This is a genomic window from Pseudomonas sp. H3(2019) (assembly GCF_007713465.1).
Lineage (GTDB): Bacteria > Pseudomonadota > Gammaproteobacteria > Pseudomonadales > Pseudomonadaceae > Aquipseudomonas.
Genome location: NZ_VMSG01000003.1, coordinates 57,672 through 114,731 on the forward strand (window position 1 = coordinate 57,672; position 57,060 = coordinate 114,731).

58 protein-coding genes (1 of these 58 cut by a window edge) are annotated in these 57,060 nt (G+C 60.0%); 15 read left to right on the forward strand and 43 right to left on the reverse strand.

The window, feature by feature from the left end; genetic code table 11:
- Positions 1-20, forward strand: the 3' end of a protein-coding gene (locus FPT12_RS04375) for a beta (1-6) glucans synthase (protein WP_145014814.1). 1,576 nt of this gene lie to the left of the window's left edge; only the last 20 of its 1,596 coding nucleotides appear in the window; the start codon falls outside the window, past its left edge; its stop codon occupies positions 18-20.
- Between the two features lie 98 nt (positions 21-118).
- Here the strand turns inward: FPT12_RS04375 and FPT12_RS04380 are convergent, their stop codons facing one another.
- Complete coding sequence (locus tag FPT12_RS04380) at positions 119-490, reverse strand: hypothetical protein (RefSeq protein ID WP_145014815.1); 372 nt, start codon at positions 488-490, stop codon at positions 119-121.
- 223 nt (positions 491-713) lie between these two features.
- On the opposite strand from FPT12_RS04380, the gene FPT12_RS04385 reads away from it, so the two are divergent.
- On the forward strand, positions 714-2,012 hold the full coding sequence (locus FPT12_RS04385) for a serine/threonine protein kinase (protein ID WP_145014816.1): 1,299 nt from the start codon (positions 714-716) through the stop codon (positions 2,010-2,012).
- A complete protein-coding gene (locus FPT12_RS04390; protein ID WP_145014817.1) occupies positions 2,005-2,796 on the forward strand; it encodes a VacJ family lipoprotein in 792 nt (263 codons plus the stop codon). Before FPT12_RS04385 ends, FPT12_RS04390 begins: the two co-directional genes overlap by 8 nt.
- Positions 2,797-2,867: 71 nt before the next feature.
- On the opposite strand, the gene FPT12_RS04395 is transcribed toward FPT12_RS04390, so the two are convergent.
- The 5 genes from FPT12_RS04395 to FPT12_RS04415 form a co-directional block, all read right to left on the reverse strand.
- Positions 2,868-3,782 (reverse strand): DUF808 domain-containing protein, encoded by a 915-nt coding sequence (locus tag FPT12_RS04395; protein ID WP_145014818.1) that lies wholly within the window; start codon positions 3,780-3,782, stop codon positions 2,868-2,870.
- Between the two features lie 70 nt (positions 3,783-3,852).
- Positions 3,853-5,322, reverse strand: a complete 1,470-nt coding sequence (locus FPT12_RS04400) for an efflux transporter outer membrane subunit (protein ID WP_145014819.1) — start codon at positions 5,320-5,322, stop codon at positions 3,853-3,855.
- Positions 5,323-8,448 (reverse strand): efflux RND transporter permease subunit, encoded by a 3,126-nt coding sequence (locus FPT12_RS04405; protein WP_145014820.1) that lies wholly within the window; start codon positions 8,446-8,448, stop codon positions 5,323-5,325. It lies immediately after the preceding gene.
- 5 nt (positions 8,449-8,453) lie between these two features.
- Positions 8,454-11,519, reverse strand: coding sequence for an efflux RND transporter permease subunit (locus tag FPT12_RS04410; protein ID WP_145015002.1), 3,066 nt, complete (start codon positions 11,517-11,519; stop codon positions 8,454-8,456).
- Positions 11,520-11,532: 13 nt separating this feature from the next.
- Positions 11,533-12,660 carry an efflux RND transporter periplasmic adaptor subunit gene (locus FPT12_RS04415; RefSeq protein ID WP_145014821.1) on the reverse strand — a complete coding sequence of 376 codons (1,128 nt, stop codon included), beginning with the start codon at positions 12,658-12,660 and terminating at the stop codon, positions 11,533-11,535.
- Positions 12,661-12,921: 261 nt separating this feature from the next.
- Here FPT12_RS04415 and FPT12_RS04420 point away from each other — a divergent pair, with 261 nt between their 5' ends.
- A complete protein-coding gene (locus FPT12_RS04420) occupies positions 12,922-13,527 on the forward strand; it encodes a TetR/AcrR family transcriptional regulator (RefSeq protein ID WP_145014822.1) in 606 nt (201 codons plus the stop codon).
- Between the two features lie 73 nt (positions 13,528-13,600).
- Here the strand turns inward: FPT12_RS04420 and FPT12_RS04425 are convergent, their stop codons facing one another.
- Positions 13,601-14,668, reverse strand: coding sequence for an alpha/beta hydrolase (locus tag FPT12_RS04425; protein WP_145014823.1), 1,068 nt, complete (start codon positions 14,666-14,668; stop codon positions 13,601-13,603).
- Positions 14,669-14,771: 103 nt separating this feature from the next.
- The gene (locus tag FPT12_RS04430; RefSeq protein WP_145014824.1) at positions 14,772-15,212 is read right to left on the reverse strand and encodes a heme-binding protein; all 441 of its coding nucleotides are present in this window, start codon (positions 15,210-15,212) and stop codon (positions 14,772-14,774) included.
- 268 nt (positions 15,213-15,480) lie between these two features.
- Here FPT12_RS04430 and gcl point away from each other — a divergent pair, with 268 nt between their 5' ends.
- From gcl to FPT12_RS04470, 8 genes are all read left to right on the forward strand, one after another.
- On the forward strand, positions 15,481-17,256 hold the full coding sequence (gene gcl, locus FPT12_RS04435) for a glyoxylate carboligase (protein ID WP_019692337.1): 1,776 nt from the start codon (positions 15,481-15,483) through the stop codon (positions 17,254-17,256).
- 127 nt (positions 17,257-17,383) lie between these two features.
- Positions 17,384-18,166, forward strand: coding sequence for a hydroxypyruvate isomerase (gene hyi, locus FPT12_RS04440; RefSeq protein WP_145014825.1), 783 nt, complete (start codon positions 17,384-17,386; stop codon positions 18,164-18,166).
- Positions 18,167-18,240: 74 nt separating this feature from the next.
- On the forward strand, positions 18,241-19,131 hold the full coding sequence (locus FPT12_RS04445; RefSeq protein ID WP_145014826.1) for a 2-hydroxy-3-oxopropionate reductase: 891 nt from the start codon (positions 18,241-18,243) through the stop codon (positions 19,129-19,131).
- 155 nt (positions 19,132-19,286) lie between these two features.
- Complete coding sequence (locus FPT12_RS04450; protein WP_145014827.1) at positions 19,287-20,567, forward strand: glycerate kinase; 1,281 nt, start codon at positions 19,287-19,289, stop codon at positions 20,565-20,567.
- Positions 20,557-21,972, forward strand: coding sequence for a pyruvate kinase (pyk, locus tag FPT12_RS04455; protein WP_145014828.1), 1,416 nt, complete (start codon positions 20,557-20,559; stop codon positions 21,970-21,972). The genes FPT12_RS04450 and pyk overlap by 11 nt, the downstream gene beginning before the upstream one ends.
- A gap of 138 nt (positions 21,973-22,110) precedes the next feature.
- Complete coding sequence (locus FPT12_RS04460) at positions 22,111-23,031, forward strand: urea transporter (RefSeq protein ID WP_145014829.1); 921 nt, start codon at positions 22,111-22,113, stop codon at positions 23,029-23,031.
- A 21-nt stretch (positions 23,032-23,052) separates the two neighbouring features.
- Complete coding sequence (locus FPT12_RS04465; RefSeq protein WP_145014830.1) at positions 23,053-23,877, forward strand: ion transporter; 825 nt, start codon at positions 23,053-23,055, stop codon at positions 23,875-23,877.
- 89 nt (positions 23,878-23,966) lie between these two features.
- Positions 23,967-24,965, forward strand: coding sequence for a sulfate ABC transporter substrate-binding protein (locus FPT12_RS04470; RefSeq protein WP_145014831.1), 999 nt, complete (start codon positions 23,967-23,969; stop codon positions 24,963-24,965).
- A 69-nt stretch (positions 24,966-25,034) separates the two neighbouring features.
- Here the strand turns inward: FPT12_RS04470 and FPT12_RS04475 are convergent, their stop codons facing one another.
- The 14 genes from FPT12_RS04475 to ccmA form a co-directional block, all read right to left on the reverse strand.
- Complete coding sequence (locus FPT12_RS04475) at positions 25,035-25,433, reverse strand: RidA family protein (RefSeq protein ID WP_145014832.1); 399 nt, start codon at positions 25,431-25,433, stop codon at positions 25,035-25,037.
- 136 nt (positions 25,434-25,569) lie between these two features.
- Positions 25,570-26,199, reverse strand: a complete 630-nt coding sequence (locus FPT12_RS04480; protein WP_178098607.1) for a DUF5666 domain-containing protein — start codon at positions 26,197-26,199, stop codon at positions 25,570-25,572.
- A gap of 131 nt (positions 26,200-26,330) precedes the next feature.
- Complete coding sequence (locus FPT12_RS04485; RefSeq protein ID WP_019692346.1) at positions 26,331-26,735, reverse strand: type II toxin-antitoxin system HicB family antitoxin; 405 nt, start codon at positions 26,733-26,735, stop codon at positions 26,331-26,333.
- Positions 26,735-26,947, reverse strand: a complete 213-nt coding sequence (locus tag FPT12_RS04490) for a type II toxin-antitoxin system HicA family toxin (protein ID WP_145014833.1) — start codon at positions 26,945-26,947, stop codon at positions 26,735-26,737. The genes FPT12_RS04485 and FPT12_RS04490 overlap by 1 nt, the downstream gene beginning before the upstream one ends.
- 189 nt (positions 26,948-27,136) lie before the next feature.
- Complete coding sequence (locus FPT12_RS04495; protein ID WP_145014834.1) at positions 27,137-27,544, reverse strand: hypothetical protein; 408 nt, start codon at positions 27,542-27,544, stop codon at positions 27,137-27,139.
- A 14-nt stretch (positions 27,545-27,558) separates the two neighbouring features.
- Positions 27,559-28,767: a c-type cytochrome biogenesis protein CcmI gene (gene ccmI, locus FPT12_RS04500; RefSeq protein ID WP_145014835.1), complete on the reverse strand. Its 1,209-nt coding sequence runs from the start codon at positions 28,765-28,767 to the stop codon at positions 27,559-27,561.
- A complete protein-coding gene (locus tag FPT12_RS04505; RefSeq protein ID WP_145014836.1) occupies positions 28,760-29,233 on the reverse strand; it encodes a cytochrome c-type biogenesis protein in 474 nt (157 codons plus the stop codon). The genes ccmI and FPT12_RS04505 overlap by 8 nt, the downstream gene beginning before the upstream one ends.
- The gene (locus FPT12_RS04510; protein ID WP_145014837.1) at positions 29,230-29,766 is read right to left on the reverse strand and encodes a DsbE family thiol:disulfide interchange protein; all 537 of its coding nucleotides are present in this window, start codon (positions 29,764-29,766) and stop codon (positions 29,230-29,232) included. The genes FPT12_RS04505 and FPT12_RS04510 overlap by 4 nt, the downstream gene beginning before the upstream one ends.
- On the reverse strand, positions 29,763-31,751 hold the full coding sequence (locus FPT12_RS04515; RefSeq protein WP_145014838.1) for a heme lyase CcmF/NrfE family subunit: 1,989 nt from the start codon (positions 31,749-31,751) through the stop codon (positions 29,763-29,765). The genes FPT12_RS04510 and FPT12_RS04515 overlap by 4 nt, the downstream gene beginning before the upstream one ends.
- A gap of 3 nt (positions 31,752-31,754) precedes the next feature.
- The gene (gene ccmE / locus FPT12_RS04520; RefSeq protein ID WP_054596313.1) at positions 31,755-32,210 is read right to left on the reverse strand and encodes a cytochrome c maturation protein CcmE; all 456 of its coding nucleotides are present in this window, start codon (positions 32,208-32,210) and stop codon (positions 31,755-31,757) included.
- The gene (gene ccmD / locus FPT12_RS04525) at positions 32,207-32,383 is read right to left on the reverse strand and encodes a heme exporter protein CcmD (RefSeq protein ID WP_019692354.1); all 177 of its coding nucleotides are present in this window, start codon (positions 32,381-32,383) and stop codon (positions 32,207-32,209) included. Before ccmD ends, ccmE begins: the two co-directional genes overlap by 4 nt.
- Complete coding sequence (locus FPT12_RS04530) at positions 32,383-33,135, reverse strand: heme ABC transporter permease (protein ID WP_054596312.1); 753 nt, start codon at positions 33,133-33,135, stop codon at positions 32,383-32,385. The genes ccmD and FPT12_RS04530 overlap by 1 nt, the downstream gene beginning before the upstream one ends.
- A 95-nt stretch (positions 33,136-33,230) precedes the next feature.
- A complete protein-coding gene (gene ccmB / locus FPT12_RS04535) occupies positions 33,231-33,899 on the reverse strand; it encodes a heme exporter protein CcmB (protein WP_054596311.1) in 669 nt (222 codons plus the stop codon).
- Positions 33,896-34,477 (reverse strand): cytochrome c biogenesis heme-transporting ATPase CcmA, encoded by a 582-nt coding sequence (gene ccmA, locus FPT12_RS04540; protein WP_256676598.1) that lies wholly within the window; start codon positions 34,475-34,477, stop codon positions 33,896-33,898. The genes ccmB and ccmA overlap by 4 nt, the downstream gene beginning before the upstream one ends.
- 249 nt (positions 34,478-34,726) lie before the next feature.
- Between ccmA and FPT12_RS04545 the strand changes: the two genes are divergently transcribed.
- Together FPT12_RS04545 and FPT12_RS04550 are read left to right on the forward strand one after the other, a co-directional pair.
- Positions 34,727-36,298 (forward strand): flagellar hook-length control protein FliK, encoded by a 1,572-nt coding sequence (locus tag FPT12_RS04545; protein ID WP_145014840.1) that lies wholly within the window; start codon positions 34,727-34,729, stop codon positions 36,296-36,298.
- A complete protein-coding gene (locus tag FPT12_RS04550; protein WP_145014841.1) occupies positions 36,295-36,624 on the forward strand; it encodes an EscU/YscU/HrcU family type III secretion system export apparatus switch protein in 330 nt (109 codons plus the stop codon). Before FPT12_RS04545 ends, FPT12_RS04550 begins: the two co-directional genes overlap by 4 nt.
- Here the strand turns inward: FPT12_RS04550 and FPT12_RS04555 are convergent.
- The 15 genes from FPT12_RS04555 to flhA all read right to left on the reverse strand — a co-directional run bounded on the left by FPT12_RS04555 (position 36,618) and on the right by flhA (position 51,830).
- The gene (locus FPT12_RS04555; protein ID WP_145014842.1) at positions 36,618-37,127 is read right to left on the reverse strand and encodes a DUF6622 family protein; all 510 of its coding nucleotides are present in this window, start codon (positions 37,125-37,127) and stop codon (positions 36,618-36,620) included. The two genes, FPT12_RS04550 and FPT12_RS04555, sit on opposite strands and share 7 nt — an antisense overlap.
- 324 nt (positions 37,128-37,451) lie before the next feature.
- A complete protein-coding gene (locus tag FPT12_RS04560) occupies positions 37,452-37,844 on the reverse strand; it encodes a DUF2802 domain-containing protein (protein ID WP_145014843.1) in 393 nt (130 codons plus the stop codon).
- Positions 37,845-38,330: a chemotaxis protein CheW gene (locus FPT12_RS04565; RefSeq protein WP_145014844.1), complete on the reverse strand. Its 486-nt coding sequence runs from the start codon at positions 38,328-38,330 to the stop codon at positions 37,845-37,847. It lies immediately after the preceding gene.
- Positions 38,331-38,418: 88 nt separating this feature from the next.
- Positions 38,419-39,315, reverse strand: a complete 897-nt coding sequence (locus FPT12_RS04570) for a CheW domain-containing protein (RefSeq protein ID WP_145014845.1) — start codon at positions 39,313-39,315, stop codon at positions 38,419-38,421.
- 33 nt (positions 39,316-39,348) lie between these two features.
- Complete coding sequence (locus FPT12_RS04575) at positions 39,349-40,137, reverse strand: ParA family protein (RefSeq protein WP_145014846.1); 789 nt, start codon at positions 40,135-40,137, stop codon at positions 39,349-39,351.
- A 50-nt stretch (positions 40,138-40,187) separates the two neighbouring features.
- Entirely contained in the window at positions 40,188-41,075 is an 888-nt protein-coding gene (gene motD / locus FPT12_RS04580; protein ID WP_145014847.1) for a flagellar motor protein MotD, read from the reverse strand.
- Positions 41,076-41,090: 15 nt separating this feature from the next.
- Positions 41,091-41,831: a flagellar motor protein gene (locus FPT12_RS04585; RefSeq protein ID WP_054596304.1), complete on the reverse strand. Its 741-nt coding sequence runs from the start codon at positions 41,829-41,831 to the stop codon at positions 41,091-41,093.
- Positions 41,831-42,964, reverse strand: coding sequence for a chemotaxis response regulator protein-glutamate methylesterase (locus FPT12_RS04590; RefSeq protein ID WP_145014848.1), 1,134 nt, complete (start codon positions 42,962-42,964; stop codon positions 41,831-41,833). Before FPT12_RS04590 ends, FPT12_RS04585 begins: the two co-directional genes overlap by 1 nt.
- 49 nt (positions 42,965-43,013) lie before the next feature.
- Complete coding sequence (locus tag FPT12_RS04595) at positions 43,014-45,275, reverse strand: chemotaxis protein CheA (protein ID WP_145014849.1); 2,262 nt, start codon at positions 45,273-45,275, stop codon at positions 43,014-43,016.
- 38 nt (positions 45,276-45,313) lie between these two features.
- Complete coding sequence (locus tag FPT12_RS04600) at positions 45,314-46,102, reverse strand: protein phosphatase CheZ (protein ID WP_145014850.1); 789 nt, start codon at positions 46,100-46,102, stop codon at positions 45,314-45,316.
- A 31-nt stretch (positions 46,103-46,133) separates the two neighbouring features.
- The gene (locus FPT12_RS04605; protein WP_178098609.1) at positions 46,134-46,505 is read right to left on the reverse strand and encodes a chemotaxis response regulator CheY; all 372 of its coding nucleotides are present in this window, start codon (positions 46,503-46,505) and stop codon (positions 46,134-46,136) included.
- A 170-nt stretch (positions 46,506-46,675) separates the two neighbouring features.
- Positions 46,676-47,416 (reverse strand): RNA polymerase sigma factor FliA, encoded by a 741-nt coding sequence (gene fliA / locus FPT12_RS04610; RefSeq protein ID WP_007894214.1) that lies wholly within the window; start codon positions 47,414-47,416, stop codon positions 46,676-46,678.
- Positions 47,413-48,243, reverse strand: a complete 831-nt coding sequence (gene fleN / locus FPT12_RS04615) for a flagellar synthesis regulator FleN (RefSeq protein ID WP_019692370.1) — start codon at positions 48,241-48,243, stop codon at positions 47,413-47,415. The genes fliA and fleN overlap by 4 nt, the downstream gene beginning before the upstream one ends.
- Before the next feature lie 114 nt (positions 48,244-48,357).
- Positions 48,358-49,689, reverse strand: coding sequence for a flagellar biosynthesis protein FlhF (gene flhF / locus FPT12_RS04620; protein ID WP_145014852.1), 1,332 nt, complete (start codon positions 49,687-49,689; stop codon positions 48,358-48,360).
- Between the two features lie 11 nt (positions 49,690-49,700).
- A complete protein-coding gene (gene flhA / locus FPT12_RS04625; RefSeq protein ID WP_145014853.1) occupies positions 49,701-51,830 on the reverse strand; it encodes a flagellar biosynthesis protein FlhA in 2,130 nt (709 codons plus the stop codon).
- Between the two features lie 574 nt (positions 51,831-52,404).
- Between flhA and FPT12_RS04630 the strand changes: the two genes are divergently transcribed.
- Positions 52,405-52,701, forward strand: a complete 297-nt coding sequence (locus FPT12_RS04630; RefSeq protein WP_145014854.1) for a DUF3077 domain-containing protein — start codon at positions 52,405-52,407, stop codon at positions 52,699-52,701.
- A 471-nt stretch (positions 52,702-53,172) separates the two neighbouring features.
- On the opposite strand, the gene flhB is transcribed toward FPT12_RS04630, so the two are convergent.
- The 6 genes from flhB to fliN are packed head-to-tail and all read right to left on the reverse strand — an operon-like array spanning position 53,173 to position 57,032.
- The gene (gene flhB / locus FPT12_RS04635; protein ID WP_145014855.1) at positions 53,173-54,312 is read right to left on the reverse strand and encodes a flagellar biosynthesis protein FlhB; all 1,140 of its coding nucleotides are present in this window, start codon (positions 54,310-54,312) and stop codon (positions 53,173-53,175) included.
- A 3-nt stretch (positions 54,313-54,315) separates the two neighbouring features.
- Positions 54,316-55,098, reverse strand: a complete 783-nt coding sequence (fliR, locus tag FPT12_RS04640; RefSeq protein ID WP_145014856.1) for a flagellar biosynthetic protein FliR — start codon at positions 55,096-55,098, stop codon at positions 54,316-54,318.
- Positions 55,099-55,101: 3 nt separating this feature from the next.
- A complete protein-coding gene (gene fliQ, locus FPT12_RS04645) occupies positions 55,102-55,371 on the reverse strand; it encodes a flagellar biosynthesis protein FliQ (protein WP_054596295.1) in 270 nt (89 codons plus the stop codon).
- A 24-nt stretch (positions 55,372-55,395) separates the two neighbouring features.
- Entirely contained in the window at positions 55,396-56,145 is a 750-nt protein-coding gene (gene fliP / locus FPT12_RS04650) for a flagellar type III secretion system pore protein FliP (RefSeq protein ID WP_071551272.1), read from the reverse strand.
- The gene (gene fliO / locus FPT12_RS04655; RefSeq protein ID WP_145014857.1) at positions 56,145-56,570 is read right to left on the reverse strand and encodes a flagellar biosynthetic protein FliO; all 426 of its coding nucleotides are present in this window, start codon (positions 56,568-56,570) and stop codon (positions 56,145-56,147) included. The genes fliP and fliO overlap by 1 nt, the downstream gene beginning before the upstream one ends.
- Positions 56,571-57,032: a flagellar motor switch protein FliN gene (gene fliN / locus FPT12_RS04660; protein WP_145014858.1), complete on the reverse strand. Its 462-nt coding sequence runs from the start codon at positions 57,030-57,032 to the stop codon at positions 56,571-56,573.
- Between the last annotated feature and the right edge of the window lie 28 nt (positions 57,033-57,060).

Below are 57,060 nucleotides of genomic sequence, written 5' to 3' on the forward strand. Positions count from 1 at the left end.
TGCGGGTGCGCAATACCTGATAAACAGTAAAAGATCGCAGCCTTCGGCAGCTCCTACGATAGATGACGTACATCGTAGGAGCTGCCGCAGGTTCGGGCCGCGTTCGGACGATCTTTTATTACTGAACGCCGCGTGGCGCCCGGACCAACCGCAACCCGGCGATCACCACGGCAAATACCGCAATGCCGGTGTTGTACAGCGCCAATGCCGGAAACCCGAACACCAGCGCCAACACCGCCAGCCACCAGCCAGCCCGGCCCGGCACCACAAAGCCGAGCACCGCAGCCGCCAATGCTGCCCCGCCCATCACCTTGAAATGAATCATCAAGCCGAGGGTCGAGCGCGCCTGGCATTCCCAGCGGCTTGCCTCATCGACGCAGAGACCGACCCACTGGGCATCCTCCATCAGGACATAACGCAGGCCATAACTGGCGGCCAACCACAGCGGCAAGGCAATAAGCAAAATAATGACGGGCAGACGGCGGGACATGAAGCACTCCGATAAACGAAAACGGCGCCCAGCTTAATCGCCCGCCAGCCGTAAGCAAGCGAGACCATCAGAAATCTGTTCAGCCAATCGCTGCAAAGTGTATCGTTCAGCCGCTATTGATCCGAATTCAGCCTGGTTGGCGCCGCCGCATGGCACTTTGGCGCAACATCGGTGGTCATAGCCTGCGAACCTCATCAGGCACCTTCCTCTAAGGGATTTAGTCATGCTCCGTTCCTTGCGCTTTGCTGCCTTGATAGGCGGCGTTATTTTGAGTGCGTCCGCACTGGCGGCAGACATCGACGCTGTCAGTTATGGCTACCCCTTGACCAACCCGTTCGAGGCGACCATTGCCACGACGCCGCCGGACTTGCGTCCCGAGTTGCCGTCCGATGACGCGATCCATCAATCCGACTACACCCTGAAGCTGCGCCCGGAACGCGAGTTCGACCTGCCGGACAATTTCTGGGCAGTGAAAAAACTCACCTATCGCATGGCCACACAGGATCACGCCGCACCGCTGATTTTCCTGATTGCCGGCACCGGTGCACGCTTCGACAGCAGCATTAACGAATACCTGAAAAAGCTCTACTACAAGGCCGGCTATCACGTCGTGCAACTGTCCTCGCCAACCAGTTTCGACTTCATGAGCGCCGCTTCCCGCTTCGCCACCCCTGGCGTGTCCAAGGAAGACGCCGAGGACATGTACCGCGTGATGCAAGCAGTGCGTGCGCAAAACCCGAAGCTGCCGATCACCGACTACTACCTCACCGGCTACAGCCTGGGTGGACTGGATGCGGCGTTTGTCAGCAAGCTGGATGAAACCCGACGCAGCTTCAACTTCAAGAAAGTCTTGCTGCTCAATCCTCCAGTCAACCTCTACACCTCTGTCACCAACCTCGACAAACTGGTGCAAACCGAGGTCAAGGGCATCAACAACAGCACCACGTTCTATGAACTGATGCTCAACAAGCTGACGCGTTACTTCCAGCAAAAAGGCTACATCGACCTCAACGACGCGCTGGTCTACGACTTCCAGCAATCGAAACAGCACCTGAGCAACGAACAGATGGCCATGCTGATCGGCACCTCGTTCCGCTTTTCGGCCGCCGACATCACCTTCACCTCGGACCTGATCAACCGACGCGGCCTGATTACCCCGCCCAGGTTTCCGATCACCGAAGGCACCAGCCTCACGCCATTCCTCAAGCGTGCACTGCAATGTGATTTCAACTGCTACCTCACCGAGCAGGTGATCCCGATGTGGCGCGCCCGGACCGACGGCGGCAGCATTTTGCAGTTGATTGACCAGGTCAGCCTCTACGCGCTCAAGGACTACCTGCACGACAGCCCGAAAATTGCCGTGATGCACAATGCCGACGATGTGATCCTCGGCCCGGGCGACCTCGGTTTCTTGCGTAAAACCTTCGGCGATCGCCTGACGGTTTACCCTCACGGCGGCCATTGCGGCAACCTCAACTACCGCGTCAACGCCGACGCCATGCTGGAGTTCTTCCGTGGCTAAACACCTCCTTCTGCTCGCTGCACTGCTTGGCGCAGTCGGCTATGCCCATGCCGACAACAGCAAGGCCAACTCCACGACTGTGGTTGATCAGGACGGCTTCACCGAGCCGATGACCAAACTCAAGTTCAACCCGGGGCTGGACCAGCGTGAGTTCGAACGCTCGACCCTGAATGCGCTGAGTGTCTATGACCCGCTGGAGTCGTGGAACCGTCGGGTCTACCACTTCAACTACCGCTTCGACCAATGGGTGTTCCTGCCAGTGGTCGACGGTTATCGCTACGTCACCCCAAGCTTCCTGCGCACTGGCGTCAGCAACTTCTTCAACAACCTGGGTGACGTACCCAATCTGGTGAACAGCCTGCTGCAGTTCAAGGGCCAGCGCTCACTGGACATCACCGGGCGATTGCTGCTCAACACGACCCTCGGCATCGGCGGTCTGTGGGACCCGGCCACCGCCATGGGCCTGCCGCGCCAGGTCGAAGACTTCGGCCAGACGCTGGGCTTCTACGGGGTTCCGGGCGGCGCGTACTTCGTACTGCCAATCCTCGGCCCTTCGAACCTGCGTGATACCGCAGGCCTTGCGGTCGACTATACGGCGGAGTCGGCCATCAACTACCTGAACGTCTCGAAAGTCAGCGAAAACCACCCGGAAATCTGGGTCCTGCGCAGCATCGACAAGCGCTATCAGACCAACTTCCGCTACGGCCAGCTCAACTCGCCGTTCGAGTACGAGAAGGTGCGTTACGTGTACACCGAAGCGCGCAAGTTGCAGATTGCCGAGTAGCTTTAGCGGCAACAAAAACCTGTAATGATCGCTCCCACGCTCTGCGTGGGAACGATTAACCAATCCAGGCTTCAGCCTTTGACTGCGCGCCAGATTCTGCTCACTGCCATCACACCCGCCAACACCACCGCACCGGCAATAATCCCCGCCACTGCGTTGAGCAACGTCGGCACGATAAACCCGGCACCACCGGCACCGGCGCCGACGCCTTCAATCCAGTGATGCACCACCGGCACGCCATGGGTCAGGATCCCGCCGCCGACCAGGAACATCGCCGCCGTGCCGATCACCGATAGACCCTTCATCATGTACGGCGCGGCGCGCAGGATCGCGCCACCGACGCTTTTGGCCATTTGCCCGGGCTTGCGGGTCAACCACAAGCCGAGATCATCGAGCTTGACGATGCCCGCCACCAGGCCATAAACGCCGATGGTCATGACGATAGCGATACCTGAGACCACGATCACTTGCTGCATCAGCGTTGCACCGGCCACGGTGCCAAGCGTAATCGCGATGATTTCAGCCGAAAGAATGAAGTCAGTGCGCACCGCGCCTTTGATCTTGTCCTGCTCGTACGCCACCAGATCAGTTGCCGGGTCTGCTACGGCTTCGACCAATTGCGCGTGTTCCGCCTGATCTTCAGCCTTGCTGTGCAAAAACGAGTGGGCAAGCTTTTCGAAGCCTTCGAAACACAAGTAGGCGCCACCAACCATCAACAACGGCGTGACCAGCCAAGGAACGAACGCACTGATGGCCAGCGCCGACGGCACCAGGATCAGCTTGTTGCGAAACGAGCCCTTGGCCACGGCCCAGACCACCGGAATTTCCCGCTCGGCACGGACACCGGATACCTGCTGGGCGTTGAGCGCCAAGTCGTCGCCGAGCACGCCGGCGGTTTTCTTCGCGGCCATCTTGGTCATCAGCGCAACGTCGTCGAGTACGGCGGCGATATCGTCGATCAACACCAGCAAACTGCTTCCTGCCATCGGTCAGGCTTCCCTACACAAAAAAAGTGCGCGGAGCATAACGCGCTCGGTGCGTGAGAAGCGAGACGCCTCAATGCTCGGTTTGAGCAGCCGATTGCACTTGCCAGCCTCCGCCCAGGCTCTGGAACAACGCGACACTGCCCTGACTCAGCAAACCCTGAGTATCGCGCAGGTTCTGCTCGGCTTGCAGCAGGACCAATTGCTGAGTCAGCACGGTTTGCTGACTGACGGTGCCCGCGCGCTTTTGCGCCTCCTGGCTGCCAAACAATTGCCGGTTGCGCTGGTAGATCTGCTCGAAGGCCTGGGCCTGGGTGTGCAGGTGATTGATCGCCGAAAGGTTGTCTTCAACGTTTTGCAATGCACTGAGCACCGTGCCGCGATAGTTCGCCACATCCTGATCGTAACTGGCCTGCGCCTGCTGCACCGCGGCTTTCCGGACACCGCCCTCGAAAAGGGTTTCGGCCAGTGCCGGGCCAAGGGTCCAGACCCGGTTCGGCACGCTGAACAAGCCACCCAGCGCCGTACCGCGATAACCAACCTGACCGGTCAGATTCAGCGTCGGGAAAAACGCCGCCTCGGCCACGCCGATCTTCGCATTCGCCGCCGCTGCCGCACGCTCGGCGGACACCACATCGGGACGGCGCTGCAACAGACTCGACGGCAGGCTCAGCGGCGGCATGGGCACCACGAAGCGATAGTTTGCCGTCGACGGCAGATTGAATTGCGCAGGCGCCACGCCCACCAGCACCGCCAGCGCATGCTCGAACTGCTCGCGCGAGCGCTGTGCAGTTTGCAAGGCCGCGACCACGCTGCTCAGCTGATCCTGGGCGACCAGCAATTGATCGTTGGTCGCGGTGCCTTGCACGGTCTGAACCTGAATCATCGTCAGCAACTGCTGATTGATCGCCTGCTGCTGTTGCAACAAACCGACGTCAAGGTCCAGCTGGCGCAAGCCCAGGTAGTTGCTGGCGACACTGGCGCTGATGGACAGGCGCACACCTGCCAGCAGCGCGTCGGAAGCCTGGGCCGACGCCTGACTCGACTCGATGCCACGCCGCACCAGGCCCCACAAATCCGGTTCCCAGCTGGCGCTCAACGTGGCGCTAACCGTTTGCACGACACCGCCAGCACTGCTGCCAGATGAGGTGCTGGTGCCAGTGCTGCTACTGCCGCTACTTGCGCCAACCCCTCGCGATCCGGACAACCCGACGCCCACCGTCGGCCACAATCCGGCGCGGCTCGACGCCACTTGGGCCTGTGCCAGACGATAGGCCGCTTCGGCGGCGATAATCGATTGGTTGGCCTTGGCCGAGCGCGCAATCAGGTCATTGAGGATCGGGTCCTGGTATGAAAGCCACCACTGGCTGTCCAGCGCGCCCTGCGGATTGGCCGCCGCACGCTGCCATTGCGCACCCTCCTTGAAGCTCATCGGCAATTCGATGGCCGGTTTTTGATAATCAGGACCGACCATGCAACCGCCCAACATCAGGCTCAGGACCAAGGCGAGCAAGATCGTTAGCTTTCTTCGTTCACGGTCCATTCACGTCTCCTCACGCCGGCGCCCCAGGCGCCGGGACGCCCGATCGAGCCAGAGGTAGATCACCGGGGTGGTGTACAGCGTCAGCATCTGGCTGAACACCAGCCCGCCAATAATCGAAATGCCCAGCGGCCGACGCAGCTCCGAGCCATAGCCACTCACGAGTACCAGCGGCAACGCACCGAGGATCGCGGCCAGCGTCGTCATCATGATCGGCCGGAAGCGGATCAGGCACGCCCGGCGAATCGCCTCCTTGGCGCTGAGCCCCTGCTCCCGACGCTCGGTGATCGCAAAGTCGATCATGATGATCGCGTTTTTCTTGACGATGCCGATCAGCAAAATCACCCCCACCAAGGCAATGATCGACAGCTCGGTGCCGGTCAACAACAAGGCAATCAGTGCGCCCACGCCGGCAGACGGCAAGGTCGAGAGGATAGTCAACGGGTGTGTCAGGTTTTCGTAGAGGATGCCCAGCACGATGTACACCGACAACAATGCTGCGCAGATCAGCAACGGCTCGCTGGCCACCGACGACTGGAATACCTGCGCCGTCCCGGCAAATTGCCCGACCACGCTGGCGGGCATTCGCAGCTGTGCCACGGCATTGTCGACCAATGCCGTGGCCTGGCCGATGGACACGCCGGGCGCCAGATTGAACGAAGCCGTCACCGCCGGGAACGTGCCCTGGTGACTGATGGAAATAGCCGTGCGATCCACCGAGTAATCGGCCAGCGCCGACAACGGCACCAACTGCGGGTTGGCGCTGGCGCTCAGGTTCGGTACGACACTGCGACCCTTGCTCACTGCACCCGTGCCGACCGGCACATAGATCGAGCTGAGCGTAGCCGGGTCGGTCCAGTACGGCGGCGCCACCTCCATCACGATGTGGTATTGATTGGCCGCGCGATAAATGGTCGAGACCTGGCGCTGGCCAAAGGCGTCGTAGAGTGTCTGGTCGATAGCCGAAATACTGACCCCGAGCCGTGCCGCCACATCGCGGTTGATCTTCACGTTGGCCAGCAGGCTGTTGTCCTGCTGATCGGTGTTGAGGTCGGTCAGTTGCGGCAACGTATGTAACACCGCCAACACCTTGGGCACCCATTCATCCAGCGCGCTCTGATCATCGGCCGTCATGGTGTACTGGTACTGCGCACCACTCTGGCGACCACCGACAGTGATGTCCTGGGATGACTGCAAATACAGGCGCGTGCCCGGCAGCTCGCCGAGGGTGTGGCGCACTTGCGTGATCACCTGATCGGCGCTGTCTCGGCGCTCGGCCAGCGGCTTGAGGGAAATGAACAACTGTGCCGTGTTGATCGCCCCGCCACCGCCTCCACCACCGCCGACAAACCCGCCCACCGTCAGCACATTCGGGTTACCCAGGACCTTCTGGTTGATCTCCCTGAAACTGCGTTGCATCGACGCGTAGGAAACGCTTTGTGGCGCGACGATGCTGCCGGACAAACGCCCGGTGTCTTCCTGTGGAAAAAAGCCCTTGGGCACCAGCACATACAACACCCCGGCGAACGCGATCACCAACAACGTGACCAAGCCCATAAGCATCGAGTGCTCGATGACCCAGCCAAGGGTACGGTCGTAAAACCGGTGAAATCGCGAGTCGGGTTGATCGCTGTCCTTCGCCGTCTGCTCCTGAGTGCGCAGCAATAGGCTGGACAGCATCGGCGTGACCGTCAGCGAGATCAGCATGGAAATCATGATCGCCACCGACAAGGTGATCGAAAACTCGCGAAACAGCCGCCCGACAATACCGCCCATTAACAGCAATGGAATAAACACCGCCACCAGCGATACGCTGATGCTCAGCACGGTGAAGCCGACTTCCTGCGCGCCCACCAGGGCTGCATGCAGACGGCTCTCGCCTTTTTCCAGGTGACGCATGATGTTCTCGACCACCACGATCGCATCGTCCACCACGAACCCGGTGGAAATGGTCAGCGCCATCAGCGACAGGTTGTTCAGGCTGTACCTAAGGAAATACATCGCCCCAAAGGTCCCCAGCAGCGACAACGGCACCGCAATGGCCGGCACCAGGGTGCTGCGCCAATCGCGAAAGAAGCCGAATGTCACCAGCGTTACCAGCACAATCGAGGCGATCAGCGACAACTCGACATCGTGCAGCGACGCGCGAATGGTGGTGGTGCGATCCATCAGGATATTGAGTTTGATGCTCGCCGGAATCGAACTTTGCAGGAACGGCAGTTCGGCTTTCACTGCATCCACGGCACTGATGACGTTCGCCCCCGGCTGCTTGAACACCACCAGCAGCACCGCCGACTTGCCGTTGGACAGACCGAAATTGCGCAAATCCTCGACGTCTTCGCGCACATAGCCAAGGTCGGAGATACGCACCACATCACCGTGGTGCTGCCTGACCACCAGCGGCGCGTAATCATCCTTCTTGTAAAGCATGTCGTTCGCCGCAATGCCCTGGGATTGCGCCCCGACGGCCACCGAACCCTTGGGCAGGTTGGCGTTGGAGGAGGCGATCACCGCCCGCACCTGTTCCAGGCTGACGCCGTAGTGGTTGAGCCGGTCCGGGTTCAGCTCGATGCGCACCGCCGGCAACGCGCCGCCGCCGACGGTTACGTCGCCGACGCCTTTGGTTTGCAGCAGGCGTTGCTCCAGCAGGGTCGAGGCGACATCGTACATTTGCCCCGGTGTGGCAGTGTCCGAGGTCAGGCTGATGACCAGGATCGGCGAATCGGCGGGGTTGACCTTGCGGTAGGTCGGGTTGCCCGCCAGATCACTCGGCAGGTTGGTTCGCGCCGCATTGATCGCCGCCTGCACGTCCCGCGCGGCGCCGTTGATGTCGCGGTTCAAATCGAATTGCAGGTTGATCCGGGTCGCGCCCAAGGTACTGGACGAGGTCATCTGGGTGACGCCGGCGATCTGTCCGAACTGGCGCTCCAACGGCGTTGCCACCGAACTGGCGACGGTGCTCGGGTCGGCTCCGGGCAGCGATGCGCGGACGCTGATGGTCGGAAAATCCACCTCGGGCAAGGGCGCCACCGGCAACAACAGAAACGCCAGGATACCGGCCAGCGCCAGCCCTGCCGCCAACAGGGTGGTGGCAATCGGACGCTGGATGAACGGCGCGCTGAGGTTCATCGCCGTCAGCCTTCAACGACCGGAGGTCGCCGACTGAAGCGGCGTTCCAGTTTATGCATGGCGAGGAAAATCACCGGTGTGGAGAACAGCGTCAGCAATTGGCTGAGCAGCAGCCCGCCGATAATCGTAATCCCCAGCGGATGCCGCAGCTCGGAGCCGATCCCGGTGCCCAGGGCCAATGGCACCGCACCGAACAGCGAGGCCATGCTGGTCATCAGAATTGGCCGGAAACGCAGTTCGGCCGCCTGCCGGATCGCCGCCTGCGGGCTCAAACCGCCCTTGCGCTCCAGCTCCAGGGCGAAGTCGACCATCATGATGCCGTTCTTCATGACGATGCCGATCAGCAGCACGATGCCGATCAGGCCAATGATGTCGAACTGCGTGCCGGTGATCAGCAGTGCCAGCAACGCGCCCAGCGCTGCCGACAGCAGGGTCGAGAGGATCGTCACCGGGTGCACGAAGCTTTCGTAGAGAATCCCCAGCATCAGGTACACCACGACAATCGCCGCGATCACCAGAAACACCTGGTTGGACAATGACGACTCGAAGGTCGCCGCCGCGCCTTCCAGCGACGCTTGCACCGTCAACGGCAAACCGAGTTGCGACTCCACGTCCTTGAGCCGGTTCACCGCTGCGCCGAGGGACTGGCCGGGTGCGAGATTGAATGACACGTCAGCGTAGGGAAACTGTCCGAGTCGGTTGATGGTGATCGGCGTGCGCACCACTTGCATGCTGGCCATGCTCGACAGCGGCGCCACCCCGCCAGCCGGAATGTTCACGTAAAGGCCGGTGAGCAGATCGGCCAGATTGTGCGGCGGATGATCGGTGGCCAGCACCACATGATATTGATTGAGCTGGGTGTAGAGGGTCGACACCTGACGCTGGCCGAAGGCGTCGTACAGCACATCGTCGATGGCTTGCGGCGTAATGCCCAGGCGCGAAGCGGTAGCGCGGTCGAAGGTCAGCTGGATCTGATTGCCGAACTGCAGCGCCTGGCTTTGCACATCGGTGAACATCGGGTCGTGCTTGAGCGCCGTCAGCAGCTTGCCGGTCCACAGCGCCAGCACCTCCGGCTCGGTGGCTTGCAGGCCAAGTCGATAGCTGGTGGTCGACACCGTGGCATCCAGGGTCAAATCCTGCACCGCGTGCAGGTACAGACGAATGCCGGCGTCATCGCTGTTCGCATCCGACAGCCTGCGGATCACCGCCGCACTGCTGTCGCGCACGCCGCGAGGTTTGAGGTTGATCAGCAGGTTGCCCTGATTGATCGTCGGGTTGGTCTGGTCGATGCCGACAAAGGACGACAGGCTTTCGACCGCCGGATCGCGCAGAATCCTCGCGGCCAGTCGCTGCTGCTCGAGCTGCATCTGCTGGAACGAAATGGTCGGCGAGGCCTGGGAGATGCCCTGAATCAGTCCGGTGTCCTGCTCGGGGAAAAAACCCTTGGGCATCACCACAATTATCAACAGGGTCAGCAACGCGGTACACACCACCGAGATCAGCGTCAGGACCTGGTGTTCCAGCACCCAGTCCAGCCCCCGCAGGTAGTGACCATTGATCCGGTCGAAAAAATCGACCCGTCGCTCCTGCTGCCGGGGCTTGAGCATCCGCGCGCACATCATCGGTATCAGGGTCAGTGAGATCAGCGCCGAGATAATGATGGTCACCGCCACGGTCATGGCGAACTCGCGAAACAACCGGCCCACCACATCGCCCATGAACAGCAGCGGGATCATCACCGCAATCAGCGCCACCGACAGCGAAATGATGGTGAAGCCGATTTGCGCCGAGCCCTTGAGCGCGGCCTGCAAGGGCGGCTCTCCGGCCTCGATGTAGCGCGTGATGTTTTCGATCATCACGATGGCGTCATCGACCACAAAACCGATAGCGATGGTCAGCGCCATCAGCGTCAGGTTGTTCAGGGAAAACCCCAAGGCGTAGGCCACCGCCAGCGTGCCAATCAGGGCCAGCGGCACCGTGACGGCGGGAATTACCGTCGCCGGGATTTTTCGCAGAAACAGGAAAATCACCAGCACCACCAGCACCACCGCCACACCCAGCTCGTACTGCACGTCGGTGACCGAGGCGCGGATGGTCTGGGTGCGGTCGGTGAGCACGGCGACTTTCAACGTCCCCGGCAGACTGGCGCGCAGCTTGGGCAGCAGTCCCTGAACCCGGTCCACCACATCGATCACGTTGGCCCCGGGCTGGCGCTGGATGTTCAGCAGAATCGAGGGCGTGCTGTTGGTCCACGCCGCCTGACGCGGATTCTCCGGCCCCTGAATGGAACTGGCGATTTGCGCCAGGCGAATCGGTGCGCCGTTTTTATAGGCGATCACCAGCTCGTTATAGTCATCGGCCGACTGCAACTGATCGTTGCCGCCAATCGAGTACGCCTGGAACTTGCCGTCGATGTTGCCTTTGGCCTGATTGACGTTGGCATTGCCCAGCGCCGTGCGCAGTTCCTCCAATGACAGGCCCAGGTTGTTCAGCGCCGAGGTATTGGCCTGAACCCGCACCGCCGGGCGTTGGCCGCCGCTGATGGTGACCAGACCAACACCGGTGATCTGTGAGATTTTCTGTGCCAGTCGAGTGTCGGCAAGGTCTTCGATTTTGGTCAGGGGCAACACGTCGGAGGTCAGTGACAGGGTCAGCACCGGCGCGTCTGCCGGGTTGACCTTGCTGTACACCGGCGGGTACGGCAGGTTCGTCGGCAAGAACGTCCCGGCGGCGTTGATGGCCGCTTGCACCTCTTGTTCGGCGATATCCAGCGACAACGCCAGATCAAATTGCAGGGTAATCACCGAAGCGCCGTCGGAGCTGGTGGAGCTCATCGATTTGAGCCCCGGCATCTCGCCGAGCTGGCGCTCCAGTGGCGCAGTGATCGACGAGCTGACCACCTGCGGACTGGCGCCGGTGTATTGGGTAAACACCTGAATAGTCGGGTAATCGACCTCGGGCAGCGCCGACACCGACAGCAAGTGATAACCCAGCATCCCCAGCAGCAACACCGCCACCATTAACAGTGTGGTGGCGACCGGCCGCTCGATAAAGGGCCGCGAGACGTTCATGGCGGGCGGCTGTTCATTGGGCAACGACCTTCACCGGCGAGCCATCATCGAGCTTGTCCGCACCCTCGGTGATCACTTGTTCGCCGGGTTTGAGGCCGTTATCGAGAATCGCCGTGACGTCGCCCATTGCCGGGCCGGCCTTGATGTTGCGCAGGCTGGCCTTGTCGCCGTTGACCACGAACACGAAGTCACCTTTGCTGCCATGTTGAATCGCCGTGGTCGGTGTCACCGGCACCTGACTCAGCGTGTCGGCCTTGAGCCGGGCGTTGACGAACTGGTTGGGGAACAACGCATTGCCGGAATCGTCGAACTGCGCCTTGACCTTGATCGTGCCCGTGCTGGTATCCACCTGGTTATCCAGCGCCAGCAGGCTGCCGGTGCCCAGCAGACCGTGCTTGTTGCGGTCGTAGGCGAGCACTGTCACCGGCCCTTTGGCCATCGCCTGATGGATCGCCGCCAGATCATCCTCGGGCACCGCGAACACCACCGTCGCCGGGCGCATCTGGGTAATCAGCGCAATGCCCGTGGTCGTGGCAGTGGTCACGTAGTTGCCCGGATCGACCAGCCGCAAACCCACCACGCCATCGACCGGCGAGGTAATAGTGCAGTAACTCAACTGGACTTCGAGGTTCTGCACACTGCCTTGATCGGCGGCGACCGTGCCTTGTTGCTGCTGCACCAGGGACGCCTGGGTGTCGAGGGTTTGCTGGCTGGTGGAACCGATTTTGATCAGTTCGCGAAAACGCGCCAGATCACGCTGGGCATTACTCAACAGCGCTTGATCGTGAGCCAGCGTGCCTCTGGCCACCGCCAGTTGCGCCTTCAGCGCCCGGTCGTCGATCCGCGCGATGACCTGGCCCTTGCGCACCTGCTGGCCTTCCTCGAATTCGACCGAGGCAAGAATGCCGTTGACCTGCGTTATCACGGTCACACTGCGGGTGGGCGTGACCGTCCCCAGGGCGTCGATGTACACCGGCACATCCTGCAAGGTCACCGCCGCAACTGCCACCGGCTCGGCAGGTGTTGGCGGCTTGCCTTTGCGTTGTCCGCTCTCGCGGTAAAACCACAGGGCGGCGGCCAACAACACCAGCAGCACAGCCCCGATCAGCAGAGCACATTTGCCTCGCCTGCTCCTCACCACGGTTTCTCACTCAAACGGACTGAACACCAAACGCAACGATGCGAAGTGAATGCCGGGCCGTTTACACAAGAAATGGCCAAAAGGCCTGATCGCTCACTTGAACTTTAGCAGTGCGCCTGCCATTCACTCGCCCATCCAGCCGTTTGTTCAGCCCTGAGACAGGCGCAAACGACGAGGGGCAGCAGGCGGCATTCTTGAGCGCTGCGCGAGGCCGGTGCTACCATGCGCAACCGCCAGTATCGGCAAGGAATCACCTGGTTTATGAGCACTATCCGCGAGCGCAATAAAGAACTGATCCTGCGTGCCGCCAGTGAAGAATTTGCCGACAAAGGCTTCGCTGCGACCAAAACCAGTGACATCGCGGCCAAGGCGGGGTTGCCCAAGCCCAACGTCTATTACTACTTCAAATCCAAGGAAAACCTCTACCGCGAGGTCCTGGAAAGCATCATCGAGCCGATTCTCCAGGCCTCGACGCCGTTCAACGCGGACGGCGTGCCGAGCGAAGTGCTCAGCGGCTACATTCGCTCGAAGATTCGCATCTCCCGCGACCTGCCGTTCGCGTCCAAGGTGTTTGCCAGCGAAATCATGCACGGTGCGCCGCACCTGAGCGTCGACCTGGTCGAACAGCTCAACGCCCAGGCCAAGCACAACATCGACTGCATCCAGACCTGGATCGATCGCGGCCAGATCGCCCCGATCGACCCCAACCACCTGATGTTCAGCATCTGGGCCGCGACCCAGACCTACGCCGACTTCGACTGGCAGATCTCCGCCGTCACCGGCAAGGCCAAGCTGGATGAAAGCGACTACGAAGCGGCCGCGCAGACCATCATTCGGTTGGTGCTCAAGGGCTGCGAGCCGGACTGATCAAGAGATCGCATCTCCGCGGCAGCTCCAACGCGTTCGGCAAGGAGCTGGCGAAGCCTGCGATTTGTTGATCTTAGGTTTCAGTGCCCATCATCCAACGCAACGCCAGCGGTAGTGATGTTCTCCAGTCCTCTGGGAAGCGGTGTCCTCCGTCATGGGTGGTGGACTTGACCTCGTTTCCTTCACTGAACAGTTTGCGGAAATCGGCACTCATCTGCTGATTACCCGGCCCTTCCATTTTCCCGTTGATTACGTAAATCTTTTTCCCACGAGCCTTGCTCACCGTAGGCGTCGGCTGATTACCGCCGGGTGACAACAGCAACGCTCCGGCGTAATCCTCAGGATGCTGTGCCAACAGCGCGCCGGCATGCTGAGAGCCCTGAGAGAACCCCATCAAATAAACACGCTTGCGGTCGATACATTGTTGCGCGGCCAGTTCTTTCAGGCCGTTCTGTACCGCTTTATGTGTTCCTTCGAAACCTGGACCGATCCAGCGAAAGCTGTCGACAGCGTTGATCATTTCCGTGCCGTTGATCCCCAACACAATTGCCCCGGTGTCGGCGAGCGGCTGATAACTCTCATCCACCTCACCGTTGACGCCGTAACCATGCAGCCATACCAACACGGGGCGACAAGCCGCCGGAACGGGGATAGTTTCAGGAGGATTCAACACCGAAATCGCGCCGACCTTGCCTTTGGCAATCTTTGCGTAACGCTGCTGGGCGTTGGCCAACACGCTCTTGAAGGTTGACGTCTGACGCAGATCGGCAAAGTCTTCGTCACCCGCCAGCTGCGGACCGAACCACAGGCCTCGATCATCGGCCTCCTTCAAAAAGCGCTCCGCCAGCTTGTCATCCCCGCGTCGGGCAAATAGCGCCGCCACTTGATAAGGCGCCAGTATTTGCTCGTGGTCTTCACGGGTGGCAGCCAGGTAAACGGCGATAGCCTGCAGGGTATCCGTGGATTCGAGTTTCTCGGCTCTAACCATTAATTCGTCAGCGTCTTCGCTGTTGAGCAACGCGGTGACAACCGGACTTAGCGCCTGAAAAGCAATGTCATCGGCATCCAGCGTTTCGGCGTGCGCAGAAGAAATGCCTAGAGCCAGAATCGTAGACAGGGTAATACCAAAAAGCGCTTTCACGCGGGATCTTCCTTGATACAGAACGAGAGGGGGCGACAGTCTATAGACGTCACCCTCTCTCGTCACCGCTATCCTTTAACAGACGATATCGGCTTACTTCAGGTCAAGCACTGACACCCGCATCCGCCCGCAACCCCTGTTCCTCGATGGCGCTGATCGCGCATTGCTCGTCGATGTCCGAAGTGTCGCCGCTGATGCCGATGGCCCCCAGCACAACCCCGTCCTGATCACGAATCAGCACCCCGCCCGGCGCGGGTACGACGCTGCCCTGCCCCAGGCTGTTCAACGCGGCGATAAACGCCGGGCGCTGTTGCGCGTCCAGCGCCAATAGCCGCGAGCCCTTGCCCAGCGCGATCGCGCCCCAGGCTTTGCCGATGGCGATTTGCGGGCGAAGCAGGCTCGCGCCGTCTTCGCGTTGCAGGCTCAACAAATGCCCGCCCGCATCGAGTACTGCAATGGTCAGCGGTGCCGCAGCGATCTTGCGCCCCGCAACGATAGCCCGATTGGTCAGGCTGACTGCGACTTTCAAGGTTAAAGCGCTCATGGGTGCCGTCCTTATCTTGTTATGGGAAAGCCTTTTGGGCTCTGTTTGTTGAGAAGCCCGACACGACAAATAGAACACAATGAGCTACTTATTTGTATACAATAATTATCGAAATACGGCTCACTCGACGAAACACCACAGTGTTTATGGCCCTCCGACGAATGAAACAGCCGCTTGAGAAAATGGATTGACCTGCGCCGTCCGCCGTGAATACACTCTGCGCAAAGCCACTTGTATACAATTACAAAACGTAAAGAGGCACAAAACAATGAGCAAAATGAGAGCAATCGAAGCCGCCGTTCTGGTGATGCGCCGTGAAGGGGTTGATACCGCTTTTGGCATTCCGGGCGCTGCAATCAACCCGCTGTACTCCGCCCTGCAAAAGGTCGGCGGCATCGATCACGTCCTCGCTCGCCACGTTGAAGGCGCCTCGCACATGGCCGAGGGTTACACCCGCACCAAGGCCGGCAACATCGGCGTGTGCATCGGCACTTCCGGCCCTGCCGGTACCGACATGGTCACCGGGCTCTACAGCGCCTCGGCCGACTCGATCCCGATTCTTTGCATCACCGGGCAAGCCCCCCGCGCCCGCATGCACAAGGAAGACTTCCAGGCCGTCGACATCACCAGCATCGTCAAACCGGTGACCAAATGGGCAACCACCGTTCTGGAGCCGGGCCAGGTGCCTTACGCGTTCCAGAAAGCCTTCTATGAAATGCGCTCCGGCCGCCCAGGCCCGGTGCTGATCGACCTGCCGTTCGACGTGCAGATGGCTGAAATCGAATTCGACATCGACGCCTACGAACCACTGCCCTTGGCCAAGCCAGCGGCAACCCGCAAGCAAGTCGAGAAAGCCCTGGCCATGCTCGATCAGGCTGAACGTCCATTGCTGGTAGCCGGCGGCGGCATCATCAACGCCGATGCCAGCGACCTGTTGGTGGAATTCGCCGAGCTGACCGGTATTCCGGTTATCCCGACCCTGATGGGTTGGGGCACGATTCCGGACGATCACCCGCTGATGGTCGGCATGGTTGGCCTGCAGACTTCGCACCGTTATGGCAACGCGACGATGCTCAAATCCGATGTGGTGCTGGGCGTGGGTAACCGTTGGGCCAACCGTCACACCGGTTCGGTCGAGGTGTACACCGAAGGCCGCAAATTCATTCACGTCGACATCGAACCGACCCAGATCGGCCGCGTGTTCACTCCGGATCAAGGCATCGTTTCCGACGCTGGCCTGGCACTGAAAATGTTCATCGAAGTCGCCCGCGAGTGGAAAGCCGCCGGCAAACTGAAGGACCGTAGCGCCTGGTTGCAAGACTGCCAGCAGCGCAAGGCCAGCCTGCACCGCAAGACTCACTTCGACAACGTACCGGTCAAGCCGCAGCGCGTTTACGAAGAGATGAACCAGGTGTTCGGCAAAGACACCTGCTACGTCAGCACCATCGGTCTGTCGCAGATTGCCGGCGCGCAGTTCCTGCACGTCTACAAACCGCGTCACTGGATCAACTGCGGTCAGGCCGGCCCTCTGGGCTGGACCATTCCGGCAGCGCTGGGGGTGGTCAAGGCTGACCCGAGCCGCAAGGTCGTGGCACTCTCGGGCGACTACGACTTCCAGTTCATGATCGAAGAGCTGGCAGTGGGCGCGCAGTTCAAACTGCCGTACATCCACGTGGTGGTGAACAACTCGTACCTGGGGCTGATCCGTCAGGCGCAGCGCGGTTTCGACATGGATTACTGTGTACAGCTGTCCTTCGACAACCTCAACGCACCGGAGCTCAATGGTTACGGGGTGGACCACGTCGCGGTTGCCGAAGGTTTGGGTTGCAAGGCCTTGCGCGTATTTGAGCCGGCGGGCATCGCCCCTGCCCTGCGCAAGGCCGAGGAGCTGATCGAGGAGTTCAAGGTTCCGGTGATCGTCGAGATCATCCTGGAGCGCGTGACCAACATTTCCATGGGCACCGAGATCAACGCCGTCAACGAATTCGAAGACCTGGCGCTGGTCGGCAGCGACGCACCGACGGCGATTTCGTTGCTCGACTGATGATCGTTCCCACGCTCTGCGTGGGAATGCAGCCCGGGACGCTCCGCGTCCCACCAGCGGACGCTGAGCGTCCAATGAAGCAATCCCACGCAGAGCGTGGGAACGAGAACTTTAACGGGAGACCACCATGCCGCGTTTCGCAGCCAACCTGTCCATGCTGTTTACCGAGCAGGATTTTCTTGCCCGCTTTGAAGCGGCCGCCAAGGCCGGCTTCAGTGGTGTCGAATACCTGTTCCCTTACGATTTCAGCTCCGCCGACATCAAGGCTCAACTGGATGCCAACGGTCTGACCCAAGTGCTGTTCAACCTGCCGGCCGGTGACTGGGCCAAGGGTGAACGCGGGATCGCCTGTCATCCGGATCGCGTGGAAGAGTTCCGCGCCGGCGTCGATCTGGCGATCGCTTATGCACAGGTTCTGGGCAACACCCAAATCAACTGCCTGGCCGGTATCCGCCCACAAGGCGTCGACGATGCCACCGTGGAAAAGACTTTTGTCGCCAATCTCAAATATGCCGCCGACAAGCTGCAAGCGGTGGGCATCAAACTGGTGATGGAAGCCATCAATACCCGCGACATCCCGGGCTTCTACCTGAACAACACCGCCCAGGCACTGTCGATTCGCGAACAAGTGGGCAGTGCCAACCTGTTCCTGCAGTACGACATCTACCACATGCAAATCATGGAGGGCGACCTGGCCCGCACCATGGCCACGCATCTGGACGAGATCAACCACATTCAACTGGCCGACAACCCGGGCCGCAACGAGCCGGGCACCGGTGAAATCAACTACCGCTTCCTGTTCGAACACCTGGACCGCATCGGTTACCAGGGCTGGGTCGGTTGTGAATACAAACCGCTGACCACCACTGAAGCGGGTTTGGGTTGGTTGAAAACCCATAACGCCATCTAAAGCGACGCAGAGCGTCAATGGCTGCATTCCTTTGCGGCGCGTAGGAACGATCATAAAAACAAGAGGATTTTCTCATGGCTAAAATCGGATTTATCGGCACCGGCATCATGGGCCACCCAATGGCGTTGAACCTGCAGAAAGCCGGTCACAGCCTGTTCCTGTCGGCACACCACGACCCCGCTCCAGCTGACCTGGTCGCTGGCGGCGCGGTCGCTCTGGCGAGTCCGAAAGAAGTCGCTCAGGAAGCCGAGTTCATCATCATCATGGTGCCGGATACCCCGCAGGTCGATGACGTGCTGTTCCGTGCCGACGGCGTCGCCGCCGGTGTTGGCAAAGGCAAAGTGGTCATCGACATGAGCTCGATCTCGCCGACCGCGACCAAAGCCTTCGCAGCGAAGATCAACGAAAAAGGCGCGCAATACCTCGACGCTCCGGTGTCCGGTGGTGAAGTCGGTGCCAAAGCCGCGACCCTGAGCATCATGGTCGGTGGCGACAGCGATGCTTTCGAACGTGCACTGCCGCTGTTCCAGAGCATGGGCAAGAACATCACCCTGGTCGGTGGCAATGGCGACGGTCAAACCGCCAAAGTGGCCAACCAGATCATCGTTGCGCTGAACATCCAGGCCGTGGCCGAAGCCCTGCTGTTTGCCTCGAAAAACGGTGCTGATCCCGCCAAGGTGCGTGAAGCACTGATGGGCGGTTTCGCTTCGTCGAAGATCCTTGAAGTGCACGGCGAGCGCATGATCAAAGGTACCTTCGATCCAGGCTTCCGCATCAGCCTGCACCAGAAGGACCTCAACCTGGCGCTGGCCGGTGCGCGCGAGCTGGGCATCAACCTGCCCAACACCGCCGGCACCCAGCAAGTGTTCAGCACCTGCGCGGCCATCGGTGGCAGCAATTGGGACCACTCGGCGCTGATCAAGGGGTTGGAACACATGGCGAACTTCTCGATTCGCGATAAGTAAAACTACTGCGCTCGGCAATACTGCGTTGAAAACAGGTTCGTAATGCTCATTGACTAACGTCAACTCCGCTTACTCACCTGTTTTCGCCTTGTCTTGCCTTCGCTCGCTACGTTTTACACAGCTCTAAACCAAAACAATAAAACCGGGAGCCCGCCATGTCGGTCGATCCGCAACAATTCCTGCGCGAGCTGTTTGCCACAGCCATCGACGCGGCCCATCCGCAGCATGTCCTCGAAGCTTATTTACCGAAAGATCGCAGCGGTCGGGTGATCGTTATTGGTGCCGGCAAAGCCGCCGCCGCCATGGCCCAGGTGGTCGAGCGCTGCTGGCAGGGTGAAGTGTCTGGCCTGGTGGTCACCCGCTATGGTCACGGCGCCCCTTGCGAAAAAATCGAAGTGGTCGAAGCCGCCCACCCGGTGCCTGATGCAGCCGGTCTGGCTGTGGCCAAACGGGTGCTGGAACTGGTCAGTAACCTGAGCGAAGACGACCGGGTGATCTTCCTGCTCTCGGGCGGCGGTTCGGCCCTGCTGGCGCTGCCCGCAGCCGGCATCACTCTGGCCGACAAACAGGCGATCAACAAAGCCCTGCTCAGATCCGGCGCGACCATCGGCGAGATGAACTGCGTGCGCAAGCACCTCTCGGCGATCAAGGGTGGCCGCCTCGGTAAAGCCTGCTGGCCTGCGACGGTTTATACCTACGCGATTTCCGATGTCCCGGGTGACCTCGCCACCGTGATTGCATCCGGCCCGACCGTGGCCGACCCGAGCACTTCGGCCGAAGCCCTGGCAATCCTCAAGCGCTATGCGATCGAGGTTCCGGCTTCGGTGCGCAGTTGGTTGCAAAGCCCTGAATCGGAAACCGTAAAGCCAGGTGATCCGAGTCTGGCCCGCAGCCATTTCCAGTTGATCGCCCGACCGCAGCAATCCCTGGAAGCGGCAGCGGTGAAAGCCCGCCAGGCCGGTTTCAGCCCGTTGATCCTCGGCGATCTGGAAGGCGAATCCCGCGAAGTAGCGAAAGTCCACGCTGGCATCGCCCGCCAGGTGGTACTGCACGGCCAGCCGTTGGCGGCGCCCTGCGTGATTCTCTCCGGCGGCGAAACCACCGTCACCGTGCGCGGCAATGGCCGTGGCGGACGCAACGCCGAGTTCCTGCTGAGCCTGACCGATAGCCTCAAAGGCCTGCCCGGCGTCTACGCGCTGGCCGGTGATACCGATGGCATCGACGGCTCCGAAGACAACGCCGGCGCAATCATGACCCCGGACAGCTACGCCCGCGCCACGGCTCTCGGTCTGAGCGCCAGCGACGAGTTGGACAACAACAATGGCTATGGCTATTTCGCAGCGCTCGACGGGCTGATCGTCACCGAGCCGACGCGCACCAACGTCAACGACTTCCGCGCCATCCTGATCCTCGAGAGCCCTGAACATGACGCCTGATAAAAAAGTCAAAATCCTCGCCACCCTTGGCCCGGCCACTGACGGGATCGATGACATCCGCGAGCTGGTGCAAGCCGGGGTGAATATCTTTCGCCTGAACTTCAGCCACGGCGATCACGCCGACCACGCCCAGCGCTACCAGTGGATCCGCGAAGTCGAGCGCCAACTCAATTACCCGCTGGGCATTCTGATGGACCTGCAAGGCCCGAAGCTGCGGGTCGGCCAGTTTGCCGAGGGCAAGGTGCAACTGGTACGCGGTCAGGCCCTGCGCCTGGACCTCGATGCCACGCCGGGTGACGAGCGACGGGTCAACCTGCCGCACCCGGAAATCATCGCCGCGCTGAAGCCCGGCATGGACCTGTTGCTGGACGACGGCAAACTGCGTTTGCGGGTGGTGACCAAGTACGCCGATGCCATCGACACCACGGTGCTCAACGGCGGCGAACTGTCGGACCGCAAAGGCGTCAACGTGCCGCAAGCGGTGCTCGACCTCAGTCCGCTGACCGCCAAGGATCGTCGCGACCTGAGTTTCGGTCTGGAGCTGGGTGTCGATTGGGTCGCGCTGTCATTCGTGCAGCGTCCTGAAGACATTCGTGAAGCGCGCGCGCTGATCGGCAACAAAGCCTTTTTGATGGCGAAAATCGAGAAGCCGTCGGCCGTTGAACAGCTATGCGAAATCGCCGAACTGAGCGACGCGATCATGGTTGCCCGTGGTGATCTGGGCGTGGAAGTGCCGGCCGAGAGCGTGCCGCAGATCCAGAAAGACATCATCAGCACCTGCCGCCAGCTCGGCAAACCGGTGGTGGTGGCGACCCAGATGCTTGAGTCCATGCGCTTCTCCCCGGCGCCGACACGGGCCGAGGTAACCGACGTTGCCAATGCTGTAGCAGAAGGTGCTGACGCAGTGATGTTGTCGGCGGAAACCGCTTCTGGCGATTACCCGCTCGAAGCGGTGCAGATGATGAGCAAGATCATCCGTCAGGTCGAAAGCGGCCCGGATTATAAAGCGCAACTGGACGTCAGCCGACCTAAAGCCGAAGCCACGACCTCTGACGCTATCAGCTGCGCGATCCGCCGGATCAGCAACATCCTTCCAGTAGCGGTGTTGGTGAACTACAGCGAGTCCGGCAGTTCGAGTTTGCGTGCGGCGCGGGAACGGCCAGCGGTGCCGATCCTCAACCTGACGCCGAACCTGCAAACCGCGCGGCGCTTGAGCGTGGCGTGGGGCGTGCATTCGGTGGTTAACGATCGATTGCGGCAGGTCGACGAGGTGTGCTCCACCGCACTGGAAATCGCCCAGGCGCAAGGCATGGCCAAGCGCGGCGACACGTTGTTGATCACTGCGGGTGTGCCTTTCGGTCAGCCGGGATCCACTAACTCGTTGCGCATCGAGACGTTGATCTAACCTCCCACGATGATCGTTCCCATGCTCTGCGTGGGAATGCAGCCCGGGACGCTCCGCGTCCCAAGAGCAGACGCAGAGCGTCCATTGAGGCATTCCCACGCAGAGCGTGGGAACGATCTGAACTGACAGACCTCCAACATGCCCTCCAACCACTTCAACACCCACTGCCCCGACTGGGCCACTGCCCTGCTCAACGGCTTCAGTCAGATTTTCCTCCAGCGCCATCCGCTGTGCGGCCTGCTGTGCCTGTTGGCCATCCTGTTTACCGCTCCGACATTGCTCGGCGGCGCCTTGTTGGGTGGCGTGGCCGGTTTGCTCACCGCGCAACGTCGTGGCTACGCCAAGGCTGATCGTCAGGCCGGGCTCTTCAGCTACAACGGCGTCTTGCTCGGCCTCTTGCTGAGCCTGCAGTTCAGTTGGTCGGTCATGTTGCCGCCACTGATCCTCGCCAGCGGTGGACTGAGTGCGATCGTCACCCAGCAATGGCTCAAGCGCGCTCGCGACCAGCATTCTCTGCCCGCCTACACCGCACCTTTCGTGGGACTGGGCTGGATACTGCTGAGCGTTACTGCCCCGGCTCACTCGACACCTGCGCCACGTCCAGAACTCGATGCCCTGGGCCTGCTCGGTGCCGAGTTCAAAGGCCTGGGCCAAGTCATCTTCCTCGACCATCCTTTGGCAGGTGTGCTGATCGTCGTCGGGCTACTGCTTGCCAACCGCCGCGCCGCGCTCTGGGCACTGATCGGTTCCGCTGCGGGTCTGCTCTGCGCCGTGTGGCTGAACGAGACACCCGACGCATTGCTCGGCCTTTATGGCTACAACCCGGCGCTGGCCGCCCTCGCCTTCAGCCAGCAACGCCGCCAACCCTGGCTGCCATTACTGGGTATCGCGCTGGCGATCCTCCTCACACCGGGCTTCGCCGCCCTGGGTCTGACCACATTAACGGCACCGTTTATCCTCGCCTGCTGGCTGCTTCGATTGGGTATTGGCCCGCTACGCCAAACGACCGGAGACCGTACGCCTTGCCAAACCTCGGAGAATCAACCTAGGCTGCGCTGATTTATGGCCAAGGCGATTTGTATGGACAGCAACGACACGTGGCGTAATCGCCTGTACGTGATGATTTTCCAGACCGATACGGTGGCCGGGCGGCGCTTCGATAAAACGCTGCTGCTGATCATCCTCGCCAGCCTGGTGGTGGTGATCCTCGACAGCATCGATGACGTTCATCAGAACTTCGCCAACACCCTGGCGTACATCGAGTGGGGCTTTACCCTGATCTTCCTGGTCGAGTACATGCTGCGCTTGTACTGCTCGCCCAGGCCGCTGCGTTACGCCTTCAGTTTTTACGGGCTGGTGGATTTGCTGGCGATTGTTCCCGGCATCCTTGCGCTGTATTACAGCGACGCGCAGTACCTGCTGATTATCCGGATCATCCGTATGCTGCGGATCTTTCGCGTGCTCAAACTGCTCCCCTACCTGAAGCAGGCCCATTACCTGCTCGACGCCCTGCGCGGCAGCAAACAGAAAATCATCGTATTCCTGCTCAGCGTCTGCACGCTGGTAACGGTGTTCGGCACGCTGATGTACGTGGTCGAAGGCCCGGAGCATGGGTTCACCAGCATTCCGAAAGGCATCTACTGGGCAATTGTCACCCTGACCACTGTCGGTTATGGCGACATCGTGCCCAAGACCGCTTTGGGGCAGGTCATCTCGGCAATGGTGATGGTGACCGGTTACTCGATCATCGCCGTCCCCACCGGGATTTTTACCGCCGAACTGGCCAACGCCATGCGCGGCGAACAGCAGCAACATGACTGCCCGGTGTGCAACAAGAACCACCACGAACACAGCGCGGCATTCTGCTCACGCTGCGGCAATGCGTTGTACAAGAAAATAGAATAAGCAAAGTACTTTTTAATCTTTAAAGGGATATGTAGCCCCGGCTATAGTCGACGGCAAATTGCCTTCATCTCGAACAAAAGGAATGTGCAGTGAAAAAGATCTTTGGCGCCTCACTTCTGGCCGCGGGCCTGACCCTCGCCAGCGTGGCCCAGGCCGCACCGACCCTGCTCAACGTGTCCTATGACGTAATGCGCGACTTCTACAAGGACTACAACACTGCCTTCCAGAAACACTGGCAAGCCGAGCACAACGAAAACATCACCTTGCAGATGTCCTTCGGCGGCTCCAGCAAACAGGCCCGATCAGTGATCGATGGCCTTCCGGCTGACGTTATCACCATGAACATGGCGACCGACATCAACGCGTTGGCCGACAACGGCAAACTGGTGCCGGACAACTGGGTGACTCGCCTACCGGACCACAGCGCGCCCTTCACTTCCGCCACCGTATTTATCGTACGCAAGGGCAACCCGAAAGCCCTGAAAGACTGGCCGGATCTGCTCAAGGACGGTGTGCAGGTAATCGTGCCCAACCCGAAAACCTCGGGCAACGGCCGCTACACGTATTTGTCGGCATGGGGTTACGTGCTGAAAAACGGCGGTGACGAAAACAAGGCCAAGGCCTTCGTCGGCAAGCTGTTCAAACAAGCCCCGGTACTCGACACCGGCGGCCGCGCCGCTACCACCACCTTCATGACCAACCAGATCGGCGACGTGCTGGTGACCTTCGAAAACGAAGCAGAAATGATCGCCCGCGAATTTGGTCGCGATCAGTTCGAAGTCATCTACCCAAGCGTCTCTGCCGAGGCCGAGCCGCCGGTAAGCGTGGTCGACAAAGTTGTCGACAAGAAAGGCACCCGCGCCGCCGCCGAGGAATACCTGAAGTACCTGTGGTCCCCGGAAGGCCAGGAAATCGCCGCCGCCAACTACCTGCGTCCGCGTGACCCGGCGGTACTTGCCAAGCACACCGACCGCTTCCCGAAAGTCGACTTCCTGTCGGTGGAAAAAACCTTCGGTGACTGGCGCACCGTGCAAAAGACCCACTTCAATGATGGCGGGATTTTCGACCAGATTTATAGCGGGCAGTGAGCATCGGCCAGGCATGAAAAAGGCGACCTTCGGAGGTCGCCTTTTTTGTCGCTGAAATTCTGCGTTCAGCTAAGGGAGAATCGCCTCAACCTCGACTTCAATTAACCATTGCGGTAGTGACAGACCGCTGACGATGATCCACGAAGACGCCGGTGGATTGTCCGGAAAACGCTCCAGCAGCACGCTGGATATCTGATCCTGCTCATCACGGGCAGACTCGGCAATGTAGATCCGCATCACCACTACATGGGACAAATCCCCACCCGCCTCGGCCAGTATTGCCTCGATATTTTCAAATGCCTTGACCGTTTGCTCACGTAACCCCGGGGCTACGCTGCGCTCACACTCATCGACACCGACTTGGCCAGATAACAATAAACGGCGCCCACCGCGAACTTCAACAGCCTGGCTGAAACCGTACTGAAGCGAGTTAAAAACGGTTGGCGGGTTCAAAACAGACTTCTGCATAGGAACTCCTGATTTTCTGAGTCGACCAGGAAACCTAAACTAACGCCCATCAGGCGTTCAACCCAAAACTCCGCCGCTGCAATACCTGGAAACGTAACTGTCAGGAAAGCTCACCAGATATTGTTAGTGACAAGCACTACATCGGCGGCGGCACGCCATCCTTGCCAGCCGAAATCGATTGCGCCGTCAATGTGCCGTCGGCGCTTTGGGTGGCGAACAGTACAACCTTGACCCCAACCTTGAGCAAGCTGCGGTCGCCGGGCGTCAGGTTGACGATCGGCACGTCTTCCGGCACCAGGATGGTCTGCTGACCACCCTTGTAATTGACGGTCAGGACTCGGCCATTGCTGACCACCAAGTCGCCGACGCTGCCGTTGGTCATGCTGCTGCCCTTGACCAGATCAAACGGGCGGTGGCCGTCGCCGGTGCCGGCCATCTCAGGTGGGAACACATGCACTTCCAGCGCCTTGAGCGTGCCATCGGCTTGCGGTATTGCCGCCGAGCCAATGTAGCTGCCGGGCTTGATGTCTTCGATGTTGGCCAGGGTTACCGCGCGAACCGGGGTGTCCTTGGTCAAGTGGATCTCCACGTTTTCACCGCTGTTGGCGTGCACTTTCAGGACATCTTCGGACACGCCAGTGATTTCACCGCGCACGCCGATACGCATGCCCGGTGCGTCCTCGGCCAGAACATAAGTGGCTATCAACACGCTGCTCAAGGAAATCACACCAATATTGCGTATCAGGCGACCAAACATCGTTTTCATGGGACCGGTTTCCACTGATGAAACGTTGAAAATGACTGATACAAGAGGGCTCAACCGCCCGCACTGATCATATGCGCTACGAAACAAGAGGATAGCTTCGCGGGCATCAAACCGCCGCCCGCGAACAACCCTCAATGCCGCACCAACTTCTCCATCGCCGCATCCGCCAAAAAGGAAGAGCGGCTTTTGACATTGTGCTCACGCACATATCGGTCGATGCGCTGGATAACGTAGCCGGGCAACGTCACGTTGACCTTCTCGGTTTTACCGAGGTAAGGCGCGATATCGAGCTCCAACATGCCCCAGCCCATGTCGGCGAAGTCCGGGTTACTTCGGTGCGCTGCTGCCGAAGTCGGCATCGGAATATCATCCCCGCCGGCTGCGATCTCCTGCAGCATGATGTGGGCAACTTCAACCGCTGCGTTGTAAGCCTCTTCAAACGTGTCGCCTGCAGTGACGGCGCCCGGAATATCGGGGATCTGAATACCGATGGCGGTGTTCTCGTCGCCCCACTCGATACAGATTGGATATTGCATTACGGATCTCCTGCGTAACTGGCCACCGGGTAGTGAAGCCCGGCCCGCCTCCTGATGCTTTTAACCGTGCCGATCGGCAAGTCTTTCCTGGGATGAGGTACGGGTATCGTGTATGGACTGTAAGGGTGGGTGAAGATGTGATGACTGCCGGTGACTCGATCGAGCCTCCAACCCGCCGCCTCAAGTTCTCTGATCAATAACCTGCTCTGCACCACGCGCCTCCTTGCACCGGCCTGAATAAAAATAACTCTAGAGTTATATTTACTCAAGCACAAAAAGTGGATGCATGACGTACGGTTGTTTTACAGGGTGTTGAATGGAGCGGCGATTTGCATAGAGAGTGAGCCGGTGTTTCGCTGAACGCACCTGCAAAAACGGCGACCCTGAGGTCGCCGTTTTCGTTATTGGCTGTATTGCTTGCCCAATCCTGGCGGCACGCCATGGATGTCGATCTCTTCCCACGGCCCGTTCGGGCTGATGCTGCGGCTCCAGCCGTTGTTCCAGCGGTAGTAGGTGCGCTGGCGGTAGAAGGTGTCGGTCTGGTCGTCGAGGACGTAGACCCCGAGTTTCGCATCCCAGTGGCTGTTGCCACCCGGTGGTGGGGCGAAGCTTGCCGAGGTGCGTGGCTGTGGCTTGCCAGGTTTGTTTGGAGTCATCGGTTTGCCGGGGGCGGTAGTCGGTGTCGGTTTGCTGCCCGGGTACGATGACGGAATCGGCGGCAAGCGCTCTTCATGTGACGGCGGCTGGACCGCACATGCGCTTAACCCTAAAACAAGACTGAGCAGGGTGATACGAGCGATGGCGGTCATAGCGGATTTCCTGGTTATTTATCTGGGCTGTCGATGGTCAATTGTTGCGGCGCAGTAGTGCTGCTGGCCAAAGGCTCGCTGCGACCGACCCACTCGCCGGCAGTCGGTTGGCCAGCACGGGAAACGCGCGCGACCAGTTGGACTTCAGGAAAGTTCGACAGTTTCAATTGCGGCATCATCGCGTCGGCATCGCCCAGCTCGACGGTCGCCGGCAGGTCGGCAACCGTCAGGCGCTTGGCCGCCAACGGCGCCGGAGGGCCTGAAGTGGCACGGGCGAAGATGAACACGCTGTCGCCCGGTTGAACCCTGGCTTTCAACTCTGCCGCCAGATCGACCGTCACTTTCAGCAATGCCGAAGGTTTAGCCGCTACGACAGGCGCCTTGGCGACAGTTGCGCCGCTCGCTTGCAGTTTTTCGGTTGCCCGTGCAATGCCACCTTCCAGCGCGCTGCGCGAGTTATCTTCGGGTGGCAGTTGCGCCAGCAGACGACTCCAGTAGTCGATGGCCTCTTGATAACGCTCGCCTTCGAAAGCCGCGATGCCCAACAGCCCAAGGCTGGTGACTTCTTTGGGATCGGCCTTGAGTGCTTCGTCGGTCAGCGCCTGGATCTTGTCCGACCACTTTTTGTTGTCGGCAAAGTACTGCGCCTGGGCCCACTGGCCGAGCAATTCAGGTTGACGGCCAGCCAATGCCACGGTGCGTTCGAAGATCTTCGCCGCATCAGCTGGACGGTCCTGAGCCATGTAGGTACGACCAAGGAAATACAGGCCTTCGGCGGAGTCCGGTTGAGCCGCCACAGCGCGTTCGAGACGACGGGTCATCTCTTCCATCGATTGCGGCGCCTGGGCGAATTCGCGGGTCAGTTCGACCTTGTCACTGGCGCCGAAATGCATGTACAGCCCCAGGCCCAACACCGGTACCAGGATCGCTGCCAGCAGTGGCAACGGCTTGCCCAGACGGGAAACCCGGCCCGTGTCGGCGCCTTCGGTATCGGCCAGCAGTTCGCGAGCTGCTTCGTCACGCCCGGCGCTCATTTGCGTCGAATCAAGTACGCCTTCGGCCTGCTGAGCCTGCAACTCAGCCACGCGCTCCTGATAAAGCGCCACGTTCAGCGCGGTACGATCCTCTTCACGCTGGGCACGACGGCCACGCAGAACCGGAATCAACAGAAAACTCAGGGCAACCAGTAGAAGCAGACCTGCAGCAAGCCAGAAATCAATCATTCTTGGTGTTATCCAACAGTTGGTCGAGGCGCTTGCGCTCATCAACAGAAAGCGTGTCTGGACCGGCCGTGCGCTCGGCACGACGGCGACGGACGATTACGGCGATCACCAGCACGCCACCGAGCAACAACCCGGCCGGGCCAAACCACAGCAGCGCGGTCTTGCTGTTCAGGGCTGGCTTGTAGCGCACGAAGTCGCCATAGCGGTCGACCATGAAGTCGATGATCTGCTGGTTGTCCTTGCCCTCGCCGAGCATGCGGAAAATCTCTTTGCGCAGGTCAGCGGCGATCGGTGCATTGGAGTCGGCAATGTCCTGATTCTGGCACTTGGGGCAACGCAGTTCTTTGGTCAGTTGGTGAAAACGCTCGCGCTCGGCGTCATTGGCGAACACGTAGGTGTCGATGGCCGCGTGAGCGACGCCGGCGATACTCAGGCCGAGTACGGCGGCAGCAATCCAGCGCTTCATGGCTTGGCCTCATCGACCAGCGCCTGGTACTTGGCCGCCAGTTTTTCGCGCCAGACCACTTCGTCGATCACCCCGACGTACTTGTCGCGGATGATGCCTTTGGCGTCGATGAAGAAGGTTTCCGGAGCGCCGTAAACGCCGAGGTTCAGGCCCAGGGAGCCCGCCTCGTCACGGATGTCCAGCAGGTACGGGTTGTGGAATTCCACCAACCACTTCAAGGCATCGGCATTGATGTCCTTGTAGTTGACGCCATAAATCACCACGCCCTGCTGGGCCAGTTTGTTCAGCACCGGGTGCTCGACCCGGCAGGAAATGCACCAGGTGCCCCAGACGTTGACCAGGGCCGGTTTGCCCAGCAAATCAGCACGGGTCAAGGTCTTGTCGCCTTGCACGGCCGGCAGGGAAAACTCGGGGAACGGCTTGCCGATCATCGCCGAGGGCAGTTCGGCCGGGTCCAGATAGAGCCCCCGATAAAGAAACACCGCCACCACCAGAAACAGCGCCAGTGGCAACACCATTAACCAACGTCTCATGCAGTGGCTCCCGTCATGCCCAGCGCTTCACGCACGCGGCTTTTCACCTTGACCCGATAACGACGATCCAGCGCCGCCAGCAACCCACCGAAGCCGGTCAGCAAACCGCCGAACCAGATCCAGCGCACGAACGGTTTGACGTGCACGCGCACAGCCCAGGCGCCATTTTCCAGCGGCTCGCCGAGGGCCACGTACAAGTCGCGGGTGAAACCGGCGTCGATGCCGGCTTCGGTCATCATCGAGTTCTGCACGGTGTACAGACGTTTTTCCGGGTGCAGCAACGCAACTTCCTTGCCGCTACGGATCACCCGAATGGTGCCCTTGTCGGAGGTGAAGTTCGGCCCTTCGAAGTGCTTGGCGCCTTCGAAGATGAAGTGATAACCGGCCAGGTCCATGGATTCGCCCGGCGCCAGGCGCAGATCACGCTCGGCGCTGTTCTGGCTCGAAAGCACCACGCCCAGAGCGCAGACGGCGATCCCCAAGTGTGCAACCTGCATGCCCCAATAGCTGCGGGTCAGGGTTGGCAGGCCTTTGATCAGGCCTTTGTTGCGGGTTTTGTCGAAGATGTCACGTACGCCGGCCAGCAACACCCACGCGGCAAGCATGAAGGTCGCCAGCACGGCCCAGTTGAAGTCGCCATAAGCAATCCCGGCCACCACCGCCAAGGCGGCGCTGCCGAGCAACACCGGGGTCAGCATGCTGATCAGCCATTTCACCGGCGTGTCTTTCCAGCGCACCAGCACACCGACGGCCATCACCGCCATCAGCAACGCCATCAACGGAATGAACAACGCGTTGAAGTACGGCGGGCCGACCGACATCTTGGCGCCGGTCAGGGCGTCGAGCACCAGCGGATACAAGGTGCCGAGCAGAATCATCGAAGCCGCGACCACCAGCACCAGGTTGTTGCCCAGCAGCAGGGTTTCACGCGACCACAGGTTGAAGCCGACATGGCTCTTGACCACTGGCGCGCGCAGGGCGAACAGCGTCAGCGAACCGCCGACCACAAACAGCAGGAAAATCAGGATGAACACGCCCCGCGCAGGGTCCGAGGCAAACGCGTGCACCGAGGTCAGTACACCGGAACGCACCAGGAAGGTTCCCAGCAGGCTCAGTGAGAACGCGGCAATGGCCAGCAACACGGTCCAGCTTTTGAACACACCGCGTTTTTCGGTCACGGCCAACGAGTGAATCAGCGCCGTACCGACCAGCCAAGGCATGAACGAGGCGTTTTCCACCGGGTCCCAGAACCACCAGCCGCCCCAGCCGAGTTCGTAGTAGGCCCACCAGGAGCCGAGGGTGATGCCGATACCCAGGAACGCCCAGGCAACGATGGTCCAGGGCCGCGACCAACGTGCCCATGCTGCATCCAGACGACCGCCGAGCAAGGCAGCAATCGCGAAGGCGAAGGCCACCGAGAAACCGACGTAACCCATGTACAGCATCGGCGGGTGAACGATCAGGCCAATGTCTTGCAGCAATGGGTTGAGGTCATGACCATCCGTGGGAATCTGCGGCAGAATCCGTGCGAACGGGTTCGACGTCAGGATCAGGAACAGCAGGAAGCCGGTGCTGATCATGCCCATCACCGCCAGAACGCGGGCCAGCATGACCTGCGGCAACTGCCGGGAGAAGATCGATACGGCAAAGGTCCAGCCGCCGAGAATCAAGGCCCAGAGCAACAAGGAACCTTCGTGGGCACCCCACACCGCGCTGAACTTGTAGTACCACGGCAAGGCGCTGTTGGAATTGTTGGCGACATAACCAACGGAAAAGTCGTCAGTCATGAAGGCGTAGGTCAGGCAGCCGAAGGCGAACACCAGAAAAGTGAACTGGCCCCAGGCGGCGGGCTGGGCCAGGCCCATCCACATGCGGTCACCGCGCCAGGCACCGAGCAACGGCACGGTGGCCTGAACGATGGCAAAGCACAGGGCGAGAATCATCGCCAGATGGCCCAACTCGGGAATGAAGATGCCTGAGGTCATGGATCAACCCTCCTTCGCGGGTGTGGGAGCGGATTGACCACTGTCTTTGAGCGCCTTGGTCACTTCTGGCGGCATGTATTTCTCGTCGTGCTTGGCCAGCACTTCGTCAGCCACCACCACGCCGTCTGCATTCAGTTTGCCCAGCGCAACGATGCCCTGCCCTTCGCGGAACAGGTCCGGGAGGATGCCGCGGTAGGTGATGGTTACGGACTTATTGAAGTCGGTGACGATGAATTTCACGTCCAGCGAATCACCGGAGCGTTGCAGCGAGCCCTTCTCGACCATGCCGCCAGCACGAATGCGCGTGTCTTGCGGGGCTTCGCCATTGGCGATTTGGGTCGGTGTGTAAAAGAGGTTGATGTTCTGCTGCAAGGCACTGAGGGCCAGGCCGACAGCTGCACCGACACCGACCAGGATCGCGAGAATAATGATAAGACGCTTTTTACGCAGCGGATTCACTTGCTGTTCTCCCGGCGCAGACGGCGCGCCTCTTGTTGCAGGTAACGCTTGCGGGCCAGGATCGGCGCAGCCACGTTGAGAGCCAGTACCGCCAGGCAGATGCCATAAGCCGACCAGACATAAAGACCGTGATGGCCCATGGCGAGGAAGTCGCCGAATGAAGCAAAACTCATTACGCGGCCTCCAGACTGTTTTGCACTTCGGCCTTGACCCAGCTGGCACGGGCTTCGCGCTTGAGCACTTCAAGGCGCATGCGCAGCAACAGCACGGCGCCGAAGAAACAGTAGAAACCCAGCACCGTCAGCAGCAACGGCAGCCACATTTCGGCCGGCATTGCCGGTTTTTCGGTGAGGCTGAAGGTTGCGCCCTGGTGCAGGGTGTTCCACCACTCCACCGAGTACTTGATGATCGGGATGTTGATCACGCCGACAATCGCCAGCACCGCGCAGGCCTTGGCCGCGCTGTCACGATTGCTGATGGCGTTGCCAAGTGCAATCAGACCGAAGTACAGAAACAGCAGAATCAGCATGGACGTAAGTCGTGCATCCCAGACCCACCACGAGCCCCAGGTCGGTTTGCCCCAGATCGCCCCGGTGACCAGCGCCACGGCGGTCATCCAGGCACCGATCGGCGCTGCACATTGCAGGGCGACGTCCGCCAGTTTCATCTTCCACACCAGCCCGACAATGCCGCAGACCGCCAGCATTACGTAGCAGGACTGCGCCAGCATGGCGGCCGGCACGTGAATGTAGATGATTCGAAAGCTGTTGCCTTGCTGGTAGTCCGGCGGCGCGAAGGCCAGGCCCCAGACCACGCCGACGCCGATCAGCAGCAACGCCGCGACGCTGAGCCAAGGCAACAGTTTGCCGCTGATGCCGTAAAACCATTTGGGCGAGCCGAGCTTATGAAACCAGGTCCAGTTCATTGCTGTTTCCATCACGGTGGCTTTTCGTTGTCACGAAAAGCCAGGGTCTGCCTTTTTTCAAAAAAAAGCGGTTAAATTTTAACCAGACCTCATTATTATTCGCCGACGCTGATCTTCAGGCCAGCAGCTATTGCAAAGGGTGTCAGGGTTATCGCCAGGGCGGTCAGGCTACCAAGCCACAGCAAATAACCGGTTGCCGGCATACCCTGCAAGGCTGCCTGCAAGGCGCCACTGCCGAGAATCAACACCGGGATGTACAGCGGCAGAATCAACAACGCCAGCAGCAAACCACCGCGCTTCAAACCGACCGTCAGCGCCGCGCCCACCGCACCGAGCAAGCTCAATACCGGTGTACCGAGCAACAGCGACAAGAGCAAAACCGGCAGACAGGCGGCAGGCAAACCGAGCATCAACGCCAGTAACGGGGCAAGCAACACCAGTGCCAAGCCGGAAAACGCCCAGTGTGCCAGCACCTTTGCCAAAACCAGAAGAGGCAGGGGGTGCGACGAAAGGACCCACTGCTCAAGGGATCCGTCCTCGAAATCACTGCGGAAAAGCCCGTCCAGCGAGAGCAAAACCGATAAAAGGGCCGCCACCCAGACCAGCCCCGGTGACAAGGTTTGCAACAATTGTGTCTCAGGTCCGACCGCCAATGGAAACATTGAGACAACGATGGCGAAGAACACGAGAGGGTTGGCAAGCTCCGCAGGACGACGACACAGCAAACGCGCCTCACGGGCGACCAACAGTGCAAAAACACTCATACGGCCCACTGCCCCAAATCGATGTCGCGGTAACCGGCCGGCATCCGGGTCAACGTGTGGTGAGTGGTCAGAATCACCATGCCACCTCGCTCGCAGTGTGCGGCCAGGTGTTCTTCCAACTGGGCGACGCCTTGTTTATCCAGCGCGGTAAATGGTTCGTCGAGAATCCATAGCGCCGGGCTGTCCAGATACAAGCGGGCCAGGGCCACGCGGCGTTGTTGACCAGCGGACAGGGTGTGACAAGGAACATCTTCGAAACCGCACAGTCCTACCGCTGCCAGCGCCTGCCAGATCGCCTCATGCGTCGCCGGCTGATGCAACGCGCACAGCCAGCTGAGGTTCTCTTCAGGGGTCAGCAGGTCCTTGATTCCGGCGGCATGCCCGATCCACAACAGGTTATGGGCCAGCTCCGGGCGTTGCGTGTTCAAAGGCTGGCCGTTGAGCAATACCTGGCCACTGGTCGGCTGCATCAAACCGGCAAGCAGACGCAGCAGGCTGGTCTTGCCGCTACCGTTGGGGCCGCTGATCTGCAACATGTCACCGCGGCCCAGACGCAACTCGAGGTTTTCGAAGAGCATCCGCCAGTCTCGCTCACAGGCGAGCGCTACGGCTTCTAGTAGAGGGCTGGTCAAGAGATCGCGGGCCTTTACGGTTCAAGTCGGCAATGGAGCGGCCGTTAAAGTGATGCAGCATAGATGCATTGACGGCCTGTTCTAGAGAGCTGCGTCAAACATTTGCGATGTTTTTGACACGCCTCCCGAAGACGGGCGGCATTATACATGTCATGTCCTACTCTCAAGAGGGCAATTTCGACAGGGTGTGACCTGATGACCGGCGAGATGAACATCCTTCCACTGCCCCCTACGACGCCGGCCACCTCGCGCCCGCTGGTGGTCAGTGGCGAGCTGCTCAAGCTGCAGACCCCGGTGGAAGGTTTGATCGCCGCCGGGCAAAGCGCCAGCGCTGAAGTGCTGTCGCTCAAACAGAACGACCAGACGTTCCAGCTGCTGCTCAAGGTCACCCTCGACAGCGGCCGCCAGACCACCGTGCAAGTCACCAGCAACCAGCCCTTGCCTCTGGGCACCAACCTGACGGTCAGCCAGCCTTCAGCCAGTAGTCTGGCGATTACCGTGCAACAGGCCATCGCCGCAAACGTCGCCACCCTCACCCGCCTTGATACGTCGCAATTGCCGATTGGCACGTTACTGCAAGGTAAAGTGCTGACCACCCAGCTGATGCCGCAAACACCGGGGCAGCCGGCGGTCTATCGCTCACTGGTGAGTGTGCTCAATACCGCGCTCAGTGGCAGCACCTTGAGCATCGACAGCCCGCAGCCATTGCGTATCGGCAGCCTGCTCAGCGCCTTGGTCCAGGGCGCGCAAAGCCTGAGCTTCGTGCCACTGGCCAGTCGTCAGGAGCAACTGGCGGTGAGTCAACAACTGCTGGCCCAGCAAAGTCGCCAAGGCTCATTGAGCGGGCTGATCGATGCCCTGCAAAACCTGCCAGCCTCCGACACCACCTCCGACGACCTGCGCGCCGCCGTCGACAAACTGCTTGCCGACCTGCCAGACGTTCAGCAACTGAGCACCCCCAAAGGTTTGGCCCAGGCGCTGGTCAACAGCGGGCTGTTTCTGGAAAGCAAACTGCTCACCGGACAGAACCCTGCGCTGACGCCGGACATGAAAGGCAATTTGCTGCGATTGATCGCACAATTGGCCCCCGACCTGCCGGCCAATACCAGTTTCAACGCGATCATCGCCGCCAACACCTTGGCGCAGGCGCTGCCAAGCTTTGTCCGTAGCGCCCTCGGCACCCTCGGTCAGGTCAGCGCCAAACCGCAGCCGAGCAACTTCCCCCTGCCCTCGCGGTTGCTGCAAAGCCTGGAAGGTGAAGGCGATCTGGAGCATTTACTGCGCCTGGCCGCAGCGGCCGTTTCGCGTCTGCAAAGCCATCAACTGTCGAGCCTGGAACAGACCGGCATGACCGAGGATGGCAAGCTGCAAACCACCTGGCAGTTGGAAATCCCCCTGCGTAACCTGCAAGACATCGTGCCGTTGCAGGTCAAGTTTCAACGCGAGGACACTCCCGAAAAGCAACAGCACGAAAAATCCGTCGAGCGCGAGCCCAAACAACGGCTCTGGCGAGTCGAGCTGGCGTTCGACATGGAACCACTCGGGCCGTTGCAGATCCAGGCACAGTTAGCCCAAGGCAAACTCTCCAGCCAGCTCTGGGCTGAGCGGCCTTATACCGCCAGCCTGATCGAACGCAACCTGGATGGCTTGCGCGCGCAGCTGCTGGCATCGGGCCTGAATGTTGGCGACCTGAATTGCCACCTCGGCACACCCCCCCAAGGCAATCAAACCCGCCTCGAACAACGCTGGGTCGACGAAACCGCATGAACAACCACACGCCACCGCGCCAGGCCATCGCCCTCAAATACGACGGCAGCCACGCCCCGACGCTCACCGCCAAAGGCGATGACGAACTGGCCGAAGCGATTCTGAAGATCGCCCGCGATTATCAAGTGCCGATTTATGAGAATGCCGAGCTGGTGAAGTTGCTGGCGAGGATGGAGTTGGGTGAAAGCATCCCTGAAGAGCTCTATCGCACGATTGCCGAGATCATTGCGTTTGCCTGGAAACTCAAGGGCAAGTTTCCGCAAGGGCACGGTTCAGAGGCAGCGACGGTGGAGCGGGATGTGACAGATCGCGGGGATGACTACTGAGGTTTCGAGGGCGCTATCGCCTCGTTATCAGATTTGAAAAAACGCAAAAGCCTGAAACTGCGACCGACAATCAGACCATTGATAAGGCCAGCCCCCAATGCTGACCATGCCACCGCCGACACTTCATCAGCCAGTTCCGGATGCATGGTCGCTTGGTACCCGCTGTAGTAACGCCAGGCAAAGTAGCCCCAATACACAATCAGCACCTTGAGGGTGCCGCCCAATACCAGACGCTCCCCATCGCGCTCTACGCTTTGGTACGAGTAAAAGCGCAATGCCAGAATCCAACCTGCCAGTAATCCCAGCGCATACACCGAAAGCGGGATCGCAGCACCCTGGGAGTATTTCAGCGAGACCAGGGAAATGACGACAAATATCGCCGGCGTGATCTGCAACGACCTCTTCGATTCATGACTCTTGAAACAGGCACTGACACCGTAATAAGTCAGGATAAAAAAGACCGCATAAACCCACAGCGGCGTACCACGCAAAATGTCGAGCATAAGCCTCCTTGGCACCGAAAATACCTGAAACAGGCGTCGTTGATCAGCGGTGATCAAATTACCGACAGCAGGTCGTGATCACAAGCCGGCGGAATCCGCGAAAACTATAGGAAGGGGACTGCGGCAACGTAATCCCGCTCTGAGGACGCAGAACCTGAAGGGCAAACTCCCGGCGGAGTCAGGATCCGAATGCGCCGAGGGTTGAGAAGGACGTGACCGATTGAGGGGAGGATTACCAGCAAAAAAAGATCGCAGCCTGCGGCAGCGTCTACGACGAACGCATCATCTGTAGGAGCTGCCGCAGGCTGCGATCTTTTGATTTTCTCAGTTTTTGTGCAACTTGCTCATCAACTCGGCCTCGGCCTGGGTCAGGCCGCAGGACTGGGTCAATTCGTCGACGCTGGCGCCCATCCCCACCAGGCGGGCTGCCTGGGCGAATGACAGGCTCGACGGGTCGCGCTGCTCAAGCTGGGCCAGCTTGTCCGGCAAGGGGCCGACCACCGCACGCAGTTCATGCAGGTCTTCACCCATGCGCACGTTACCGCTCTGGTAGTCGTCGACACGCTTGGCCAGGTCCTTGATGCGCTGATCTCGCAACGCATCGCCCTGGGCTTGCAGCGCCGCCAGCTCTCGCTGTTTGCGCGTGTAAGCCAGGAACATCGCCAGGGTCCCTACCCACAGGAGCCCGAGTACAATGACAGCAACCTCGAGAATCAATCAGATACTCTCCAGTTCCGACCACTCTTCTTCGCTCATCATCTTGTCCAGCTCGACCAGGATCAGCAGTTCGTTGTTCTTGTTGCACACGCCCTGGATGAACTTGGCCGATTCTTCGTTACCGACGTTAGGCGCGGTTTCGATCTCGGACTGACGCAGGTAAACCACTTCGGCCACGCTGTCGACCATGATCCCGACCACTTGCTTGTCGGCTTCGATAATCACGATACGGGTGTTGTCGCTGACTTCGACGGTGCCCAGGCCGAAGCGCTGGCGGGTGTCGATCACGGTCACCACATTGCCGCGCAGGTTGATGATGCCCAGCACGTAGCTTGGCGCACCCGGAACCGGAGCGATTTCGGTGTAGCGCAGGACTTCCTGAACGCGCATCACGTTGATGCCGTAGGTTTCATTGTCCAGCTTGAAGGTTACCCATTGCAGGATCGGATCTTCGGAACCCTTTGCATTCGTCGCGTGATTACTCATACCTGACCCCTCGAAAAACCGCTTCTGGCGGTGTGTGTTCTGTGTGGCGGCATTCAACAATGCCGTCGCCTACTTGTTATGTCGGCTGTTATGTCGATTTGTGTAGCGGCTTGCTGCCGCCCATGTGCTTGGCCCCACCGCTGGCGATCAAATCGGCCAGGGCGGACACGTCGAGCAATGCACACATGTGCTCAATCACCGTGCCGGCGAGCCATGGCCGCTGACCTCGGTGACTTCTCCATTTGATTTCGTTCGGGTCCAGGCGCAACGAGCGGCTGACCTGATGCACCGCCAGCCCCCACTCATAGCCCTGAACCGAGATCACGTATTGCAGACCCTGGCGGAAGTCATCGCGATAACGATCGGGCATGACCCAGCGCGCGGTATCCAGCACCTTCAGGTTGCCGGCCTGGCTTGGCAGAATCCCGAGGAACCATTCCGGCTGACCGAACAATGGCGTCAGCTCATGACCGGCCAACGGGTAAATCGAACCCAGGCACACCAGCGGCACGGCCAGGGTCAAACCGGCGACGTCGAACAACAGGCATTCGAACGGTTCAGCAGCCCAACTCGGCCGGTCATCGCCAACCACCGGCGGTGGCGTATTACTCGGCGGCAGATGGACTTCGACTACTGGCTCGACCAGCGCTTGCAGCAAGGGTACGACCGATGAGACCGGCGCCAGAATCGGTGCCGGCGCTTCCAGTACCGACACCACAACGGGCGCCTTGGCAACCGGTGCTACAACGGGAGGCGCAGCCACTGGTATTTGCGCATCCCGAGCCTGTTCTTCGAGCACCGCAACCTGGAACTCGTCCAGTGCGCCTTGCGCCTCAATGGCTTCGACGACCTCGACGACTTCTACAGCCTCGGGTAATACCTCGACTTCTGCCGGCCAGTCCTCGGTCGCGTCTTGCAACAACGCATCCAGATAGGACTGCAACGCCAGTTGCGGGCGCGAAGTGATCTTCACCGGCCGATTCATTGAAACGCTACCCTGGCAGAAAAAAGATTCACCTCAAGCCACCTGCGGAACAAGTTGCTGGGCCAGCAGGTGTTTGAGCAACGCACGATAAGCCAATACTCCCCGGCTCTTGCCGTCGAACTGCGAAGGTGTCAGGCCGGCACGACTGGCATCACGCAGTCGGGTATCGACCGGGATGTAGCCTTGCCAGATCTCTTCCGGGTACATGTCGCGCAGCACCCGCAAGGTTCCCAGCGAGGCTTGGGTGCGACGGTCGAACAGGGTCGGCACGATGCTGAACGGCAGCGCTTGTTTACGCGAACGGTTGATCATTGCCAAGGTGTTGACCATGCGCTCCAGACCTTTCACCGCCAGGTGCTCGGTCTGCACCGGGATCACCAACTGCTGGCTGGCCGCCAAGGCATTGACCATCAGTACACCGAGCAACGGTGGGCTGTCGATCAACGCGTAATCGAAGTCCTGCCACAACTGCGCCAGGCTCTTGGCGATCACCAGGCCCAGGCCACTCTGCCCCGGCGACTGGCGCTCGAGGGTCGCGAGCGCGGTGCTCGACGGCAACAGGGAAATACGTTCGTCGCTGGTCGGCAGCAACAGCTGCCCGGGCAAGCCTTGCGGCACGTTGCCCTTGTGCAGAAACAGGTCGTAGCTGCTGTGTTCCAGGCTGTCGGGGTCGTAACCGAAGTAGCTGGTCATGGAGCCGTGCGGGTCGAGATCGACCACAACCACGCGCTTGCCCGCCTCAGCCAGCAAACCGGCTAAAGCGATGGAGGAAGTGGTTTTACCGACACCACCCTTTTGATTGGCGACTGCCCAGACTCTCATTCAGATTGTTCCTCCCGGTCGAATCAATACAACCGAGAAATAGCTCAACGTTATAAGCCAGGTGACGGAGAATTGACGGCACTCACGTGTCCCGGCGACTTGACAATCGTCGGTGCAGTTTGTGTGCCAGCACGCTTCAACGCGGCGTCCGGTTTTGCATTAGCGGTTCCGGTACCGGTCAGGCTGCGGCGTACATCGAGATTGCGCGACACCACCAACACCACTCGCCGGTTCCGTGCACGCCCTTCGGCGGTCGCGTTATTGGCCACCGGCTGGAATTCGCCATACCCCACCGAAGCCAGACGCCCGGGGTTGACACCTTGCATGGCAAGCATGCGCACGATGCTCGCCGAGCGGGCCGAGGACAGCTCCCAGTTGGTCGGGTACTGCGCCGTGCGGATCGGTTGATCGTCGGTGAAGCCTTCGACGTGAATCGGGTTGTCGAACGGCTTCAGAATCGCCGCGACCTTGTCGATGATGTTGAACGCGATATCGCTGGGCATGGCATCGCCGCTGCCGAACAACAGGCTGGAGTTGAGTTCGATCTCGACCCACAACTCATTGCCACGCACGGTCATCTGATTGGAGCTGATCAAATCGCCAAACGCCGCACTGATGTCATCGGCAATGCTCTTGAGCGGATCCTTGCTGGCCTGGGCGATGCCAGCGTCGATCTGCTCGCTGTCCTTGACCAGCGGTTTGGCCGGGGTGACCGTCTTCGGACGTTCGTCGCCGATGGGAATCGGCTTGAGGGCGCGGTCAGAGTTGGTAAAGACCCCGACCAGCGCTTCGGAAATTTCCTTGTACTTGCCTTCGTTGATCGAAGAGATGGAGTACATCACCACGAAAAAGGCGAACAGCAGTGTGATGAAGTCCGCGTAGGACACCAGCCAGCGTTCGTGGTTGACGTGTTCATCGTGCTGACGGCGGCGTGCCATAGTCCATGACCTCCATCAGTCCATGAAGCCCTGAAGCTTCAACTCGATGGAGCGAGGGTTTTCACCTTCGGCGATCGACAGAATGCCTTCGAGCAACATTTCGCGATAACGCGACTGGCGCAACGCGATGGACTTGAGCTTGCTGGCAATCGGCAACAGCACCAGGTTGGCGCTGGCCACGCCGTAGATGGTCGCGACGAAGGCCACGGCAATGCCGCTGCCCAGCTGCGACGGATCACCCAGGTTGCCCATGACATGAATCAGGCCCATGACCGCACCGATGATACCGATGGTCGGCGCGTAGCCGCCCATGCTTTCAAAGACTTTGGCGGCTTCGATGTCACGGCTTTCCTGGGTGTAGAAATCCACTTCCAGGATACTGCGAATCGACTCGGGCTCGGCGCCGTCGACCAGCAGTTGCAAGCCTTTGCGCGAGTAGCTGTCGGGTTCGCTGTCCGCCACCCCTTCAAGTCCGAGCAAACCTTCCTTGCGCGCGGTAAGGCTCCAGTTGACCACACGGTCGATGCCACCGGCGAGATCGACGCGAGGCGGAAACAGGATCCAGCGAAGAATCTGCATGGCGCGCTTGAAGGCACTCATCGGCGACTGCAACAACGCAGCGCCAATGGTCCCGCCAAGCACGATCAGCGCCGCCGGGCCGTTGGCCAAGGCACCGAGATGACCGCCTTCCAGGTAGTTGCCACCAATAATGGCGATGAACGCCATGATGATCCCGATGAGGCTTAGAACATCCATCAGATGCACGCCTCGGCCAGGTGCTTGCCGATATCGTCAAGGCCGTAAATCGCGTCTGCCAGATCGGCTTTGACGATCGCCATCGGCATGCCGTAGATCACGCAACTGGCTTCATCCTGAGCCCAGACCGCGCTGCCGCCTTGCTTGAGCAGACGCGCGCCTTCGCGACCGTCGGCGCCCATGCCGGTCAGGACTACCGCCAGAACTTTGTCGCCGTAGGACTTGGCCGCTGAACCGAAGGTGATGTCCACGCACGGTTTGTAGTTCAGACGCTCGTCGCCCGGGAGGATTTTCACCGCGCCACGGCCGTCGATCATCATTTGCTTGCCACCCGGCGCCAGCAAGGCCAGGCCCGGACGCAGGATGTCGCCATCCTCGGCTTCCTTGACGCTGATCCGGCAGAGCTTGTCCAAACGCTCGGCGAACGCCTTGGTGAAGGCCGCCGGCATGTGCTGGATCAGCACGATCGGCGCCGGGAAGTTTGCCGGCAGCTGTGTCAGCACCCGCTGCAACGCCACCGGGCCGCCGGTTGACGTACCAATGGCAACCAGTTTGTAGGCTTTGCGTTTCGGTGCCGGCGACGAGGCGCTGGCAACCGGCGCACGCGCAGGAATCGGCGTCGGGGCCGGACGCGCGGGCGCAGCTGCACTGCTGCCAAAACTCGAAGGTGCCGGTGCCGGTGTCGGGGCTGGCGCGGCGGCTGGAGCCGGGGCGCTGTAGGCGCTGAAACGACGGTTACTGCGCGAAATGCTGTGGACCTTTTCGCACAGCAGTTGCTTGACCTTCTCGGGATTGCGCGAGATGTCTTCGAAATTCTTCGGCAGGAAGTCCACCGCGCCGGCATCCAGTGCATCGAGAGTGACCCGAGCGCCTTCGTGCGTCAGCGAGGAGAACATCAAAACCGGGGTAGGACAGCGCTGCATGATGTGCCGCACCGCCGTGATGCCATCCATCATCGGCATCTCGTAGTCCATGGTGATCACGTCTGGCTTGAGGGCCAGGGCCTGATCGATCGCCTCTTTACCGTTGGTCGCCGTACCGACAACCTGGATACTCGGATCCGCTGAAAGAATTTCCGAGACGCGGCGGCGGAAAAAACCAGAATCATCCACCACCAGGACTTTGACTGCCATAAACACTCCGTTAGACGGAGCGAGGCTCAGTCGCCCCGCTCCGCCAGAATCAAATACGCCGTGCGGCGTAACGCTTGAGCATGCTCGGAACATCGAGAATCAAGGCGATGCGGCCGTCACCGGTAATGGTGGCGCCGGACATGCCCGGAGTTCCCTGAAGCATTTTGCCCAATGGCTTGATGACCACTTCTTCCTGGCCCACCAGCTGATCGACGACGAAGCCGATCCGCTGAGTGCCCACCGAAAGGATCACCACATGGCCTTCACGCTGCTCTTCGTGAGCGGCGGAGCTGACCAGCCAGCGTTTGAGGTAGAACAGTGGCAGCGCCTTGTCCCGCACGATCACCACTTCCTGACCGTCGACCACGTTGGTGCGCGACAGGTCGAGATGGAATATCTCGTTGACGTTGACCAGCGGGAAAGCAAAGGCCTGGTTGCCAAGCATGACCATCAGCGTTGGCATGATCGCCAGGGTCAACGGGACCTTGATGACGATCTTCGAGCCTTTGCCCTTGGTCGAGTAGATATTGATGGTGCCGTTGAGCTGGGCGATCTTGGTTTTCACCACGTCCATGCCCACGCCACGACCGGACACGTCGGAGATCTCGGTTTTGGTCGAGAAACCCGGCGCGAAGATCAGGTTGAAGCAGTCGGACTCGCTGAGACGGTCCGCCGCATCCTTGTCCATCAAGCCTTTCTTCACGGCGATACTGCGCAAAACATCAGCGTCCATGCCCTTGCCGTCATCAGAGATGGACAGCAGGATGTGATCGCCTTCCTGTTCCGCGGACAGAATCACTTTGCCGCTGCGAGGCTTGCCCATCGCCTCACGATCCGCCGGCTCTTCGATACCGTGGTCGACCGAGTTACGCACCAAGTGGACCAACGGGTCGGCCAGTGCCTCGACGAGGTTCTTGTCGAGGTCGGTTTCTTCGCCGACCAGCTCCAGGTTGATCTCTTTCTTGAGCTGACGCGCGAGGTCGCGAACCAGGCGCGGGAAGCGCCCGAAGACTTTCTTGATCGGCTGCATCCGCGTCTTCATCACCGCGGTCTGCAAGTCGGCCGTGACCACGTCGAGGTTCGACACGGCCTTGGACATGGCTTCGTCGCCGCTGTTGAGGCCCAGACGGACCAGACGGTTACGCACCAGCACCAGTTCGCCGACCATGTTCATGATTTCGTCGAGACGCGCGGTATCCACACGCACGGTGGTCTCGGCTTCACTGGCCGGTTTTTCCGGTGGTGGTGAAGCCGGTGCACGAGCTGGAGCCGGTGCAGCAGCAGCAGCAGCAGCGGCAGCGGCAGCGGCAGCAGGCTTCGGCGCTTCGGCTTTTGACTCGGGCGCTTTAGCCACAGGTGCTGGCGCTGCAGCCTTGGCAACTGGCGCCGCCACCGAAGCAGCAGAACCTGTGCCGACTTCAGTGAACTTGCCTTTGCCATGCAATTCGTCGAGCAGCGATTCGAACTCGTGATCGGAGATCAGATCGCTGCCAGCGGCCGCAGCCACAGGTGCCGCAGGCGCTGGAACAGCAGCAATCGCCGATTCCAGAGCATCAACGGCGAAGTTGCCTTTGCCATGCAACTGATCGAGCAGTGCTTCGAATTCGTCGTCGGTAATGTCGGAGCTGTCGCCTGCCGCTTTCGGGGCAGCCGGTGCGGCAGGTGCTACCGCCACTGCATCAGCGGCGAACTGGCCTTTACCGTGCAGTTGATCGAGTAACGACTCGAATTCGGCATCGGTGATTTCATCGCTGCCGGCAGCCGCTTCAGGTGCCGGGGCAACGGATGCTTCGGCCTCAGCCTTGACCGCGTTCAGCGAGTCCAGCAGCAGTTCGAATTCATTGTCGGTGATGTCGCCCGATTCGCTTTCAGCGGCAGGTGCTTCGACCACTTCAGCAACCGGTTGTGCTTCGTCGGCTGTTTGAGGTTCGGCCAAACGGGCCAGAGCCGCCAGCAGTTCCGGTGTAGCCGCAGTGATCGGTGCACGTTCGCGGACTTCGCTGAACATGCTGTTCACGGCGTCCAGCGCTTCGAGAACCACGTCCATCAGTTCCGAGTCGACGCGACGCTCACCCTTGCGCAGGATGTCGAACACGTTCTCGGCGATGTGACAGCACTCCACCAGCTCGTTGAGCTGGAGGAAGCCGGCGCCCCCTTTTACAGTGTGAAAACCGCGAAAAATTGCATTGAGCAAATCCGCATCATCGGGTCGGCTTTCCAGCTCGACCAGCTGTTCGGACAGTTGCTCTAGAATCTCGCCGGCCTCAACCAGGAAATCCTGAAGGATCTCTTCATCGGCGCCGAAGCTCATTAAGGGGGTGCTCCTAAAGGTCTAAAAACCTAAAAAACCTAAAATCCAAGACTGGATAGCAAATCGTCCACATCGTCCTGACTGGACACAACGTCTTCTCTTTTATCGGCATGAATCTGCGGACCTTCACCCTGAGAGAGATGTTTTTGCGGATCTTTTTCAGCCAGCATCGCTTCATGGTCATGTTCGATGCCCGCAAAGCGGTCTACCTGACTGGCCATGAGCACGAGCTTGAGCAGGTTGCTTTCGACTTCGGTGACCAATTGAGTCACGCGCTTGATCACCTGACCGGTCAGGTCCTGGTAATCCTGAGCCAGCAGAATATCGTTGAGGTTGCCCGAGACGACCTGGCTCTGCTCGACGCTACGCGTCAGGAAACCGTCGACACGCCGGGCCAGTTCGCGGAACTCTTCGGCACCGACTTCGCGGCGCATGAAACGCCCCCAGTCCGCGCTCAAGGCCTGGGCGTCAGTGCTCAGGCCATTGACCAGCGGAGTACTGTTCTCGACCAGGTCCATGGTCCGGTTCGCGGCCGCTTCGGTCAGCCTGACCACATAGGACAGGCGCTCGGTGGCGTCCGTGATCTGTGAGACTTCCTCGGCTTGCGGCATGTGCGGGTCAATCTGAAAATTGACGATCGCGCTATGCAGTTCGCGAGTGAGCTTGCCTACTTCCTGGTACAGGCCGTGGTCACGGGTCTGATTGAGCTCATGGATCAGTTGCACAGCGTCGCCGAAGCGGCCTTTTTCAAGGCTTTCGACCAGTTCCTGGGCGCGTTTTTTCAGGGTCGATTCGAAATCGTCCTGTGAAGATTCTCTTTGCTCCATAGCTCCCCCCGTAGCGCAGTGGCTCGGTACATCAACCGATGCGTTCGAATATTTTTTCGATCTTCTCTTTCAACGCTCCAGCCGTGAAGGGCTTGACCACATAGCCGTTTACACCGGCTTGAGCGGCTTCGATGATCTGCTCGCGCTTGGCTTCGGCAGTCACCATCAACACTGGCAGGTGCTTGAGCTTTTCATCGGCGCGCACGTGGCGCAGCAAATCGATACCGGTCATGCCAGGCATGTTCCAGTCCGTGACCAGAAAGTCGATGCTGCCGCTGTTGAGGACGGGAATGGCAGTGATGCCATCGTCGGCCTCGACCGTGTTGGTGAACCCAAGGTCACGCAACAGGTTTTTTATGATCCGCCGCATCGTTGAGAAGTCATCAACGATGAGGATTTTCATGTTCTTGTCCAATTCGACCTCCAAGCAGTCTTAAACGCGTTCAGCACCTGAACACGCCATTCAATCAATCAATCAGGCAGAGCACTCGACGACTGTCTGGAGCACAACGGATGAAGACTGGCAGAGCTTTACGCCTTGCCTGTTTCGTTCGCAGTGTCCCCACACTGCTGTCAGCGCGCTCGCCACTCCCCCAAACGCCCCCGCAAACGGGCCGCGCACTGGCTGTGTAACTGGCTGACCCGCGATTCACTGACCCCCAGGACCTCACCGATTTCCTTGAGATTCAGCTCTTCGTCGTAGTACAGCGCCAACACCAGTCGCTCACGCTCCGGCAAATTGGCAATCGCATCCGCCAGTGCAGCCTGGAAGCGTTCATCTTCCAGGTCGCGCGACGGTTCGAGATGAGCACTCGCGCCATCCTCGTGCAGCCCTTCATGCTCGCCGTCCTGCAACAGATCGTCGAAGCTGAACAGGCGACTGCCCAAGGTGTCGTTCAAAATCCCGTAATAATCGTCGAGACTCAATTGGAGTTCGGCCGCAACCTCGTGATCTTTAGCGTCACGCCCGGTTTTAGCTTCAATTGAGCGAATCGCGTCACTCACCATCCGGGTATTGCGGTGTACCGAGCGTGGCGCCCAGTCACCCTTGCGGACTTCATCGAGCATCGCGCCACGGATACGGATCCCCGCGTACGTCTCGAAACTCGCACCTTTGCTCGCGTCGTATTTGGTCGACACTTCAAGCAAACCGATCATCCCGGCCTGGATCAGGTCCTCGACCTGAACACTGGCCGGCAACCGCGCCAACAGGTGATAGGCAATACGTTTTACCAGTGGCGCGTAACGCTCGATCAGTTCGTACTGCGCGTCACGCGCCGACTTCTTGTACAGGTTGTAACCGCTGGCTGTCATAGAACCGGACCCGCAGTTTGCTGCACCAGGCGCTCGACGAAAAACTCCAGATGCCCACGCGGGTTGGCAGGCAGCGGCCAGGTATCGACCTTCTGCGCGATGGCCTTGAACGCCAGCGCACATTTGGAACGAGGAAACGCTTCATACACGGCGCGTTGTTTCTGCACGGCCTTGCGCACGCATTCGTCGTAAGGCACCGCACCGACGTATTGTAAGGCGACGTCGAGGAAGCGATCCGTGACCTTGGTCAACTTGGCGAACAGGTTTCGTCCTTCCTGAGGACTTTGCGCCATGTTGGCCAGCACCCGGAAGCGGTTCATGCCGTAATCGCGGTTGAGCAGCTTGATCAGCGCGTAGGCGTCAGTGATCGACGTCGGCTCGTCGCAAACCACCAGCAACACTTCCTGGGCGGCGCGAACAAAACTGACGACCGACTCACCAATACCCGCCGCCGTGTCGATCACCAATACGTCGAGGTTATCGCCAATATCACTGAATGCCTGAATCAGGCCAGCATGCTGGGCCGGGCTCAGGTGAACCATGCTCTGGGTACCGGACGCTGCTGGAACAATGCGAATTCCGCCCGGCCCCTGAAGCAATACATCGCGCAGTTCACAGCGGCCTTCGATGACGTCGGCCAGCGTACGCTTGGGCGTGAGCCCCAGCAGGACATCGACGTTCGCCAGTCCCAGATCGGCGTCCAGCAGCATGACGCGCCGGCCGAGCTCAGCAAGAGCCAGGGACAAGTTCACTGACACATTAGTCTTCCCGACGCCACCTTTGCCGCCGGTCACTGCGATCACCTGTACGGGATGCATGCTGCCCATGTTCGTTCTTTACCTTGTCTTGCTTAGACGCGGACTACATGACTGGCTGCGCGCTCACTTCGGAACAATGCATGGCAGGCCATCGATGTAGATACAAATCTATTCATTATTACCTCAGCCGACGCGCTTGGCCGGGCTGTGGTAGAGGTCAGCGAACATATCAGCCATGGCTTCTTCGCTGGGTTCTTCCTGCATCTGCACGCTTACGGCGCGACTGACCAACTGATGCCGGCGCGGTAAATGTAGATCATCCGGGATCCTTGGCCCGTCAGTCAGATAAGCGACAGGTAATTCGTGGCTGATTGCCAGGCTCAACACCTCGCCCAGACTCGCTGTTTCATCCAGTTTAGTCAGGATGCAGCCTGCCAGCCCGCACCGCTTGTAACTGTGATAAGCGGCAGTCAGCACCTGCTTCTGGCTGGTAGTGGCCAGCACCAGATAATTCTTCGACTTGATCCCGCGACCGGCCAGGCTTTCCAGCTGCATGCGCAACGCCGGATCACTGGCCTGCAGGCCGGCGGTATCGATCAACACCACACGCTTGCGCAACAGTGGATCAAGGGCTTGCGCCAGCGACTGGCCCGGATCGACGTGAGTCACCGAGACATTGAGGATACGCCCCAGGGTCTTGAGCTGTTCCTGGGCACCAATGCGAAAGCTGTCCATGCTCACCAGCGCGATGTTCTGCGCGCCGTACTTGAGCACGTAACGCGCGGCCAGCTTGGCCAGTGTCGTGGTTTTTCCCATGCCGGCAGGACCGACCATGGCGATCACGCCACCCTCTTCCAGTGGTTCGATCTCGGGCGTCACGATCATCCGCGCCAGGTGCGCCAACAGCATGCGCCAGGCCTGACGGGGCTCTTCAATTTCAGTAATCAGTTCCAGCAGATCGCGCGACAGCGGACCGGACAGGCCAATGCGTTGCAGGCGACGCCACAGATTGGCTTGCTGCGGGCGACTGCCTTGCAGCTGGTTCCAGGCCAGCGAACCCAACTGCACTTCGAGTAATTCACGCAGGCCATTGAGTTCGAAACGCATCGAGTCGAAAGCCCGCGGGTCAACCCCGGCAGACGGTGTAGACGCTGGAGCAGGACGCGGCCGCTCAGCAAAGGTCGGCTCGATCAACGGTTCCGCAGCGGTCAGCGGCAGACCGGCGAACAGCTGGCGATTGGTGCTGGCGCTCGCATCACCTTCGCCGTCGCCACGCAGGCTCAATTCAGCCTGAGCCGTGACGATCCGCGACTGGGTCTTGCGCAACTCGTCTTCGAGTTCGATGTTCGGCACACGCGGGGCCAGCGCCGACAGCTTGTAATCCAGGGCAGCCGTCAGCTCGACACCACCGGCGATCCGGCGATTACCGATAATGGCCGCATCAGCGCCCAGCTCATCGCGAACCAGCTTCATGGCCTGACGCATATCGGCGGCGAAAAAACGCTTAACTTGCATAAACCACTACCTCAGCCGTTGGGCCCTACTGTCGCAACGATGGTCACTTGCTTGTTATCAGGGATTTCCTGATACGCCAACACATGCAACCCCGGCACTGCCAAACGTCCGAACCGCGAGAGCATCGCGCGTACCGGACCTGCTACCAGCAAAATCACTGGTTGACCTTGCATTTCCTGACGCTGCGCGGCGTCGATCAACGAACGCTGCAGCTTCTCTGCCATGCTTGGCTCCAGCAGAACGCCCTCTTCCGAGCCTTGTCCTGCCTTCTGAAGACTATTGAGCAATATTTGTTCCAACCTTGGTTCCAAGGTGATCACAGGCAGCTCGGACTCAGTGCCTACAATGCTTTGGACGATAGCGCGCGATACGCCAACCCGGACGGCGGCCACCAGAGCGGCAGTATCTTGACTCTTGGAGGCATTGTTCGCGATCGCTTCGGCAATGCTGCGAATGTCGCGAACCGGAACCTGTTCGGCCAACAAGGCTTGCAGCACTTTGAGCAGCTGCGACAGCGAAACGACGCCCGGCACCAGCTCCTCGGCCAGTTTTGGCGAGCTTTTGGCCAGCAATTGCATGAGCTGCTGAACTTCTTCGTGGCCGATCAGCTCGCTGGAGTGCTTGTACAGAATCTGGTTGAGGTGGGTCGCCACCACCGTACTGGCATCGACCACGGTGTACCCCAGGGACTGTGCCTGCGGACGCTGACTGATTTCGATCCAGACCGCCTCCAGACCAAAGGCCGGATCTTTGGCGGTGATGCCATTGAGCGTGCCGTAGACCTGCCCGGGGTTGATCGCCAGTTCACGATCCGGGTAAATCTCCGCCTCGGCGAGGATCACCCCCATCAGGGTCAGGCGGTAGGCACTTGGCGCCAGGTCGAGGTTGTCGCGAATGTGCACGGTCGGCATCAGGAAGCCCAGATCCTGGGAAAGCTTCTTGCGCACGCCCTTGATCCGCGCCAGCAACTGGCCGCCCTGGTTGCGATCCACCAGCGGAATCAGCCGGTAACCGACTTCCAGACCAATCATGTCGATCGGGGTCACGTCATCCCAGCCCAGCTCTTTGGTTTCCATGGCCCGTGCCGGCGACGGCAGCAGGTCCTGCTGGCGCTTGACCTCTTCCAGAGCCTGAACCTTGACGATGTTCTGCTTTTTCCAGAACAGATACGCGGCGCCCGCTGCGACGGCGGCCATGCTGAGAAAGGAAAAGTGCGGCATGCCTGGCACCAGGCCCATGACTGCCATCAAACCGGCCGCCACCGCCAGCGCCTTGGGGGACGCGAACATCTGCCGATTGATCTGCTTGCCCATGTCTTCCGAACCGGAAGCACGGGTCACCATAATCGCCGCCGCGGTGGACAGCAGCAGTGATGGCAACTGCGCCACCAAACCGTCACCGATGGTCAACAATGCGTAGACCTTGCCGGCATCGCCGAAGCTCATGCCGTGCTGGAAGATCCCGACCGCCATGCCACCAATCAGGTTGATGAACAGAATCAGCAGACCGGCGATAGCGTCACCGCGCACGAACTTGCTGGCACCGTCCATCGAACCGTAGAACTCGGCCTCTTGGGCCACCTCCATACGGCGCAGCTTGGCTGCGGGCTGGTCGATCAGGCCGGCGTTCAGGTCGGCGTCGATGGCCATCTGCTTGCCCGGCATCGCATCGAGGGTGAAACGTGCACTGACCTCGGAAATCCGCCCGGCACCTTTGGTCACCACGACGAAGTTGATGATCATCAAAATCGCGAAGACCACGATACCGACCACGTAGTTACCGCCAATCACCACCTCGCCGAAGGCCTGAATCACCCTGCCGGCGGCGGCATGGCCATCCTGACCGTGGAGCATCACCACCCGGGTCGAGGCCACGTTCAACGCCAGTCGCAACAACGTGGCGACCAGCAGAATGGTCGGAAACACCGCGAAATCCAGCGGCCGCAAGGCGTAGACACAGACCAGCAGCACGACGATCGACAGCGCAATGTTGAAGGTAAAGAACACGTCGAGCAGGAACGGCGGGACTGGCAACATCATCATGGCCAGCATGACCAACAGCAACAGCGGCACACCCAGATTGCCTCGACTGAGGTCTGCCAGGTTGCTGCGGGCACTGTTGATTAACTGAGAGCGATCCACCGGTATTCCCCGTTCCTTGAAGCAAACTTTTGACGCCTGAAGCGGGCGCAGGCCGGCTATTGCAAGAAGCCTTCCAACTTTTGCGGGGAGCTTGAAACAGCGCGTTCAGCAAAGGGCCCGGAGCCGTTTGGGAAGACGTTTTCGCGAGCAGGCTCGCTCCCACAGTTGATCTGCGCTGCTCACAAATTCCCTGTGGGAGCGAGCCTGCTCGCGAAGAGGCCGGAATATTCAACGCCCATCCTGAGAATTCAGCCACACATCTGGAAAACACAGGGATTTGTCCGACAGGCTTTCAAGGTTGCCCCTCGGAAGTGGTATCGCTAGTCTTCGGTGGTCGCTGCCCAATCAGCGACCGGGCCTGGAAACCCGATTGAGTAAGACTTAACGATGTGCCACATGACATACTGCCGAGCGCTTTTTCTCCAGCAGTTCTCTGTTACGGCGGCTGTGTGCGGGAGACCTTCGGGTCTGCCGAGTTTTGGTCTCCTCCTCGGTTTTCCAGCCCGCTCACAGCTGCCACCCTTCGCCTGGAAACGAATGGGACAGCTCCAGTCTGTAATCAAGGAGCTACGCCATGCACAAAGCCATCTCCACTCAAGACCTGAAAACCGCCGGCCTCACCCCCTTCTCCATCCACAACGATCAAGCCCTGTTCCGCGTCAACAGTGGCGTCCCTCTGCTCACTGCCTTGTCCCACGTCTCCGACCTGCTCCACCTCTCCAGGATGCTGGCCGAAGATGCAGCGATGGAGCGCAAAACCGACCGCTATGCCTGGGCCTCCCACTACTTGCAGGAGATGAGCAAAGCCGTCATCGATGACGTGGTGAAAGTCATAGCCGTATCGAACAACCATCAAAAAGCCGAGTATTAACTCACCCACCACGGATCGCTCCCACGCGCCTGCGCGGGAACGATCACCACCACCACCACCACCACCACCACCCCACTCAACAGGCCGAGCGTTAGCTCGCCTGCAGCTCTTGATCTTGATCCACCCGCCCCGTCGGGAGGCCGAGTGGAGGCGTTCATCAGGGGGAAGGCGCGCAGCGCCGTTCGACGCAGTCGAACACATCGAGAGGAGGTCGAAGCGAAGCCGACCGTAGGCGATGCCCCCTGATGAATGCCGGAGCGAGGGAACGCCGAGCCTAGGCGAGGCGCCGTACGCTTGGGGCGAAGCCTTTTGGTTCCTTTTTGGCGCTTGAAAAAGGGACTCGCCGTAAGGGCGAAACCCTAAGTGGCCGTTACCGCAGGAATGGATATGTACACCTGCAAGAGGTTGGTCGGCTATCAGGCCGCCATCGCAGGCAAGCCAGCTCCCACAATTTTGATCAGCGTAAGCCAGTCAGGAATCACGACGCAGATCCGGTGGAATCGGCAAATCATCCTTGAGCGGATCCGGACGCTTACCCTTGCCCGCACGGTACTGGCGGATCTGATAAACGTAAGCCAGCACCTGAGCAACCGCCAGATAGAGCCCACCAGGGATTTCCTGGTCAAGCTCCGTGGAATAGTAAATCGAACGCGCCAGAGCCGGCGACTCAAGCAGCAAGACCTCATTAGCCACCGCGATTTCGCGGATCTTCAGCGCCAGGAAGTCGCTGCCCTTGGCCACCAGCATCGGCGCCCCACCCTTCTCCGGATCGTACTTGAGCGCCACCGCATAATGGGTCGGGTTGGTAATGACCACATCGGCCTCAGGAATGGCCGCCATCATCCGCCGCTGGGACATCTCGCGCTGCAACTGGCGAATCCGCTGCTTGACCTCGGGGCGACCTTCCTGATCCTTGTGCTCGTCGCGTACTTCCTGCTTGGTCATCAGCAGTTTTTTGTGACTCTGGTAAAGCTGAACCGGCACATCGACTGCCGCGATCAGAATCAACCCGCAAGCCATCCACAAGGTGCTCCAGCCCACCAGTTGCACACTGTGAATAATCGCCAGCTCCAGCGGCTCATGAGCGATTCGCAAAAAGTCGTCGATATCCGAGCGCAGCACCGCCAGCGCCACAAACAGAACTATCAGAAATTTTGCCAGCGCCTTGAGCAGCTCGATCAACGCCGTGGACGAAAACATCCGCTTGAGGCCGTTGGCCGGGTTCATTCGACTGAACTTGGGCGCCAGGCTACTGCCTGCAAACAACCAGCCACCCAGGGAAACAGGGCCAATGATCGCCGCCAGCAACAAGCTGAGCAGCACCGGCTGTACTGCAATAATCGCGATCTTGCCCGAGTGCAACAGATACAGGCCCATGGCGCCCGGACTGAGCAGCACTTCGCGGGGCAAGGAGAAGTTCAGACGCATGATCTCCAGCAGATCCAGCGCCAGGCCGCCGCCGTAGATCAGCAGCGCACCCGCCCCGGCCAGCATCACCACCAGGGTATTGAGCTCTTTGGAGCGGGCAACCTCGCCCTTTTCACGGGAGTCCCTTTTGCGCTTGTCCGTGGGGTCTTCTGTTTTGTCCTGACCGCTCTCGCTTTCAGCCATGACTCAGCGCGCCTGTGCCATATCACGTAACAACTGCAAGGCCTCGGTAGCCAACGGTTGATACTGATTGAGAATATCCCCCAGGGTGACCCAGAAAATCACCAGACCCAGCACCAGGGTCAGCGGAAAACCGATGGAGAAAATGTTGAGCTGCGGCGCCGCACGAGTCATGACCCCGAAGGCAATGTTGACCACCAGAAGCGCGGTGATTGCCGGCAATACCAGCAGCATGGCCGCCCCCAGCACCCAGCCCATCTTGCCGGCCATTTCCCAGAAATGATTGACCAGCATGCCACTGCCCACTGGCAGGGTCGTGAAGCTTTCCGTAAGAACTTCAAACACCACCAGATGGCCATTCATGCCCAGAAACAGCAACGTCACCAGCATCGTCAAAAACTGCCCGATGACGGCCGCCGACACGCCGTTGGTGGGGTCGACCATGGACGCGAAGCCCATGCCCATCTGAATCGAAATAATCTGCCCGGCCACCACGAACGCCTGAAAGAACAACTGCAAGGAGAACCCCAGCAGCGCGCCAATCAGGATTTGTTCGGCAATCAGCAGCAGACCGCTCAAGTCCAGCGGATTGACCTGCGGCATCGGCGGCAGGCCTGGCGCGATAACCACCGTTATCGCCACTGCGAAATACAGCCGGATACGCCTGGGCACCAGGGTCGTGCCGAAGACCGGCATGGTTGTTAGCACCGCACCAACCCGAAATAGCGGCAGCATGAAGCTGGCCACCCAGGTACTGATTTGCGCATCGGTCAGCGCCAGCAATGACATGGTTTAGCCGATCAACTGCGGAATACTGGTGTACAAGCGCAGTATGTATTCCATGAAGGTTTGTATCAGCCACGGACCGGCAACGATCAGTGTGATCAGCATCACCAGCAAACGCGGGAGGAAGCTCAGGGTCTGTTCGTTGATCTGCGTGGCCGCCTGAAACATCGCCACCAGCAGCCCCACCAGCAAACTCGGAACGACCAATATGGCAACCATCATGGTGGTCAGCCAAAGCGCTTCACGGAACAGGTCTACCGCAACTTCAGGAGTCATATCGCCCTACCCGCCCACTTATGCCTAAACACCGCCGAAACTGCTCGCCAGCGTACCGATGATCAACGCCCAGCCATCCACCAGCACAAACAGCATGATCTTGAATGGCAGCGAAATGATCAGCGGCGAGAGCATCATCATGCCCATGGCCATCAGCACACTGGCAACGACCAGGTCGATGATCAGGAACGGAATGAAGATCATGAAGCCGATCTGGAACGCGGTCTTCAGCTCCGAGGTCACGAAGGCCGGCACCAGAATGGTCAGCGGCGCCTGATCCGGCGTCGCGATGTCGGTGCGCTTGGACAGGCGCATGAACAGCTCGAGATCGCTGCTGCGGGTCTGCGCCAACATGAAGTCCTTGATCGGTACTTGCGCCTTGGCCACCGCATCCTGAGCCGTCAGCTTCTCGGCCAGATAAGGCTGCAAGGCATCCTGATTCACCCGATCAAAGACTGGCGCCATGATGAACATGGTCAGAAACAGCGCCATGCCGGTGAGGATCTGGTTCGACGGCGTCTGCTGCAAACCCAGGGCCTGACGCAGGATCGAGAACACGATGATGATCCGGGTGAAGCTGGTCATCAGCATGACGAACGCCGGAATGAAACTCAGCGCGGTCATGATCAGCAGGATTTGCAGGCTGACCGAGTATTCCTGAGCGCCATTGGCGTTCGTGCCCAGGGTGATAGCCGGAATCGACAGCGGGTCAGCAGCGAACGCCAGCGGCGCGGCCAGCATCAGGACCAGGGTCAACAGGATGCGCAACGGCATTACTTCTTATCCTTACCTAACAGCTCCATCAGGCGCTGGGCAAACTCGGGGGTCGCCTGCTCGGTGCTCGGCACTTGCACCGGCTCCTTGAGCACATGCAACGGGGTAATGGTGCCCGGGGTCAGCCCAAGCAGAATCTGCTCGTTACCGACTTGCACCAGCACCAGGCGATCACGCGGCCCAAGGGCGCGCGAACCGATCAGCTCGATCACTTGCCCTTTGCCGGCAGGACCCGCCTGCTGAACACGGCGCAACAACCAGGCGAGGAAGAAGATCAGGCCCAGCACCAGCAGCAAACCCAGCACCAGCTGAGTCAACTGCCCGGCCACGCCGCTGCCGACCGCCGGGGTCGCGACCGCCGCTACCGGTTCCGCCGCCCACGCACTGAGCGGCAAGGCCAGCAATACGCCGAGAAACGCCTTCACTCAGCGCAGCTTCTTGATGCGTTCGCTTGGGCTGATCACGTCGGTCAGGCGGATGCCGAACTTCTCGTTGACCACCACCACTTCGCCGTGAGCGATGAGCGTGCCATTGACCAGCACGTCCAGCGGCTCGCCGGCCAGACGGTCAAGTTCGATCACCGAGCCTTGGTTGAGCTGCAGCAGGTTACGAATGTTGATATCGGTGCTGCCGACTTCCATGGAAATCGACACCGGGATGTCCAGAATCACGTCCAGGTTAGGACCGTCGAGGGTCACTGGCTCGTTGTTCTTCGGCACGCTGCCGAACTCTTCCATTGCCAGACGATTGGAGGATGACGAACTCGCCGCATCGGCGGCCAGCAAGGCGTCAATATCGTCCTGCCCGGCATCACCCGTTTCTTCGAGCGCCGCCGCCCATTCATCGGCCAGCGCCTGGTCGTCCTGGGTATTCATTTCGTCAGCCATCATTTGTCCTCAGCGGGCAACCCATCAA

Bases quoted from the DNA above. Each gene is read 5' to 3' on its own strand.
- FPT12_RS04380 (WP_145014815.1), bottom strand. From the start codon at position 490: ATGTCCCGCCGTCTGCCCGTCATTATTTTGCTTATTGCCTTGCCGCTG.
- FPT12_RS04385 (WP_145014816.1), top strand. From the start codon at position 714: ATGCTCCGTTCCTTGCGCTTTGCTGCCTTGATAGGCGGCGTTATTTTG.
- FPT12_RS04395 (WP_145014818.1), bottom strand. From the start codon at position 3,782: ATGGCAGGAAGCAGTTTGCTGGTGTTGATCGACGATATCGCCGCCGTA.
- FPT12_RS04400 (WP_145014819.1), bottom strand. From the start codon at position 5,322: ATGGACCGTGAACGAAGAAAGCTAACGATCTTGCTCGCCTTGGTCCTG.
- FPT12_RS04405 (WP_145014820.1), bottom strand. From the start codon at position 8,448: ATGAACCTCAGCGCGCCGTTCATCCAGCGTCCGATTGCCACCACCCTG.
- FPT12_RS04410 (WP_145015002.1), bottom strand. From the start codon at position 11,519: ATGAACGTCTCGCGGCCCTTTATCGAGCGGCCGGTCGCCACCACACTG.
- FPT12_RS04420 (WP_145014822.1), top strand. From the start codon at position 12,922: ATGAGCACTATCCGCGAGCGCAATAAAGAACTGATCCTGCGTGCCGCC.
- FPT12_RS04430 (WP_145014824.1), bottom strand. From the start codon at position 15,212: ATGAGCGCTTTAACCTTGAAAGTCGCAGTCAGCCTGACCAATCGGGCT.
- gcl (WP_019692337.1), top strand. From the start codon at position 15,481: ATGAGCAAAATGAGAGCAATCGAAGCCGCCGTTCTGGTGATGCGCCGT.
- hyi (WP_145014825.1), top strand. From the start codon at position 17,384: ATGCCGCGTTTCGCAGCCAACCTGTCCATGCTGTTTACCGAGCAGGAT.
- FPT12_RS04445 (WP_145014826.1), top strand. From the start codon at position 18,241: ATGGCTAAAATCGGATTTATCGGCACCGGCATCATGGGCCACCCAATG.
- FPT12_RS04450 (WP_145014827.1), top strand. From the start codon at position 19,287: ATGTCGGTCGATCCGCAACAATTCCTGCGCGAGCTGTTTGCCACAGCC.
- pyk (WP_145014828.1), top strand. From the start codon at position 20,557: ATGACGCCTGATAAAAAAGTCAAAATCCTCGCCACCCTTGGCCCGGCC.
- FPT12_RS04460 (WP_145014829.1), top strand. From the start codon at position 22,111: ATGCCCTCCAACCACTTCAACACCCACTGCCCCGACTGGGCCACTGCC.
- FPT12_RS04465 (WP_145014830.1), top strand. From the start codon at position 23,053: ATGGACAGCAACGACACGTGGCGTAATCGCCTGTACGTGATGATTTTC.
- FPT12_RS04475 (WP_145014832.1), bottom strand. From the start codon at position 25,433: ATGCAGAAGTCTGTTTTGAACCCGCCAACCGTTTTTAACTCGCTTCAG.
- FPT12_RS04480 (WP_178098607.1), bottom strand. From the start codon at position 26,199: ATGAAAACGATGTTTGGTCGCCTGATACGCAATATTGGTGTGATTTCC.
- FPT12_RS04485 (WP_019692346.1), bottom strand. From the start codon at position 26,735: ATGCAATATCCAATCTGTATCGAGTGGGGCGACGAGAACACCGCCATC.
- FPT12_RS04495 (WP_145014834.1), bottom strand. From the start codon at position 27,544: ATGACCGCCATCGCTCGTATCACCCTGCTCAGTCTTGTTTTAGGGTTA.
- ccmI (WP_145014835.1), bottom strand. From the start codon at position 28,767: ATGATTGATTTCTGGCTTGCTGCAGGTCTGCTTCTACTGGTTGCCCTG.
- FPT12_RS04505 (WP_145014836.1), bottom strand. From the start codon at position 29,233: ATGAAGCGCTGGATTGCTGCCGCCGTACTCGGCCTGAGTATCGCCGGC.
- FPT12_RS04510 (WP_145014837.1), bottom strand. From the start codon at position 29,766: ATGAGACGTTGGTTAATGGTGTTGCCACTGGCGCTGTTTCTGGTGGTG.
- FPT12_RS04515 (WP_145014838.1), bottom strand. From the start codon at position 31,751: ATGACCTCAGGCATCTTCATTCCCGAGTTGGGCCATCTGGCGATGATT.
- ccmD (WP_019692354.1), bottom strand. From the start codon at position 32,383: ATGAGTTTTGCTTCATTCGGCGACTTCCTCGCCATGGGCCATCACGGT.
- FPT12_RS04530 (WP_054596312.1), bottom strand. From the start codon at position 33,135: ATGAACTGGACCTGGTTTCATAAGCTCGGCTCGCCCAAATGGTTTTAC.
- ccmB (WP_054596311.1), bottom strand. From the start codon at position 33,899: ATGAGTGTTTTTGCACTGTTGGTCGCCCGTGAGGCGCGTTTGCTGTGT.
- ccmA (WP_256676598.1), bottom strand. From the start codon at position 34,477: ATGCTCTTCGAAAACCTCGAGTTGCGTCTGGGCCGCGGTGACATGTTG.
- FPT12_RS04545 (WP_145014840.1), top strand. From the start codon at position 34,727: ATGACCGGCGAGATGAACATCCTTCCACTGCCCCCTACGACGCCGGCC.
- FPT12_RS04550 (WP_145014841.1), top strand. From the start codon at position 36,295: ATGAACAACCACACGCCACCGCGCCAGGCCATCGCCCTCAAATACGAC.
- FPT12_RS04555 (WP_145014842.1), bottom strand. From the start codon at position 37,127: ATGCTCGACATTTTGCGTGGTACGCCGCTGTGGGTTTATGCGGTCTTT.
- FPT12_RS04565 (WP_145014844.1), bottom strand. From the start codon at position 38,330: ATGAGTAATCACGCGACGAATGCAAAGGGTTCCGAAGATCCGATCCTG.
- FPT12_RS04570 (WP_145014845.1), bottom strand. From the start codon at position 39,315: ATGAATCGGCCGGTGAAGATCACTTCGCGCCCGCAACTGGCGTTGCAG.
- FPT12_RS04575 (WP_145014846.1), bottom strand. From the start codon at position 40,137: ATGAGAGTCTGGGCAGTCGCCAATCAAAAGGGTGGTGTCGGTAAAACC.
- motD (WP_145014847.1), bottom strand. From the start codon at position 41,075: ATGGCACGCCGCCGTCAGCACGATGAACACGTCAACCACGAACGCTGG.
- FPT12_RS04585 (WP_054596304.1), bottom strand. From the start codon at position 41,831: ATGGATGTTCTAAGCCTCATCGGGATCATCATGGCGTTCATCGCCATT.
- FPT12_RS04590 (WP_145014848.1), bottom strand. From the start codon at position 42,964: ATGGCAGTCAAAGTCCTGGTGGTGGATGATTCTGGTTTTTTCCGCCGC.
- FPT12_RS04595 (WP_145014849.1), bottom strand. From the start codon at position 45,275: ATGAGCTTCGGCGCCGATGAAGAGATCCTTCAGGATTTCCTGGTTGAG.
- FPT12_RS04600 (WP_145014850.1), bottom strand. From the start codon at position 46,102: ATGGAGCAAAGAGAATCTTCACAGGACGATTTCGAATCGACCCTGAAA.
- FPT12_RS04605 (WP_178098609.1), bottom strand. From the start codon at position 46,505: ATGAAAATCCTCATCGTTGATGACTTCTCAACGATGCGGCGGATCATA.
- fliA (WP_007894214.1), bottom strand. From the start codon at position 47,416: ATGACAGCCAGCGGTTACAACCTGTACAAGAAGTCGGCGCGTGACGCG.
- fleN (WP_019692370.1), bottom strand. From the start codon at position 48,243: ATGGGCAGCATGCATCCCGTACAGGTGATCGCAGTGACCGGCGGCAAA.
- flhF (WP_145014852.1), bottom strand. From the start codon at position 49,689: ATGCAAGTTAAGCGTTTTTTCGCCGCCGATATGCGTCAGGCCATGAAG.
- FPT12_RS04630 (WP_145014854.1), top strand. From the start codon at position 52,405: ATGCACAAAGCCATCTCCACTCAAGACCTGAAAACCGCCGGCCTCACC.
- flhB (WP_145014855.1), bottom strand. From the start codon at position 54,312: ATGGCTGAAAGCGAGAGCGGTCAGGACAAAACAGAAGACCCCACGGAC.
- fliR (WP_145014856.1), bottom strand. From the start codon at position 55,098: ATGTCATTGCTGGCGCTGACCGATGCGCAAATCAGTACCTGGGTGGCC.
- fliQ (WP_054596295.1), bottom strand. From the start codon at position 55,371: ATGACTCCTGAAGTTGCGGTAGACCTGTTCCGTGAAGCGCTTTGGCTG.
- fliP (WP_071551272.1), bottom strand. From the start codon at position 56,145: ATGCCGTTGCGCATCCTGTTGACCCTGGTCCTGATGCTGGCCGCGCCG.
- fliN (WP_145014858.1), bottom strand. From the start codon at position 57,032: ATGGCTGACGAAATGAATACCCAGGACGACCAGGCGCTGGCCGATGAA.